The organism is Parabacteroides sp. HGS0025 (genome assembly GCF_000969845.1).
Lineage (GTDB): Bacteria > Bacteroidota > Bacteroidia > Bacteroidales > Tannerellaceae > Parabacteroides > Parabacteroides gordonii.
This window is the reverse complement of sequence record NZ_KQ033902.1, coordinates 3,674,413-3,732,083: the sequence shown is the minus strand read 5'-3', so window position 1 is coordinate 3,732,083 and position 57,671 is coordinate 3,674,413. Positions and strand designations below refer to the sequence as shown.

The 57,671-nt window shown below is 44.9% G+C and carries 45 protein-coding genes (1 of these 45 running past the window's edge); 25 read left to right on the top strand and 20 right to left on the bottom strand.

All coding sequences use genetic code 11. From position 1 onward, the window contains the following. The 3 genes in view from HMPREF1212_RS14570 to HMPREF1212_RS14560 are tightly spaced (at most 8 nt apart) and all read left to right on the top strand, a layout consistent with a single transcriptional unit that may run on beyond the window. Window positions 1–90, top strand: the end of a protein-coding gene (locus HMPREF1212_RS14570) for a DapH/DapD/GlmU-related protein (RefSeq protein ID WP_052725007.1). It extends 477 nt beyond the left edge of the window; 90 of the gene's 567 nt are visible here — the last part of the coding sequence; its start codon lies beyond the left edge, outside the window; it ends in the stop codon at window positions 88–90. Between the two features lie 5 nt (window positions 91–95). Beyond that, window positions 96–926 carry a glycosyltransferase family 2 protein gene (locus tag HMPREF1212_RS14565; RefSeq protein ID WP_046149852.1) on the top strand — a complete coding sequence of 277 codons (831 nt, stop codon included), beginning with the start codon at window positions 96–98 and terminating at the stop codon, window positions 924–926. Window positions 927–934: 8 nt separating this feature from the next. Next, on the top strand, window positions 935–1,900 hold the full coding sequence (locus HMPREF1212_RS14560) for a glycosyltransferase family 2 protein (RefSeq protein ID WP_046149851.1): 966 nt from the start codon (window positions 935–937) through the stop codon (window positions 1,898–1,900). A gap of 99 nt (window positions 1,901–1,999) precedes the next feature. Here HMPREF1212_RS14560 and creD read toward each other — a convergent pair whose 3' ends face one another. The 3 genes from creD to HMPREF1212_RS14545 form a co-directional block, all read right to left on the bottom strand. Beyond that, entirely contained in the window at window positions 2,000–3,331 is a 1,332-nt protein-coding gene (gene creD, locus HMPREF1212_RS14555) for a cell envelope integrity protein CreD (RefSeq protein WP_046149850.1), read from the bottom strand. Between the two features lie 63 nt (window positions 3,332–3,394). Continuing rightward, entirely contained in the window at window positions 3,395–3,685 is a 291-nt protein-coding gene (locus HMPREF1212_RS14550) for a winged helix-turn-helix domain-containing protein (protein WP_046149849.1), read from the bottom strand. Further along, entirely contained in the window at window positions 3,682–4,305 is a 624-nt protein-coding gene (locus HMPREF1212_RS14545) for a hypothetical protein (protein WP_232430105.1), read from the bottom strand. Before HMPREF1212_RS14545 ends, HMPREF1212_RS14550 begins: the two co-directional genes overlap by 4 nt. A gap of 203 nt (window positions 4,306–4,508) precedes the next feature. Between HMPREF1212_RS14545 and HMPREF1212_RS14540 the strand changes: the two genes are divergently transcribed. From HMPREF1212_RS14540 to HMPREF1212_RS14520, 5 genes are all read left to right on the top strand, one after another. Beyond that, window positions 4,509–5,759: an ATP-binding protein gene (locus HMPREF1212_RS14540; protein ID WP_046149847.1), complete on the top strand. Its 1,251-nt coding sequence runs from the start codon at window positions 4,509–4,511 to the stop codon at window positions 5,757–5,759. Between the two features lie 104 nt (window positions 5,760–5,863). Then, a complete protein-coding gene (locus HMPREF1212_RS14535; protein ID WP_046149846.1) occupies window positions 5,864–6,892 on the top strand; it encodes an agmatine deiminase family protein in 1,029 nt (342 codons plus the stop codon). Continuing rightward, window positions 6,889–7,764 carry a carbon-nitrogen hydrolase gene (locus tag HMPREF1212_RS14530; RefSeq protein WP_046149845.1) on the top strand — a complete coding sequence of 292 codons (876 nt, stop codon included), beginning with the start codon at window positions 6,889–6,891 and terminating at the stop codon, window positions 7,762–7,764. The genes HMPREF1212_RS14535 and HMPREF1212_RS14530 overlap by 4 nt, the downstream gene beginning before the upstream one ends. Before the next feature lies 1 nt (window position 7,765). After that, entirely contained in the window at window positions 7,766–8,752 is a 987-nt protein-coding gene (locus HMPREF1212_RS14525) for an aminodeoxychorismate synthase component I (RefSeq protein WP_046149844.1), read from the top strand. Then, window positions 8,736–9,323: an aminotransferase class IV family protein gene (locus tag HMPREF1212_RS14520; protein WP_046149843.1), complete on the top strand. Its 588-nt coding sequence runs from the start codon at window positions 8,736–8,738 to the stop codon at window positions 9,321–9,323. The genes HMPREF1212_RS14525 and HMPREF1212_RS14520 overlap by 17 nt, the downstream gene beginning before the upstream one ends. 29 nt (window positions 9,324–9,352) lie before the next feature. Here HMPREF1212_RS14520 and recQ read toward each other — a convergent pair whose 3' ends face one another. Then, the gene (gene recQ, locus HMPREF1212_RS14515) at window positions 9,353–11,185 is read right to left on the bottom strand and encodes a DNA helicase RecQ (RefSeq protein ID WP_046149842.1); all 1,833 of its coding nucleotides are present in this window, start codon (window positions 11,183–11,185) and stop codon (window positions 9,353–9,355) included. A gap of 347 nt (window positions 11,186–11,532) precedes the next feature. On the opposite strand from recQ, the gene HMPREF1212_RS14510 reads away from it, so the two are divergent. The 10 genes from HMPREF1212_RS14510 to HMPREF1212_RS14465 all read left to right on the top strand — a co-directional run bounded on the left by HMPREF1212_RS14510 (window position 11,533) and on the right by HMPREF1212_RS14465 (window position 25,603). After that, window positions 11,533–12,819 (top strand): DEAD/DEAH box helicase, encoded by a 1,287-nt coding sequence (locus tag HMPREF1212_RS14510; protein WP_046149841.1) that lies wholly within the window; start codon window positions 11,533–11,535, stop codon window positions 12,817–12,819. A 59-nt stretch (window positions 12,820–12,878) separates the two neighbouring features. Further along, a complete protein-coding gene (locus HMPREF1212_RS14505; protein ID WP_046149840.1) occupies window positions 12,879–13,472 on the top strand; it encodes an RNA polymerase sigma-70 factor in 594 nt (197 codons plus the stop codon). A gap of 79 nt (window positions 13,473–13,551) precedes the next feature. Further along, window positions 13,552–14,568, top strand: a complete 1,017-nt coding sequence (locus HMPREF1212_RS14500; RefSeq protein ID WP_046149839.1) for a FecR family protein — start codon at window positions 13,552–13,554, stop codon at window positions 14,566–14,568. A gap of 28 nt (window positions 14,569–14,596) precedes the next feature. Continuing rightward, entirely contained in the window at window positions 14,597–17,881 is a 3,285-nt protein-coding gene (locus HMPREF1212_RS14495; RefSeq protein ID WP_046149838.1) for a SusC/RagA family TonB-linked outer membrane protein, read from the top strand. Between the two features lie 11 nt (window positions 17,882–17,892). Beyond that, entirely contained in the window at window positions 17,893–19,650 is a 1,758-nt protein-coding gene (locus HMPREF1212_RS14490; RefSeq protein ID WP_046149837.1) for a RagB/SusD family nutrient uptake outer membrane protein, read from the top strand. A gap of 85 nt (window positions 19,651–19,735) precedes the next feature. Next, on the top strand, window positions 19,736–21,625 hold the full coding sequence (locus HMPREF1212_RS14485) for a metallophosphoesterase (RefSeq protein WP_046149836.1): 1,890 nt from the start codon (window positions 19,736–19,738) through the stop codon (window positions 21,623–21,625). A gap of 114 nt (window positions 21,626–21,739) precedes the next feature. Next, entirely contained in the window at window positions 21,740–23,260 is a 1,521-nt protein-coding gene (locus tag HMPREF1212_RS14480; protein WP_087880926.1) for a sulfatase family protein, read from the top strand. Between the two features lie 99 nt (window positions 23,261–23,359). After that, window positions 23,360–24,766 (top strand): Gfo/Idh/MocA family protein, encoded by a 1,407-nt coding sequence (locus tag HMPREF1212_RS14475; protein WP_028728000.1) that lies wholly within the window; start codon window positions 23,360–23,362, stop codon window positions 24,764–24,766. Between the two features lie 82 nt (window positions 24,767–24,848). Next, window positions 24,849–25,139: a nucleotidyltransferase domain-containing protein gene (locus HMPREF1212_RS14470; protein ID WP_046149834.1), complete on the top strand. Its 291-nt coding sequence runs from the start codon at window positions 24,849–24,851 to the stop codon at window positions 25,137–25,139. A 20-nt stretch (window positions 25,140–25,159) separates the two neighbouring features. Next, window positions 25,160–25,603, top strand: a complete 444-nt coding sequence (locus HMPREF1212_RS14465) for a toxin-antitoxin system antitoxin subunit (protein ID WP_232430104.1) — start codon at window positions 25,160–25,162, stop codon at window positions 25,601–25,603. A gap of 82 nt (window positions 25,604–25,685) precedes the next feature. Here HMPREF1212_RS14465 and HMPREF1212_RS14460 read toward each other — a convergent pair whose 3' ends face one another. The 9 genes from HMPREF1212_RS14460 to dapF form a co-directional block, all read right to left on the bottom strand. Continuing rightward, the gene (locus HMPREF1212_RS14460) at window positions 25,686–27,617 is read right to left on the bottom strand and encodes an NAD(+) synthase (protein ID WP_046149832.1); all 1,932 of its coding nucleotides are present in this window, start codon (window positions 27,615–27,617) and stop codon (window positions 25,686–25,688) included. Between the two features lie 144 nt (window positions 27,618–27,761). Further along, window positions 27,762–28,031: a hypothetical protein gene (locus tag HMPREF1212_RS14455; RefSeq protein WP_046150409.1), complete on the bottom strand. Its 270-nt coding sequence runs from the start codon at window positions 28,029–28,031 to the stop codon at window positions 27,762–27,764. Between the two features lie 191 nt (window positions 28,032–28,222). Beyond that, on the bottom strand, window positions 28,223–30,409 hold the full coding sequence (locus HMPREF1212_RS14450; protein ID WP_046149831.1) for a glutamine synthetase III family protein: 2,187 nt from the start codon (window positions 30,407–30,409) through the stop codon (window positions 28,223–28,225). Window positions 30,410–30,444: 35 nt separating this feature from the next. Further along, the gene (asnA, locus tag HMPREF1212_RS14445; protein WP_028728006.1) at window positions 30,445–31,479 is read right to left on the bottom strand and encodes an aspartate--ammonia ligase; all 1,035 of its coding nucleotides are present in this window, start codon (window positions 31,477–31,479) and stop codon (window positions 30,445–30,447) included. 198 nt (window positions 31,480–31,677) lie between these two features. After that, window positions 31,678–32,946 carry an ammonium transporter gene (locus tag HMPREF1212_RS14440; protein ID WP_046149830.1) on the bottom strand — a complete coding sequence of 423 codons (1,269 nt, stop codon included), beginning with the start codon at window positions 32,944–32,946 and terminating at the stop codon, window positions 31,678–31,680. Window positions 32,947–32,992: 46 nt separating this feature from the next. Continuing rightward, window positions 32,993–33,349: a P-II family nitrogen regulator gene (locus HMPREF1212_RS14435; protein WP_028728007.1), complete on the bottom strand. Its 357-nt coding sequence runs from the start codon at window positions 33,347–33,349 to the stop codon at window positions 32,993–32,995. Window positions 33,350–33,498: 149 nt separating this feature from the next. Further along, a complete protein-coding gene (locus tag HMPREF1212_RS14430; protein WP_046149829.1) occupies window positions 33,499–34,224 on the bottom strand; it encodes a TorF family putative porin in 726 nt (241 codons plus the stop codon). 75 nt (window positions 34,225–34,299) lie between these two features. Further along, window positions 34,300–35,526 (bottom strand): LL-diaminopimelate aminotransferase, encoded by a 1,227-nt coding sequence (locus tag HMPREF1212_RS14425; RefSeq protein ID WP_028728009.1) that lies wholly within the window; start codon window positions 35,524–35,526, stop codon window positions 34,300–34,302. A gap of 62 nt (window positions 35,527–35,588) precedes the next feature. After that, window positions 35,589–36,401, bottom strand: coding sequence for a diaminopimelate epimerase (gene dapF, locus HMPREF1212_RS14420; RefSeq protein WP_046149828.1), 813 nt, complete (start codon window positions 36,399–36,401; stop codon window positions 35,589–35,591). A 343-nt stretch (window positions 36,402–36,744) separates the two neighbouring features. Here dapF and HMPREF1212_RS14415 point away from each other — a divergent pair, with 343 nt between their 5' ends. After that, a complete protein-coding gene (locus HMPREF1212_RS14415) occupies window positions 36,745–37,083 on the top strand; it encodes a cupin domain-containing protein (protein WP_046149827.1) in 339 nt (112 codons plus the stop codon). A 141-nt stretch (window positions 37,084–37,224) separates the two neighbouring features. On the opposite strand, the gene asnB is transcribed toward HMPREF1212_RS14415, so the two are convergent. From asnB to gltB, 3 genes are all read right to left on the bottom strand, one after another. Next, entirely contained in the window at window positions 37,225–38,889 is a 1,665-nt protein-coding gene (gene asnB, locus HMPREF1212_RS14410; protein WP_046149826.1) for an asparagine synthase B, read from the bottom strand. Between the two features lie 11 nt (window positions 38,890–38,900). After that, window positions 38,901–40,322: a glutamate synthase subunit beta gene (locus HMPREF1212_RS14405; protein WP_046149825.1), complete on the bottom strand. Its 1,422-nt coding sequence runs from the start codon at window positions 40,320–40,322 to the stop codon at window positions 38,901–38,903. A 336-nt stretch (window positions 40,323–40,658) separates the two neighbouring features. Further along, window positions 40,659–45,173 (bottom strand): glutamate synthase large subunit, encoded by a 4,515-nt coding sequence (gene gltB, locus HMPREF1212_RS14400; protein WP_046149824.1) that lies wholly within the window; start codon window positions 45,171–45,173, stop codon window positions 40,659–40,661. A gap of 614 nt (window positions 45,174–45,787) precedes the next feature. Here gltB and HMPREF1212_RS27345 point away from each other — a divergent pair. After that, entirely contained in the window at window positions 45,788–46,306 is a 519-nt protein-coding gene (locus tag HMPREF1212_RS27345; RefSeq protein WP_232430103.1) for a GNAT family N-acetyltransferase, read from the top strand. Between the two features lie 29 nt (window positions 46,307–46,335). Here the strand turns inward: HMPREF1212_RS27345 and HMPREF1212_RS14390 are convergent, their stop codons facing one another. The 3 genes from HMPREF1212_RS14390 to HMPREF1212_RS14380 all read right to left on the bottom strand — a co-directional run bounded on the left by HMPREF1212_RS14390 (window position 46,336) and on the right by HMPREF1212_RS14380 (window position 49,340). Next, window positions 46,336–47,883 (bottom strand): sensor histidine kinase, encoded by a 1,548-nt coding sequence (locus HMPREF1212_RS14390; RefSeq protein ID WP_028728018.1) that lies wholly within the window; start codon window positions 47,881–47,883, stop codon window positions 46,336–46,338. Window positions 47,884–47,983: 100 nt separating this feature from the next. Then, window positions 47,984–48,439 (bottom strand): GNAT family N-acetyltransferase, encoded by a 456-nt coding sequence (locus HMPREF1212_RS14385; RefSeq protein WP_046149823.1) that lies wholly within the window; start codon window positions 48,437–48,439, stop codon window positions 47,984–47,986. Between the two features lie 22 nt (window positions 48,440–48,461). Then, the gene (locus HMPREF1212_RS14380; RefSeq protein WP_046149822.1) at window positions 48,462–49,340 is read right to left on the bottom strand and encodes an MBL fold metallo-hydrolase; all 879 of its coding nucleotides are present in this window, start codon (window positions 49,338–49,340) and stop codon (window positions 48,462–48,464) included. Window positions 49,341–49,574: 234 nt separating this feature from the next. Here HMPREF1212_RS14380 and HMPREF1212_RS14370 point away from each other — a divergent pair, with 234 nt between their 5' ends. Further along, window positions 49,575–50,297: a DUF169 domain-containing protein gene (locus HMPREF1212_RS14370; RefSeq protein WP_046149820.1), complete on the top strand. Its 723-nt coding sequence runs from the start codon at window positions 49,575–49,577 to the stop codon at window positions 50,295–50,297. A gap of 147 nt (window positions 50,298–50,444) precedes the next feature. Here the strand turns inward: HMPREF1212_RS14370 and HMPREF1212_RS14365 are convergent, their stop codons facing one another. Next, window positions 50,445–50,888, bottom strand: coding sequence for a VOC family protein (locus HMPREF1212_RS14365; protein WP_028728023.1), 444 nt, complete (start codon window positions 50,886–50,888; stop codon window positions 50,445–50,447). A 703-nt stretch (window positions 50,889–51,591) separates the two neighbouring features. Here HMPREF1212_RS14365 and HMPREF1212_RS14360 point away from each other — a divergent pair. From HMPREF1212_RS14360 to HMPREF1212_RS14345, 4 genes are all read left to right on the top strand, one after another. Next, window positions 51,592–52,533: a tyrosine-type recombinase/integrase gene (locus HMPREF1212_RS14360; RefSeq protein WP_082099888.1), complete on the top strand. Its 942-nt coding sequence runs from the start codon at window positions 51,592–51,594 to the stop codon at window positions 52,531–52,533. Between the two features lie 581 nt (window positions 52,534–53,114). Then, entirely contained in the window at window positions 53,115–53,906 is a 792-nt protein-coding gene (locus HMPREF1212_RS14355; protein WP_157317019.1) for a helix-turn-helix domain-containing protein, read from the top strand. Window positions 53,907–53,989: 83 nt separating this feature from the next. Further along, window positions 53,990–56,392 (top strand): DUF4906 domain-containing protein, encoded by a 2,403-nt coding sequence (locus tag HMPREF1212_RS14350; protein ID WP_052725005.1) that lies wholly within the window; start codon window positions 53,990–53,992, stop codon window positions 56,390–56,392. A gap of 80 nt (window positions 56,393–56,472) precedes the next feature. Continuing rightward, complete coding sequence (locus HMPREF1212_RS14345; RefSeq protein ID WP_046149819.1) at window positions 56,473–57,600, top strand: fimbrial protein; 1,128 nt, start codon at window positions 56,473–56,475, stop codon at window positions 57,598–57,600. The last annotated feature ends 71 nt before the right edge of the window (window positions 57,601–57,671 follow it).

The window sequence follows — 57,671 nt, the reverse complement described above, 5'->3', positions numbered from 1 at the left end:
AGTGTGGTTACAAAAGATATTGAAGCGTGGACTATTGTAGGAGGAAATCCGGCAAGAGAGATAAAAAAACGTATTTTGAAATCAGAATAAATAGTATGGAAAAAATTCCGGTATCGGTTATTATTCCGGTGAAAAATGAAGAAAAGAACCTTCCGCGTTGTTTGTCTTTATTAAAAGATTTTTCTGAAGTTATCGTGGTGGATTCGCACAGTACGGATAAAACGCCACAAATAGCTGAGGAATATGGTTGCCGTTTGATCGAATTTACATGGAATGGCCGATTCCCCAAAAAACGGAACTGGGTATTGAGGAATGTGGAATTACAGAATACCTGGGTATTGTTTTTGGATGCGGACGAATCGGTAACGGAAGACTTTATCGCTTGTATCAGAAAGATTATAAAGCATACGGATTACAATGGCTTCTGGATTTATTATAACGATCATTTTATGGGCAGGCAATTGAAGCATGGAGTGAAGATGCGAAAGTTGGCTTTGTTTAGAAAAGACAAGGGGGAATACGAGCATATCGACGAACATGCCTGGTCGCATCTGGATATGGAGATTCATGAACATCCGGTTATAGACGGAAAAGTAGGCGTGTTGCCTGTTCCATTGATTCATAACGATTATAAAGGACTGGAGCATTATATAGCCAAACATAATGCTTATTCGACCTGGGAGGTTCATCGTTTTTTTCAATTGATAAAATCCGAAACCCCTTTGACGTTCCGGCAGAAAGTGAAGTATTTCCTGCTGGATAGTTGGTTTTTGGCTCCTTTGTATTTTCTGTATGCTTATTTTTTCCGTTTAGGAATGCTGGATGGCAGAGCTGGGCTACTATTCAGTCTCTATAAAATGCAGTATTTTTTTCAGATAAAAAGTAAAATCATTGAACTTAAACGGATAAGTGTAATAAATAACTAATAGAACAGATGGATATAAAAGTTTCAATAATTATTCCGGTGTATAATGTTGCACCTTTTCTTGATAAATGTTTATCATCCTGTGTCAATCAAACGTTTCAAGATATAGAGATTATTGTTGTGAATGACGGATCGCGAGATGAATCATCTCAGATTATTGCTGCATATGCAGCAATAGATGATCGTATAAAAGTAATTACAAAAGAAAATCAAGGGTTGATTTATGCCCGTAAATCAGGTTTGGAAGTGGCTTGCGGAGAATATGTGTTTCATCTGGACGGAGATGATTATATAGAACCGAATGCAATAGAAATATTATATGATGAGGCGATAAAACAGGATGCAGACTATGTTGTTGCTAATTACTATGATGTATTAGGTAATGAGCGGCATGAAGTTTGGCGTAATAGCAGAATGAAAGGTTTATCCGGTGAGGCTTTTTTTCTCTGTATGCTTCGCGGAGGATATGAGTTATGGGCGCGGTTGATAAGGCGGTCTTTATGCGATGATATCATTTACAAGCCTGTGGTTAACGGAGAGGACTTATTTACTACCATGCAGATTGTGTTGAAGGTAAAGAAACCGGTGGTGGTCGATGCTTGCCTGTATAATTATGTAAAGCGTACGGGGTCCCTGACTAACCGGAATGAAGAAATAATGTGGAAATCTAAATTTTATATGATAAGATCTGTGTTTTCACTTCTGGATGTGTATCCTTACACTCAACCGATCAGGGAAAGAGTCTATTTGATGTTTTTTTCTTTTTTTCTGGAATGCATAAGCCAAAAGAAAATGGAGGTTAAAACTATTCTGTATGATTATTATTGGAATAAAAAAGAAGTAAAAGCTTTTCTGTGGAGGAAAAGGATAGATTTTTATTTAATGATAAATACTTTTTTCGTATTTCCCTCTATAGCGAGTTTGATCGCAAGAATCTATTTGTATATGATTTGTTTATGGCGTAAGTTTAAATGATTTTTCGATATGCATATTATACCCGAATGATACAAAAATAGCGATTGTGTTTTAGTTGTACCATCCGGGTATAATGTGAGCATTTATTTTTATCTCTGATCAATCGTTGGGTGTTTCTTCCTCTTGTCTATACCAATTAATTTTTCGTGAGAAGAACATGATAATGCCTAATATAATAAACAACCCCACACTTCCTATCAGCAACGCGATATCTTCCAGCTGAAGCACTACATAAAGGAATATGTAAAGCATACAAAGCATGGCAGCCAAACCGCCTGTCTGCACCTTATTCTTAAAGATGCTATGTGTATAAACCGTGATCAGTCCGATAGTCGCTATGCTGGCTATCAGGTACGCGATGCCGAAGTTTATTTGTTCGGAGATCGATAAAAGCAGGCTGTAGAACAGGATCAAGGCAATGCCGACCAGCAAATACTGGATGGGATGGATGCGTTTTTTTGTCAGTATTTCGACAAAGAAAAAGACGACGAATGTCAGTGCGATGAACATGAATGCGTATTTTGCCGAACGCATATTTTGCTGGTAATGGTTTACCGGGTCGATCAGGTTGACACCGAAAGAGGCATCTTCGAAAGTCTCCACCTGATTGTCTATCCATGTTTCAGGGATGCTGCGGTTGAAGCGGAGGACACTCCAGCTTGCATCAAATCCGTTTTCGGTAATGGTATGTTCGGGGCTGAAGTTTCCGATGAAGCCGGGGGATTTCCAAGTGCCGGCAACATGGACTTTGGAGGTTTTGCCTATAGGTATGAAATTGATATTACTACTACCGTTCAGTTTTATTTTGCAATTGAAGTTTAATGGCTGGCCGGTTAAAAGGGTGTCGGCATTATTTAGACTGACTACCAATATCTTTCCCATCAACCTGTCGTAATTACCGGCGGCTTCTACCGGATACTGTTTGTTGTCGAGCGTAAAGCTGATATTTTCGGTGATACCTCTCAAGTCGGAAACCCCAATGGTCAGGTAGGCTTGATCCCAATGGATGGTGCTGTTGTCGGTCTTCTGGTAATTGATCTTATCGAAGTTTCCGGACAGGTCTATTTCACTTTTGTAGAGGATCGTTTTATAGATCCCGTAATATCTTTCCTCAGGGAATAGTTGTGTGTCGATATTCAGGTTTTCAGGCGTGATGCTTATCGTATGTTGCTGAAAGACCGTTTTGTTGTTGACATCCACATGAGTGGTGGTGTAGGGGATTGTGAGTACCGGGCCGCAGATGGTCTGGGCATTGCTCCATTTGGCATTGATCTTTTCGATTGTTTCGACACTTCTGTCTTGTCTTTCCCGTATCAAATCCTGGATCATTATGCCCGGAATAAGTAGGATAATGGTCAGAAAACCGATAACCAGCGCTTTGAATGTGATAGACTGGTTGATTTTTCCTGCTTTTTTAATTGTTGTTTCCATAATCTTAAGCTGTTTATTGTGTCTAAAAAGTACTTTGTGTTTCAAAGTGAATAGGTAAAAAAATTATTTGATAAGTTCTTCTAAAGCGTTCAGATGCTCTTTGAAGCTTTTCCGTCCTTCTTTAGTGATCATATATTGTGTATTGGGTTTCCGCCCGATGAATTGCTTGGAGGACTGGATATATCCGATAGTCTCCAATGCTTTCAGGTGGCTGGCCAGATTCCCGTCGGTCAGTTCCATCAGTTGCTTCATCGTGTTGAAGTCAGCCGATTCGTTCACCGAAAGAATAGACATAATACCTAATCGTATACGGCTTTCAAAAGCTTTATTTAATTTGGATATTATGTTTTTCATTCCTTTTTCAGATCATATTTAATATACATGGCCGTGCCGTAAATGATGTGGCAGACTCCGAACCCGATTGTCCAGAGCAGGAGGCTCCAATCCGGTAACAGGGCCGCGAGTATTCCCAGTATGACTTCCGTCAGGCCAAGATAATGGACTTCGTCGAGGGTGTATTTGGATACATTGATCAACGCCAGGCCATAGAAAGTCAGCGTCATTGTAATAGCCATCGGCAGGTCGCCGCGCAACAGGAAAATAAGGGCAAAGATACCACCGGCTACCAAAGGAATACCGAGGTTGTAAAGTGTCTTTTTTATCAGGCTCTTGGAGGGCATCAGGTTTTTCTTAACCGACTTTCTCCACGAAAAGTAGATACCGAAACAAATAGAAAAGAGCAAGACGGCGGAAGCATCCGTTATCAGTAATGTTATTTCGCGGAACATGGCTTCGTGGGTCGTTTCGAAGCCGGCGGTTGAAGGTTCCTGCAAAATATGGAAATAGGCGAGTGCCGCGCCAATAATAGCAATAATCCCGGCTGAAATACCGGATAGCCCGCTTAATGACAGGAATTTGGATGATCTTTCCATCATCTCGCGTATTGCTTTTATGTCTTCTAATTGTTTGTTCATATACTTATGATAAAAAGTACTTTGTGATGCAAAGTTAATAAGGTTTCTGAATATACCAACTACAAGGAGGTGTTTTTTATGAGTATTATGAATCAGGATTAAAGTTTAGTCGGTTGTTTTCATTGAACTATGCTCTCGTTTGAAGGAAAATATATAACTTTGTGTTCGAAAAACTGTCACATGTGACATTTATTAGCAAATTAATGATTGTAAACAGAAGTACATACATAGATAAGCTCCAACGATCTAAGGGCAACGGTCTTATTAAAATCATAACAGGGCTGCGTCGTTCCGGCAAATCATTCCTGCTAAAAAAACTCTTTCGTCAACATTTGCTGGATGAAGGAGTTTCAGACGATCATATCATTATCATAGATATGGAGAGTCGGAAAAACAAGGTATTTAAAGATCCTGATTACCTGTTGGACTGGTTAGACGGACGGATGGTCGATGATTCTACCTATTACATCATCGTCGATGAGGTTCAAGAAGTAAAGGATTTTGTGGAAGTCCTTTCCAGTCTGTCTGTGACGGAAGGCACGGATGTATATGTAACAGTATCCAATTCGCGCTTCCTTTCGTCGGATGTTGTTACGGAGTTTAGGGGACGAGGTGACGAGATTCATGTATGGCCATTGTCATTCCATGAGTTCATGTCTGTGTATGAAGGTTCGAAGGAAGACGGATGGGCTGAATATCTGATGTATGGCGGTCTACCCCAATTGCTGACGCAGGATGGTGACGACAAGAAATCAGAGTTTCTTCGCCGTTTGTACCGTACTGTTTATTTGCGTGACATTTATGAACGGAACAATATAGAATTGAAGCCCGAGTTTGAAGAACTTTCTCAAGCGCTTGCCTCAAGTATAGGTGCTCCCGTGAATGCCTCGAACATAGCCAATACATTCAAGTCGGTAAGCAATGTCCGGAATATTTCCGATAAGACCGTATCTACATATCTGGAATATATGCAGGACGCATTTCTAATCGAAAAGTCGGAGCGATACGATATAAAAGGACGTAAATATATCGGTTCTTTGTATAAGTGCTATTATCAGGATATCGGTTTGAGAAATGCCATTCTTTCATTCCGGCAGATCGAGCCCACACATCTGATGGAGAATGTTATATATAACGAAATGAGGAGACGCGGCTGGCTTGTGGATGTAGGTAATATCTATCACCGTATTAGAAATTCAGAAGGACAGCAGCAAAGGGTAACGTTAGAGGTGGATTTCGTCTGCAACAAAGGAAGCGAACGAATCTATATCCAGTCGGCATGGCGTATGCCGGATGAAGAGAAGATGGAACAGGAAAAGCGTTCGTTGCGTTTGGTTGGCGACTCTTTCAGAAAGTTGTTGATAGTGGGTGAACACACCAAATCATGGAGCGATGAGAACGGTATACAGATGATGAGTATCTACGATTTCTTGCTTGACATGGCAAGTCTTTAGCCTGATTAGTAAGTATCAGCTTTCTGAAAACAGTGGATTTTACATGTGATCGCTTGCTTTCAATAAATGCTTATCTTTGTAACCAGAAAATAAATTTAGCAGACATGGAGAATAAAACAATATTGCCGGCCGAATGGTATCCGCAAAGCGCGGTTCAACTGACCTGGCCACATGAAGGGACTGACTGGGCACCGATACTGGACGAGGTGGTTCCTTGCTTTGTCTCGATTGCCAAAGAAGTTATCAAACGGGAAAAGTTACTGATCGTTTGTCCGGATGAATCGCTGGTACGCTCCCAGTTGGGAGAGGTGGATTATAGCCGTATCATCTTTCGCGAAATGGAGACGAACGATACCTGGGCACGCGATCATGGAGGTATTTCTGTCTTTGAGGAAGGCATACCGGTGGTGTACGATTTCGTCTTTAACGGCTGGGGCATGAAGTTTGCGGCTAATCACGATAACCTGATCACACGTAAATTATTCCACGGGAAGACGTTTGCGGAGGAGGTCGTTCCGGTCAATATGCAACCGTTCGTATTGGAAGGCGGTAGTATCGAGTCGGACGGAAAGGGTACTTTACTGACTACGGTCGAATGCCTTTCTTCCGTGAACAGAAATGAATACCTTCAGCAGGAAGAGTTGGAAAGCTACCTGAAACAGGTGTTCGGCCTGGATCGTATCCTGTGGCTGGAAAGCGGCTACCTGGCGGGCGACGATACCGATAGCCATGTCGATACGCTGGCCCGTTTTTGTAGCGAAGATACGATTGCCTATGTACAATGTACGGACGAAGAAGATGAACATTTTGCCGAATTACAGGAAATGGAGGAGGAGCTGAAAGAGTTCACCCAGGCCAACGGCGAACCTTACCGCCTGATCGCTTTGCCTATGGCGGATAAAGTGGAATGGGAGGGTGAACGTTTACCGGCTACTTATGCCAACTTCCTGATTATAAACGGGGCGGTCTTGCTTCCTTTCTATAATTCACCGAAAGACGAGGTGGCTAAAGCTGCCTTGCAAGAAGCTTTCCCAGACAGGGAGATTGTAGGTGTCGATTGTTTACCGTTGATTAAACAACATGGTTCGTTGCATTGTGTGACAATGCAATACCCGAAAGATTTTATCGTATGAAAGTAGGATTAATTCAACAGGCAAATACCTGTGACCGGACAGATAATATAAAGAAACTGAAAAATAGCATCCGGCTTTGTGCGGAAGAAGGTGCGGAACTGGTCGTGCTACAAGAGTTGCATAACGGGCTCTATTTCTGCCAGACAGAAGATACACAGGTGTTCGACCAGGCAGAACCAATTCCGGGGCCATCTACCGAAGCGTTCGGTGCACTGGCGAAAGAGCTGGGTGTCGTTCTGGTGCTTTCCCTTTTTGAAAGGCGTGCGCCGGGACTCTATCATAATACGGCGGTGGTGATCGAACGTGACGGCACGATTGCCGGAAAGTATCGTAAAATGCATATACCGGATGATCCGGCTTATTACGAGAAATTCTATTTTACACCGGGCGACCTGGGCTTTGAACCCATACAGACTTCGGTCGGTAAACTCGGCGTGCTGGTTTGCTGGGATCAATGGTATCCGGAAGCCGCCCGCCTGATGGCTATGAAAGGAGCCGAAATGCTGATCTATCCGACCGCCATCGGTTGGGAAAGTAGTGATACGGAGGAAGAGAAGAAACGCCAGCTGGATGCCTGGGTAACCGTGCAACGGGGTCATGCCGTAGCCAACGGACTTCCGGTGATTACCGTGAACCGTACGGGACACGAGACGGATCCTTCGGGGCAGACAAACGGTATCCGGTTCTGGGGGAATAGTTTTGTGGCAGGCCCGCAGGGAGAGTTGCTGGCTGAATTTCCGAATGACCATGAAGAAGTCCGCGTGGTAGAGATAGACAAGGCACGTAGCGAGAATGTGCGCCGTTGGTGGCCTTTCTTCCGCGACCGCCGTATCGATGCATTTGGCGGACTGACAGAGCGATTTTTGATCTGATATGAAATTATGCAATAAGGAAGAAGCCGTCCGGTACATGAATCGATTGGGATTTTCCGGACGGCCTTTTATCTTTGTCGTCGATTATAAGCAGGAACAGGTTTGGATAGGGGAGACGGATACTATCGATCCGGAAGAGTTGCTATACGATCTGAATGGTTTCACCAATGTTATCCCGGAGACGGTGGCATTGCCGGATAAACAGGTGGTGTGGCATACCGATCCGGTTTCGTATGAAGCCTATTCCCGGTCTTTCCGTATTGTCTCCGATCATATTCATGCCGGTAATTCGTATCTGGTGAATTTGACCTGTGCCACTCCGGTACAAACGAACCTGACCTTGAAAGAGGTTTTTGCCTGTTCGCATGCCCCCTATAAATTATGGACGAAGGATCGCTTTGTCGTCTTCTCCCCCGAGATATTCGTGCGTATCGAGGACGGTTTTATCTATTCTTATCCGATGAAAGGGACGATCGACGCTTCTTTGCCGGATGCCCGCGCACGCATCCTGGCAGACGGCAAGGAAGAAGCGGAACATGCTACGATTGTCGATCTGATCCGTAACGATTTGAGCCAGGTGGCATCGGAAGTGACAGTTACCCGTTATCGGTATATCGATGAGTTGCTTACCAACAGAGGACGTTTGTTGCAGGTCAGTTCCGAGATAAGAGGAAAGCTGGACGGGAGCTGGCAGGCTTCTTTGGGAGAAATCCTTTTCAGCCTCTTGCCGGCCGGTTCGATCACCGGTGCGCCGAAGAAAAAGACGATGGAGATCATTGCGGAAGCGGAGACGTATGACCGGGGATTTTATACGGGCGTGACCGGCTATTTTGACGGCCGTAAATTGGATAGCGCCGTCATGATCCGTTTCCTGGAAGAGCAGGACGGACGGCTGGTGTTTAAGAGTGGAGGTGGCATCACTTCCCGGAGTGATTTGCAGAGTGAATATAACGAAATGAAACAAAAAGTATATGTGCCAATTTATTGAAACAATCCGTATCGAGAATGGGAAGGCCCTTAATCTGGGCTTTCATAACTACCGCTTCAACAAGACGCGGAGGGATATATTTGAATGTAACTTGCCCGTTAACCTGGCTGATTATATCCAGCCCGGTGAGTATACCGAACGTACCAAATGCCGTATCGAATATCAGGATGAAGTAGAAAAGGTGGAATATCAGCCTTACACGATCCGTCCGGTGAAGAGCCTGAGGATGGTAACATCCGACGGGTTGGATTACACCTATAAGAGTAGTAACCGGCAGAAGCTGGATGAATTATTCAAGCAGAAAGGTGAAGCCGACGATATATTGATTATCCGCGACGGCTTTCTTACAGATACCTCGATAGCCAATATCGCCCTATGGAATGGCGAACAATGGGAAACACCCGAAAAGCCTTTGCTGGAAGGGACGATGAGAGCGTCTTTATTAGGCAAAGGGCTGATTGTTCCCGCCGAGATCCGTCCGCAGGATCTGTCGCGCTATTCCCTGATCCGTCTGTTCAATGCGATGATCGGTTTCGGAGAGATAGAACTTCCCGTTCAACACATCCTTTAAAAGAAGAAAGTAACCGGCAAAGTAAAGTGTTATCCCTCTTTGGGTAACCGTAGTACGAACCGTATCAGTGCTACAAATACTTTGCCGTACTTGTCCAATTTGATTTGCCCTACACCATGTATCTCGCTGAACTCGTCCAGCGTGACGGGTTTCTTTTGTACCATATCTTCCAGCGAATCATCGGAGAAGATGATATAGGCCGGTGTTTGTTCCCGTTCGGCGATCTGCTTGCGGAGTTGTTGAAGCGAGTCGAGCAATGTCTCTTCGACGGAAGCCGCCTGTATCGGTTTGATCGGGCGGTATTTGAATTTGCCGTCTTTCTTGCGTAAGAATACCTTTTCTTCCGTTTCTTTGTAAATGGCCATCATGGCTTTCTGCTCGCCGAACAATATTTTTCTTCCCAGTGGCGTTACCTTTAGTATACCGGCATTTACGTAATCTATCTCGATATATCCCAACTGGAGCATCTGGTACAGATACTCTTTCCACTCCTTGTAGGTCAGGTCTTTTCCTGCTCCGTAGGTCTTTAGTTTATCATATCCCTTTTCGGTGATATCCGCTTTTTCTGATCCACGGAGAATATTGATCAACATATTCATGCCGACAAACTGACCGGTACGGAAGATGGCGCTAAGTGCTTTCTGAACCAATATGCTACCGTCGAAGCGTTGAGGGGGATTCTTGCAGACATCGCAATTTCCGCAATCCTGATCGCTTTCTTCTCCGAAATAACTGAGCAGGATACGGCGGCGGCAGATATCCGCTTCGCAATAACGGCGCATCCGGTTCAGTTTCTGAAGATTGACATCCCGCTGGCCACTTTCCTCGGCAAAACGACGGAGCACGAGCAGGTCGCCCACCGAATAGAACAGCAAGGTGTCGCTCTTCATCCCATCCCGTCCGGCACGACCTATCTCCTGGTAGTAGTTTTCAATGCTTCCGGGCATATTGTAATGTACAACCCAGCGGACATTGCTTTTGTCGATTCCCATACCGAAAGCAACCGTTGCACAGACAACATTTACCCGATCGTTGATAAAATCATCCTGTGCCTTTTCGCGCATCGCGGGCGTAAGTCCGGCATGATAGGCGGTTGCCTTGATCCCGTAGGAAGAAAGCTCTTCAGCCAGTTTTTCGGTACTGTTCCGGCTCATGCAGTAGACGATACCGCTCTGCTTTCGGTGTGCATGGATGAAATGGACGATGGCGGCCGTTTTCTCTTTCTTGTTTAGTCCCCGGCGGATCGTCAGGGAAAGGTTGGGACGGTCGAAAGAAGAGACGAATACTTCCGGATCGCGCAGGTTCAACTGGTTGATTATATCCGTACGCGTCACCTTGTCGGCGGTCGCGGTCAGGGCGACGATCGGTATTTTAGGGAAATGTTCCTTGAGTACCGCCAGTTGCGTATATTCCGGCCGGAAGTCGTGCCCCCAATGCGAGATACAATGGGCTTCGTCGATGGCTATCAACGATATATCCATGCGGGGAAGCAGCCAGTGGAGCTCACCGATCAGTCCTTCGGGGGAGATATAAAGCAGCTTGATCTTTCCCTGGATGCAGAGTTGTTTGACTTGTTGCCGTTCTTCGTCAGGCATCATACTATTGAGTGCGGCGGCCGGAATACCGTTGGCCACCAATCCGCCCACCTGGTCTTTCATCAGTGCGATCAAAGGGGAGATAACAACCGCCGTCCCCGGCAGATAAATAGCCGGTAGTTGGAAGCAAATCGACTTCCCCCCACCGGTAGGCATCAGCACCAGTGAATCCTCTTTCCTCAAAATACGTTGTATGATCTCCGCCTGTAATGGGCGGAAAGAAGTATACCCAAAGAACTTCTTTAATAGCAACAGCAACTCTTTCATCGTCCTAAAATCAATTCACAAAGATAGTATAATTTCTAATTACCTTTCATGTTCCTATTATTATTAGGAAGATCGCGGTTATTTCCCTTGGGATAGAGTCGCTTATCTCCCTGCTCTAGCGGATCGGCCTTGACCTGGTATTATTTTATACTGTTCTTCTATTCATACCACAGCTGTGGTATGAAAGAAACTCAACTGTGATATGAACGGAATCCAACTGTGGTATGAACCGGCTCCGGTTGTGGTATGCAATAATATTTCCGTGAAATGCGTAATTGTGGGTATATTTGCCTATCTTTGTCCCATTATTTATTTAACGAGCCGTGATGGCTCAACATTATTATTAGATGACATTTGAACAATTAGAACTGATAGAGCCGATACAAAAGGCTCTGCAACAAGAAGGTTACACAATTCCAACCCCTATACAAGCAGAAGCAATTCCCTACGTTTTAGATGGTTATGACTTATTAGGTTGTGCACAAACCGGAACAGGCAAGACGGCTGCATTCTCTATACCGATCATTCAGAATTTGTATAATGAACGCCAGAATGGCAAAGTACGCGGTATCAAGGCATTGATCCTGACACCTACCCGTGAGCTGGCTATCCAGATCGGGGAAAGCTTTACGGCCTACGGCAAATATGCCGGCATAAAACATACCGTTATATTCGGCGGAGTAGGACAGAAGCCCCAAACCGACGCTCTCCAACGGGGAGTGGATGTGCTGATCGCAACGCCCGGACGCCTGCTCGACCTGATCAACCAGGGATTTATCAGCCTGAAGTATCTTGATTATTTCGTGTTGGATGAGGCCGACCGTATGCTCGACATGGGATTTATCCATGATATCAAACGTATCCTGCCTTTATTGCCCAAGAAGCGTCAATCCCTGTTTTTCTCGGCTACCATGCCGCCCGAAATAGAACGTCTGGCGGGTACGATCCTGCACGATCCTCAGAAGGTGGAAGTTACGCCCGCTTCGTCGACGGTGGAGAAGATCGACCAATCTGTCTATTTTGTGGAGAAGGCGGAGAAGGTTAGCCTGCTTACCCATTTGCTGAAGGATTCTTCGTTGGAGTCGGTGCTGGTATTTACCCGAACGAAACATGGAGCCGACAAGGTGGCCCGTGTCCTGGCAAAAGCGAATATCGGAGCGGAAGCCATCCACGGAAATAAAAGCCAGACGGCGCGCCAGCGTGCATTGACCAATTTCAAAGATCATACCACCCGTGTACTGATCGCAACGGATATCGCCGCACGCGGTATCGACGTGGATCATCTTTCGCACGTGATAAACTATGAATTGCCGAATGTTCCGGAAACATATGTGCACCGTATCGGACGTACAGGCCGTGCCGGTCGTAGCGGGGTGGCTTATTCTTTTTGTGATGCGGAGGAAGTACCTTACCTGAAGGATATCCAGAAGCTGATCGGCAAGCAGATACCCGTTGCCGGTGGAAACGAATTCGAAACGGCCGATGTGAAAGCAGCCGTGGCGGAAAAGAAAGAAGCCATCAAACAGGAGTCCAAACGCCGCAATATGTTCGGTAGCAAACGCGACGGTAGTTACTGGCGCAATAAGAAGCGGGCGGAAGGCGGAAATCAGAAGGTTGCTAAAAAGAAACCGTAAAGTGCCCTGTACTTTGCAGATTTTCCTTATTTTTGTGCAAAGTATGAAATGGAGTATAGATGCCGGAGATAAGAGAGGATACTATAAAACGATTAAATAAGGGAGATACAAAATCATTTGAATTATTGTATTCCACCTACTATGTATACCTTTGTGCTGTTGCGACTAAATATATATTTAATTCCGAAACAGCTCGCGAAATAGTAAATGATGTATTTTTAAGTGTGTGGAACAATCGTTCCACACTAACATACCCTGCACAACCCTACCTGATCCGTTCCGTACAGAATCGTTGTTTGAATTATCTTCGTCAGCAGCATCTTAAGATGGTTCCTATTTCGGAAGCGCAGGAATATTTATTTTCTATACAAGAACAACAAATCACAGCCGAATCTCATCCATTGGCTTATCTCGAAAATAAAGAATTTGAAGAGAAGATCTATCGAGCCATAGATCAGCTTCCCAAAAAGTGTAGGGATATTTTTGTACAGTACCTATATCATAATAAATCGTACGACGAGATAGCGCAAACATATAATATTAGTACGAGCACGGTGCGTGTGCAGATCAAGATCGGATTATCTAAACTTAGAAACAGTTTAGGCGATTTATACCCACTTTTCCTTCTCCTGTTTAATTTATATCAAAAATAATTGCATTTACTTTAAACGCAATCGATATTTCTTGTGTATATAAGAGAGACTAACTGATAAAGGCTAGCTTGATGATTATATGCGAATAGAAAACGAACACATAGAAGAACTACTTTTCAGATACTTTGCCGGAGAATTGACGGAAGAACAGAGTAAAGAATTACAGGTATGGTTGGAAGCAGACCAAAGGAATAAAAAGTTTTATTTTGAGATGGCGGAATGGTGGGCGACTGTTCATGTACCCATTTATGCATCCGATATGAAAGCTAATTTTGAAAAACATTTTAGTGGCCTGATGCTGTTGGAAGGACATCAAAGTACTAAAAAACGTAGTCAATGGACAACGTGGTCTAAAATTGCTGCAGTTGGTTTATTGTTGATTTCAGTAGGTATCGGATTTTATCAATTAGGAAATAAACGTATTGATGATGAGCAGTTGGCTTATTTTGAGACTGTTACGCCGATGGGGACACAATCAAAAGTTATATTACCGGATAAGTCGGTTATATGGGTCAACGCGGGCTCTTCCCTTCGCTACAGTAAAGATTTCAATAAGAAAGATCGTCTAATATATCTGGAAGGGGAAGCTTATTTTGAGGTTGCCCGCGATACCTTGAAACCGTTTATGGTTAAATTAGATGCATTAAGTGTTAAGGTACTGGGCACTAAGTTTAATGTAAAAGCGTATAAAAATGATCAGACTATTGATGTCAGTCTGGTTTCAGGAAAAGTGAATGTTTGTTTAGGTGACGAGATAAAGCATAGGGAAGAACTCAAATTATCTCCAAATCATATGTTGAGTTATAATAAGGAAACCGACCAGGTAGAGATGAAAGATATTGAAGGACATGATGCTTACGATTGGACAAACGGGACTCTCCGTTTCGAAGAAAAATCGTTTGTGCAAATAGCTAAAGATTTGGAACGTAAATATAATCTTCAGATTTATATAGAAAGTAATAGGTTGAAGAAAGAGGTGTTTACTGGTAGTTTTTCCGGTTACTATACGCTTGATGATATCTTACGTGAAATAGATGTAGAGCATAAATATATTTGGAAACAAACAGCAAATAAATTAGTGATTAAAGATAAATAATGAACAGCACTATTTAAATCTAACTAACATGGAAATAAACTATTTTAAGAGAACCGGGAAATGGATGCTTTCGGCATGTATTGTAGCAAGTGTCCCGATGATCCCAAGTACAGTGTTGGCTTCTGAGTTACAGACTTGTATCGTATCTGTACAGATGGAAACTACAACATTGAAAGAACTTTTCGACTTGATCGAAAAAGAGTTTTCCTATTCTTTCCTTGTCAGGAATAACGACATTGATCTGACTGAACGTGTTTCAGTTGAAATGAAGAATCGGTCGGTAGAAGATATCCTGAGAAGCGCTCTTAAAAATCAGTATGCTGATTTCATTGTAAACGATAATAAAATTATTGTTTACAAGGTTGTTTCTAAGCAGGATAAAAGTATTACAGCAACACAAGTATCTCAGCAAAAAACAATGAAGGTACAAGGAACTGTTGTTGACGGGATGACCAATGATCCGATTATTGGGGCAAACATTGTTGTTAAAGGTACTTTGAATGGAACAAGTACGGGGCTTGACGGGAATTTTGAATTGGAAGTTCCCGAAGGTACAGTATTGGAGATATCATATATTGGTTACCTGAAAAGTGAAGTGAAAGCTAAGGCAGGTAAAATGACAATCAAAATTAAAGAAGATACACAAGCTCTTGACGAAGTTGTTGTCGTAGGTTATGGCGTTCAGAAGAAAGAGAGTTTGACTGGTGCTTTACAGGTTGTATCTTCAGAGAAATTATTAGACATAACAACTTCAGATGTAACAACGATGTTGTCAGCTAAAGCTCCTGGCGTATGGGTCGGTTCAGGAGGCGGTCAACCTGGAGCAGAAGGGAATGTGTTAATACGTGGTAAATCAACGATCAATGGAAGTTCTGCTCCGCTTTGGGTTGTTGACGGTGTCATAATGGGGGAAGATGCTGGTCAATTGAACCCGAATGATATTGAATCGATCTCTGTTTTGAAAGATGCAGCTTCAACGGCAATTTATGGATCAAAAGGAGCTAATGGTGTTATCATGGTAACAACTCGACAAGCCAAAACAGGTAAAGCGGTTATTAGTGTCAATGCAAAATGGGCTGCTACTAGTCTGGTGAAAGGGAATATGAAAATGATGAATGGCTCTCAGTTGTATGATTTCTTTCAACAGTATACAAATCAAGAAGCTATAACCTTTAACAGATATAATGAAAGTCTGCGTGATAAGAATTATGATTGGTGGAAAAATGGTAGTCAAACAGGATTTGCACAAGAGTATAATATATCGGTTGCTGGTGGTTCGGAAAAAATGAAGACTTATCTTTCAGCAGGTTTATACGATGAAACAGGTGCGGTGAAAGGTTTTGATTTCCGTCGCTACACCCTTCGTTACAATATGAACTATCAGGTAAACGATTGGTTAACTTTGAAACCTAAATTTTCAGCTGCACGTAGAGAGGCTGACGACTGCCAACATAGTTTGGAAGCTATGTATACGAATCTACCCTGGGATTCTCCTTATGATGACAATGGTGAGTTGATTCAACAACATATACCGACAAATTGGGTGGCTCAGGATAAAAGTAATTATTTGTATGATTTACAGTGGAATTATAAGAAGAGTACCCGCCATGAGGCATCTGTTAATGTTGATTTTGATATTAAATTAACAGATTGGCTAACTTTTGCATCGGTCAATAATTACCGTTATATGGCGAATGTTTTGAAAGATTATACTGATCCCCGCTCTTCGGGGGGAGAATCTGTGGAAGGTATTATTCGTGATCGTAATAATAATACAACTCGTCTTTATACCAATCAACTATTACGTTTCAATAAGACGTTTGGGAAACATATGCTGAATGGCGTTTTAGCTTATGAATGGAATACCAAACGTTATGAAACAGCAGATCAGTCTACACAAGGATTTGCTCCGGGGTTCTCTGTTGCTGCCGTTGGGGCAACTCCGCGTACTGCAACTGGGTCATTGACTGAATATGCCGTTCAATCATTGTTATTTAACGCTAATTATTCATATGATCATAAGTATTTGGCACAATTCTCTTTCCGTCGTGATGGTGCATCTAATTTTGGTTCTAATGCTAAATATGGTAATTTCTTTTCCGTTAGTGGAGGTTGGAATATCCATCAGGAAGATTTTTTTGATTTTGACTGGGTACAGCAGTTAAAGATACGTGCTAGCTATGGTTCTGTTGGCAACCGGCCTATGGATGATTATCCACAATATATGTTGTACAAAGCAGATTTGAAATATAATGCTGCTCCAGGAGCTATGTTGAATCAATTGGAAAATGCAGATTTGACATGGGAAAAAACTTATACGGCTGGTATAGGATTAGACATGATTTTATTTGATCGCCTGACTTTAAATTTGGATCTTTATTCAAAGAAAACAACGGATTTGTTGTATCAGGTGCCTATACCAGGTGTAGTTGGTGTTAATTCCTTTTGGCAGAATGTAGGGCAAGTAAATAACAAAGGGGTGGAATTTTCTACAACTTATGATATTTTGAATAATAAAGAACTAAAATGGAGTATTTCTGCTAATATTGCTAAAAATCGTAATAAGATAGCAAAGCTTTACGGTAATGGTGATCCGATTACTGTTTCTAATGGAGGTGCTAATATTATTGGTGTTTTGGATAAAAGAATGGAAGTAGGCCATGATTTGGATTCTTGGTATGGTGCAGAATGGGCAGGTGTAGATCCACAAACCGGTGATCCGCAGTGGTATTATACAACAGAAAGTGGAGTACGTGAAAAAACAAATAGTTACAGCCTGGCACAAACCAGTAAAGTAATTTTAGGCTCTATGACTCCGAATTTCTTTGGTGGTTTCGGTACAGAGTTTGCATGGAAGAATCTGACAGTAAGTGCAAATTTCGGTTATTCTGTTGGAGGAAAGATTTTTAGTTACAACCGTACTGTATACGACTCTGATGGCGCTTATCCTACCTATAATCAGCAAATTATGCTGGATAGCTGGAGCCGTTGGCAGAAACCCGGTGACATTGCTACACATCCAAAATTAGTATACGGGAATACGTCTAATTCAAGCAAACCATCTTCTCGCCAATTGGAAGATGCTTCTTACCTACGAATGAGGGTTTTGACTATTGGTTACTTATTACCCTGGAAAATTCCTCATGTAGACGGAGTCCGTATTAATGTAAGCGGTGAGAACTTGTTTACAATAACAGGCTTCTCAGGTCCTGATCCGGAAATGATCAATACTGATGATGGACGTGTTGGTGCTTTTGTCAATGCTTATCCTCAGACACGCAAGTTCTTATTAAGTTTGAATGTAACATTATAAAGATCTCATATATGAAAAATATAATATTAGGAGCTTTTGTAGCTCTCACGCTCGTTACCGGTTGTGATTTGGAGCGACTTCCGAATGATGCTTATACAGACACAACAATAAAGGAAGATCCGGAAACGACATTGGATGTTTTGCTGAATGGTAATTATTCGACAATGCGTTCCGTTTATGACACTTATATTCGTTTTGGTGAATATAGAAGCGATAATGTCCGTAAGGATAAGCCTACAACAGCAGGTTACTCCATTTTTTATACATGGGATCGAAACCCGAGTGCCAGTACTCCAAACAGCCAATGGAATAATTGTTATAAAGTAATTTCCCAAGCTAGTGAGATTATCAAAATGTTTACAGAGGGGGAATCGGATGCATTGGACCAAAAGTTAGGTGAAGCATATGTACAAAGAGGTCTGATGTATTTCAATCTGGTAAATATGTTCGGACGTCCGTACTATCAGAATCCAGAAACGAATTTAGGAGTTCCCATCGTAAACGGAATGCCGGAAGAAGGTATTTCTAATTACGAATTTCCCAACAGAGCTACCGTACAAGAGGTTTATGCCCAGATTATAGCCGACTTTAGGAAAGCTGAACAGTTATGCAATACTTATTCTGCAACACGTGCATCCAAAGAAGCTGCACAGGCTGCGTTGGCTAAAGCTTACATTTATATGAGTGGCACATTTGAAAATCCGAACAAAACGTATGCTGATTCAGCCTATTATTATGCCGACTTGGTCATAAAAAGCGGTAAATTCCAACTACTGAGCCGTGATAATTTCATGCGTTATAATGAATTTGCACCGGAGGATGCAACCCAGACTGAAACGATTTTTGCCTGCCGTACCCGTTTTGAGGATGTTTCCAGTCGTCTTGCTTCCCAGTTAGGAGGACAGTATTCCCGTATCCAGAATGTGGGATGGGGAGAAACCTGTGCCAGTTCGATTGCGATAGATTTACTGAATGATGCAGGAATGAATGATTGGCGAAAAGGTCATAATGATCTGAGTGGGATCATAGATGCTCGTGCTGCATTTGTCGTTCCTGACTATGAATTGACAGATGAAAATAATCCTGCTTCCACCCGTCGTGCGTTTCTTTTTGTGATAAAAGTTTACGACAGCTCAGGTAATGCAACTGGCTATACATATAAACAATTCGTACCGGCTCAGGTGGGGGCTTCTAATGAACTGCTATCTGTAAAAGACGAAGTTACAGGTATTGAATATCCGGTAAAAGCAATAGATTTGGCTAATCGGAAGTATTCTATTCAATATAATAATGAAACATATTCGGGATATGATGACCTGTACGTAAATGAGAGTATGGGATATCCTCGCTATTATATCTACCGTTGTTCATTGGAAGAAGGTAATACACAACAACATTCACCAATTGTATCCCGTTTAGGTGATATTATATTGATCAGGGCGGAAGCCAGTATCAAATTAAATAATTTACCCGCGGCAATGGCGGACATAAATACAGTTCGTGAACGTGCAATACCGGGACAGGGCTATAAAACACTGGATACAACCAATGCGAAAGATAGATTAATGAAAGAACGTCATTTGGAATTAATGTTCCATGGTGACCGTACATTAGATGTTTTTCGTGTAGGAGAATCTTTGTCCCGTCCAATGCCCGGATGGTGTGGAAATCCATTCCGTACTATGAAACCAACAGACTCAGATGTCGTCATGTATATTCCATCCCAACAGATAGAAGCCTGGCCGACGGAACTTACACAAAACCCTTAAATAAACGACAATAGCTATAATATATTCCCTTTGTCTTTGATGTGTTTTGTCATTAAAAGACAAAGGGACCTTAAAAATATATACGATGAAAAAGATATATCAATTAGTATTAGTAGGACTATGTCTACTATCCCAGTTATGTGCATGGGCGCAGCCTGGACGTTCAGTAATTATTCCGGAAAAGGAAGATAATTCATTACGTTTTATGACATATAATATACGGAATGGGGCGGACATTAATGGGATTGCTAAATATAAAGATATTGCAGATGTTATTCTCAAAGTAAATCCGGATGCGATAGCGATACAGGAAGTGGATAGTGCGACACGTCATAGTAACGGAGTTGATATACTGAAAGAGCTGGGAGAACAGTGTATGATGTATCGTACTTTTTCCCCTTTATTTGATGTGGAAGGTGGAAAACATGGCTTGGGTGTATTATCGAAAGAACGTCCATTGAACCATCGTTCAAAGGCTTTACCTGGAAGAGAAGAAGCTCGGGGAATATTATTGGTCGAGTTTAAAAATTATGTGTTTTGTTGTACTCAGCTGTCTAAAAATGAAGAAGACCGGAACGCTTCTGTACCTTTGATTTTTGATTTTATTAAGGATATTAAAAAACCTCTTTTCTTGGCAGGGGATATGAATTGTGATTTTCTTTCTCCCTCACAAAATGCAATTCAAAGTAAATTCCGTATACTGAATGATTATAAGGAGATTACTATTCCGGTTATTAATGAGCCTAATATACCTTATGCCTGTATTGATTTCATATATGGTTGCAGCGAAGAATATAAATATGCCATACTTGGAAAACAGGTGATTTATGTACCCGAGTTTGATCATTACCCGGTTTATGTGGATGTTCGTATCAGCACACCTGCTGATAATATATTCCGAACAAAGCCATATTTACAGAATGCTGTCGACAATGGAATCACTATTTGTTGGATGACAAATGTACCGACTTATAGTTGGGTTGAATATGGTAAAAATGGTAAACTGGATAAGAAAAAGCAATTGTATGTAGACGGACAAATGTTTTGTAATAATACCAATCACCATTTCCGCTTGACAGATCTTGAACCAGGTGTTACATACAGTTATCGGATTTGTTCGGAAGAAATACTTTCATACGGTGCATACAGCAAAGATTTTGGAAACACAGCTTATTCGGATGTTTATACATTTAAGTTGCCGGAGAAGAATAAAACAGATTTTACTGTATTATTTTTCAACGATATGCATAACAACTTTAAATTAATGGAACGTTTTTCCGAATTGATAAAGGAACAAAAAATGGAATACGATTTTGTTATTTATAATGGAGATTGTATTGATGCCCCCAAAAATGAAGCTTCGGCTGTCGATGTATTAAAAGAGCTTATAAATATTGCCTCAGCGGAAACAAAGCCTTTCATTTTTATGCGTGGTAATCATGAAATCCGAGGAGCTTACTCTATAGGTATGCGTTCATTGTTTGATTACATTAATGGTACAACCTACGGTGCATTTAGCTTAGGAGATACACGATTTATTATGTTGGATTGTGGAGAAGATAAACCTGATAGCACCTGGGTGTATTATGGTTTGAATGACTTCAATCAGTTCCGTGAAGATCAAGCTCAGTTCCTAAGAAAAGAATTGACCAGTCCGGAATTTAAACAGGCAAAACGACGTATTTTGGTACACCATGTACCTATCTATGCGGGCCGTGAAGGTAGCTATAATCCATGTATTGAAAAATGGGGTGATATTTTGGCTGATGCACCATTTGATATTTGTATCAATGCCCACTGGCATCGTTTTGCCCATTATCCTAAAAAAGAAGTTGGTAACAATTTCCCTATTATTGTAGGCGGGGGGAATCAACTATCGAATGCTTATATGTTAGTACTCCAGAAACAAGGTTCTAGATTAACTTTTAAAGCAATAGATACAGAAGGACAAGAAAAATTGAAATTAGATTTATAATGAAATCCTGATATGATTGATTATTTAGAAAAAAGGTATTGGATCTGCAATTTCTGAAAAATAAGGTCTTTTATCAAATGTATATGAAGTATATTTGTATATAAAAACATGAATATGAAAAATCTACTATGCGTAGCTACCGGAATAGGAGCCTTGTCGGGATTAAATGTCTATGCCCAGAGCCAGCAACAACCCAACATCGTAATAATTGTAGCCGACGATTTGGGTTATGGCGATCTGAGTTGTTATGGAGCCACTTCCATCCGGACTCCGGGTATGGACAGGATAGCCAATGAAGGATTGCGTTTTACGCAAGGGTATTGCACGGCGGCCACTTCCACGCCCAGCCGTTATTCGCTTCTCACCGGCCTGTATCCCTGGACGAACCGGGATGCCAAGATCCTTCCGGGCAATGCGGCATTGATCATCGACACCCAGCAAATCACTTTGCCGAAGGTGATGAAGCAGGCCGGTTACGTGACCGGTTCGGTCGGTAAATGGCATTTGGGATTGGGTGATGGGGCGGTAGACTGGAACAAAACGGTTTATCCCGGTGCGAAGGAAGTAGGTTACGATTATTCTTTTATCCAGGCGGCCACCAACGACCGTGTACCCTGTATCTTTATCGAGAATGGCCGGGGAGTAGGGCTCGAACCGGATGATCCGTTATATGTGAGCTATAAGGAGAACTTTCCCGGCGAACCGACCGGAAAGGATAATCCCGAACTATTACGCATGCATCCCAGCGTGGGGCATGCCGGAGCAATCGTAAACGGGGTACCGCGTATCGGATTCCAAAAGGGAGGAAAAGCGGCCCAATGGAAAGACGAGGATATGGCTGAGTTGTTCCTTGAAAAGGCCAAAGGTTTTGTCAGGGATCATAAGGATAAACCTTTCTTCCTTTATTACGGATTGCATCAGCCGCATGTGCCCCGTGTGCCGAACCAGAAGTTTGTAGGCAAGTCGGGGATGGGCCCTCGTGGCGATGTTATTCTGGAAGCAGACTGGTGTGTGACCGAATTCCTGAACGAATTGGATAAACAGGGGCTAACTGAAAATACGCTGATTATATTCACCAGTGATAATGGCCCTGTTCTGGATGACGGTTATCAGGATCAGGCGGTTGAACTGGTTGGCGATCATAAGATGGCAGGCCCTTTGCGAGGTGGCAAGACCAGCTTGTATGACGGAGGGACAAGTATTCCTTTCCTGTTGCGTTGGCCGACGGCGGTTAAACCGGGTGTGTCGGATGCGCTGGTTTGTCAGATGGATTTATTGGCTTCGTTGGCCGCACTGACCGGACAGACCTACTCCGATAAAACGGATAGCCAGAATACATTACCCGTATTTCTGGGGAAAAGCGACCAGGGACGTAGGGAGCTGGTGATAGAAGGCTACTTTAATTATGCGCTCCGTCAGGGAGATTGGGTGATGATCCCGCCTTATCCGGATTATTCCGGTGATCCGGAAGAAGCTGATTTTTGCGGGTTAAGTAATTGCTATCAGTTATATAACGTAAAAGAAGATATCGGACAAAGGCATAATCTGGCGGAGAAGGAACCCAGGCGTCTCCGTCAGATGATGATGACTTTTGAGAAGCTCAAAAGAGAGACTGGTAAAATAACGAATTATTAACGGGCAATTTAGATTAATTCTTTTTGGCTAAACCATATTGAGAAGTTGATTAATTATTTATAAATTTGCCCACTTAACATAAAATACTAAATAGAGAACATGGAAAACACTCGTCGTTCCTTTCTTAAGAAAATGACCGCCGCCGGAGTTGGTGCGGCTGGACTGGCTATGGCAGGCAATGCCTCGGCTACTACCGTGACAGGTTCATCTGAACCTCAGAAGAAAAAAACAGCCGGAAAAGATGACGGCAAATTGCGTTTCGGTTTTATCGGAACCGGTTCACGTTGTCATGAACACATCAACAATGTGCTGGCTATCCCTGGAAATAAGATTGTTGCCATCTGCGACATCCAGCAGGGCCCGATCGATCGTACGTTGAAACACATCGCTAAGTTTAACGTGGATGCGCCTAAAGTGTACAAAGGTGGCGAACGTGAATTTGAGAAGATGCTGAATAACGAAGAATTCGATTGTGTGATCATCGCCAGCCCGTGGGAATGGCACGTTCCGATGTCGGTTGCGGCTATGAAAGCCGGTGTTCCTTATGTGGGCGTGGAAGTTTCTGCGGCTAATACAATTGAAGAATGCTGGGATCTGGTGAACGTATCGGAAGCTACGGGTAGCCATCTGAACATCATGGAAAATGTTTGCTATCGTCGCGATTGCATGGCGGCATTGAACATGGTTCGCGAAGGTTTGTTCGGCGAATTGCTACACGGTGGTTGCGGTTACGAACACGACTTGCGTGAAGTGAAGTTCAACGATGGAAAGAATTATAACTATGTACCCGGAAGCGGTGACCTGCGTATGGGCCCGACGGCTTTTGCCGAAGCTCAATGGCGTACACAACATTCCGTAACACGTAACGGTGATATTTACCCGACTCACGGGATCGGCCCGGTTGCCAATTGTATGGACATCAACCGCGGTAACCGTTTCCTTTCTTTGTCGGCTATGGCTACACAATCTCGCGGATTGCATAAGTTCATTGTAGATAATGGTGGCGAAAATCATCCGTTGGCTAAGGTTCGCTTCAACCTGGGTGATATCGTGACATCTATGATCAAATGTGCAAACGGCCAGACGATTATCGTTACACACGATACAAACTCTCCTCGTCCTTATTCACTGGGCTTCCGTGTTCAGGGAACCGAAGGTTTGTGGATGAACGATGGCGATCATGTGTATGTACAGGGCAAGTCCAAACCTCACCGTTGGGACGACTCTGACGAATGGTTCAAGAAATACGACCACAAACTATGGGCTCAGTTGGATGCCCAGGCAAAAGAAGCCGGTCACGGTGGTATGGACTTTATCATGATGTATGACCTGATCGATGCTATCAAGAACAAGAAACCGGCTCCTATGGATTGCTACGATGCGGCCGCCTGGAGTGCTATCTCCGGTTTGTCTGAAATGTCTATCGCCCGTGGCGGTGCCTTGGTTGACTTCCCCGACTTCACTCGCGGTCAGTGGATTCACCGTAAACCTGCATTCGGTATGTAATCGGTAGATAATCGATAAAAAAACAAAAGGCTATCGGGAAACTGATGGCCTTTTTTCATATCTTTGTGAAAATAGAGATAATATGCGGTTAAATATAAAAGACATAGAATCTATTATCCGGATAGCGAAAGAAATCTACGGTGAAGGAGTCGAAGTGTATCTGTTCGGTTCCCGAACAGATGATCAGAAACGCGGTGGAGACATAGATCTGTTAGTCCGGACAACATCCGAAAAGAAGGGTGTTTTGGCTCGTATACGCATGATTGCCCGTCTGAAACAACTTTTAGGTGATCAGAAAATAGATGTGATAGGTGATCATGAGGAGTCATTAGTAGCAAAGGAAGCATTAACAACAGGCATACGATTGATATGACAAACCGAAAACAGGAATTAATGGAACGATTGAGTCGTGAATTTGATATTTGCGACCGTCACATTCAACGCATAGATGAGGCTCTGGAGGCTATGCATACAGATATCCCAATGTCTGTTGAGTGTTATACAAATTTGGATGAAAACCAAATCCGTTGTATGGATCAATTTATTTTTCGTTTTTCTAAACTTCAGGATGCGATGGGTGCCAAGATATTCCGTTATGTACTGGAGTATTTGGATGAAGATGTCTCAACTTTGCCTATGCGGGACATTCTGAACCGTTTGGAGCGTTTTCATCTTATAGATAGTGCGGAAGAATGGGGGTATATTCGGGAATTACGTAATGAGATTGCCCATGATTATCCATTGCTGGAAAATGATATTGTTTCTGTATTAAATGAATTAATATCTAAAGTCCCAATATTGAAAAGCATTTATAAACGGATGAAAGCTATAGGCTGAGAGAAAATAACCGGAATTAAAAAAACGAAATAGAGCGTCCCGCATCTGAATTTGATTACTCAGGTGCGGGACGTTTTATCTTTTAATCTAACCCTTCTATCTCTTTTAGCCAGAGTGTTGCCATTGCATCGCTCGGCATGCGCCAGTCGCCACGGGGGGAGAGGCTGACGGAGCCTACTTTCGGGCCGTCGGGCAGGCAACTACGTTTGAATTGTTGCTGGAAGAAACGGCGGAAGAAAGTATGGAGCCATTTTTTGATTACTTCCTTCTCGTAGCTATCTCCGAAGGCTTTCTGAGCCAGGTAATATATTTTGGAGGGAGACGCACCGAAACGGAGATAGTGATAGAGGAAGAAGTCGTGGAGTTCGTAAGGGCCTACGAGGTCTTCCGTTTTTTGTTTGATATTGCCGTTTTCGTCGGCCGGGATCAGTTCGGGGCTGATAGGGGTGTCTACGATATCCAGCAGGGTGGCGCGGGAGGCTTCGTCCACACGGTTATGGGCCACCCATTCTACCAGGTATTTAACAAGCGTTTTCGGGATGCTACCGTTTACGCCGTACATCGACATATGGTCGCCATTATAGGTGGCCCACCCTAAGGCCAGTTCCGAAAGGTCGCCGGTACCGATCACCAGGCCGTTTGCCTGATTGGCTACGTTCATCAGGATCTGGGTGCGTTCGCGGGCCTGGCTATTTTCGTAGGTTACGTCGTGCACAGACGGGTCATGGTCGATGTCTTTGAAATGTTGGATGCAGGCATCCTTGATAGAGATCTCTTTCAGGGTGACACCCAATGAACGGATCAGGTCGCAGGCATTGGTATAGGTGCGGTCGGTCGTTCCGAAGCCCGGCATAGTGATACCGAGTATCTGATGGCGGGGGATACGGAGGGCGTCGAAAGTCATGACGGTAACGAGCAGGGCCAGGGTAGAGTCGAGACCGCCGGAGATACCGACAACGGCCGTTTTAGAATGGGTATGAACCAACCGTTTAGCCAGCCCGGCTACCTGTATCTGGAAGATTTCTTCGCAACGTTCTTTCAAAGCATCACCGGACGGGACAAACGGATGAGGATCGACCGGACGGGTCAATACTTGTTTATCTGAACCTTCGGCCAGGGCAAAAGGGATGCGGGTGGCCCGGCCGGTCGGCAGAACGGAAGTCCCGTGCATGAAGCTTGTATTTACCTGGCGGTCGTTCTGCAGGTTCTCGATATCTATTTCGCTGATGGTGAGTTGCTCCTGCATGGTGAAGCGGGGAGACTCTTCCAACAGGTTCCCGTTTTCGGCAATGATACCGTTGCCGACAAAGACCAGGTCGGTGCTCGATTCTCCGAACCCGGCCGATGCATATACATATCCGGCCATACAACGGGCGGATTGCTGGCAGATCAGCGAACGCAGGTAATGATGTTTTCCGATCAGCTCGTTGCTGGCGGAGATATTGACCAGGATATTCGCCCCTTCCATCGCCAGCAGGGAGCTGGGGGGGACAGGAACCCATAAGTCTTCGCATATCTCGATACCAACGGTTGCCTGTCCGGCGGTGAATAGCAGGTGGCTATCCATCGGATATTCGTTATTCCCTATCCGGATCGTGTTTTCTTGTAGCTCCGTGGCTGAGGTAAACCAGCGTTTCTCCTGAAACTCCTTATAGTTAGGAATATATGTTTTCGGAACGACTCCAAGTATCTTTCCGCTTTGAAAGACGATGGCGGCATTGATCAGCCTGTTTTCCGTAACCAACGGGGCACCGACAATCGTAAGCAGGTTCAGATCGGCGGTGTTGCCGACCAGCGTCAACAAGGCTTGTTCCGCATTCTTCAATAACGTTTGCTGGGAGAACAAATCCAGGCAGGTATAGGCCGTCACGGACATTTCGGGGAAGGCGATTATCTGTACGTCCTTTTCCGAGGCCTTGCGCATCAGCCCTTCTATCTGCTGAATATTATAAAAACAATCCGCCACCTGTACGTGGGGGACGGATGCTGCTACTTTTACAAATCCGTAGTTCATATGTTTATATTTTATCGAATAGCGTGTTTGAGTTTATCGGGGTCTTGCCGGCAATCCCATAGTAAAACAATATGTATTAAATGGTCGTTTTCAGACAATAGGTGATGGCTAAATCTGCTTGTCTTTGTGCACGCGGTGCCCAGATTACTTCAATTTCTTTCTCCATTCTTCAAAGAATTGATGCATTTCTGATTCCTTGATACCCTTGCCTTCACTTAGTTCTTGTTCTGCCAGGTCAATCTCTTTGTTGGCTTCTTCGATACTAAAAGCAATAGGGGACAAAACGGTTGCTTTTTTATTCAGTATTCGCTTTGTGCACTTTTCCAGTTTTTCCATCATTTCCAGACTATCTATCTCGTCCAGATAATTACGGATGAAATTCTTTTTCCTTTGTTGTATTTCCATTGCCGTCATAACGTAAACTCCTTTCTTATATAATGATGCTTCAAAGGTATGCATTTCTTTGGGAAAATAAAAGAAGGGAAGCCATACTTCTCAGCATGCTTCCCTTGCAACACAAAACAATCAACAAAAAACTATTGTCTGAAGTGAAGAGCCGGGATGCGATGGGAGAGATCCCGGCTCTCAGAAAGAGTGTGTGGTTTTTATCGGATAAACAATAATTCGCGGTACTTCGGCAACGTCCACATCTGGTCGTCCACCACCAGTTCCAGCTTGTCGATGTGGTAGCGGATCTCTTCCAGCATCGGGACGATGGTGTCGTGGTAGGCGATTGCCTTCTCGCGTTCGCTATCGATCTTGTTGGCCACCTTGCGGGCTTCGACCATTTCGTCTACCTTCTCTTTGATGAAGTTGGTACGGCAGGCGATATCCTCGATGATCTCCAGGTTACGGGCGGAGAGGACGGAGGCTTTCTCTGCCGGGAAAAGGTCTTTCATCTTGTACACGTTATCGATCAGGGATGTCTGGTAACGGGTTGCCATCGGGATGATATGGTTCATCGCCAGGTCACCTAGCACGCGGGCTTCGATCTGGATCTTCTTGGTGTAGGTTTCCCATTTCACCTCGTTGCGGGCTTCCAGCTCCTTGCGGTTCATGACGCCTGTCGATTCGAACATTCGGATGCTACTCTCCTTCAGGTAGTTGTCGAAGATCAGCGGCACGCTTGTTTCGCAATCCAGGCCACGGCGCAGGGCTTCGGCTTTCCATTCGTCACTATAGCCGTTGCCGTCGAAGTGAATGGCTTTGCAGGTCTTGATGTCTTTGCGGAGCACTTCGAGGATGGCCGCAAATTTCTCTTTACCCCCGGCGATCTTCGCGTCGACTTCGGCTTTGAAGAGCTTCAATTGTTCGGCTACGGCGGCGTTGAGGGCGAGCATGGCGGAGGCACAATTGGCTTCGGAGCCTACGGCGCGGAACTCGAAACGGTTGCCGGTAAAAGCGAAAGGAGAGGTGCGGTTGCGGTCGGTGTTATCGATCAGTAGCTCGGGGATGCGGGCGATATCGAGCTTCATTCCCTGCTTGCCGGCCAGCATCAGGTCTTCGGGTTCGCTCTTTTCCAGATGCTCCAACACCTGCGATAGCTGGGTGCCGAGGAAACTGGAGATGATAGCAGGAGGTGCCTCGTTAGCTCCCAGGCGGTGGGCGTTGGTGGCAGAGGAGATACTGGCTTTCAACAATCCGTTATGACGGTAGACGGCCATCAGCACATTGACCACGAAAGTGATGAAACGCAGGTTATCTTCCGGTGTCTTTCCCGGCCCCATCAGGCCGATTCCGGTGTCGGTACCCAACGACCAGTTGTTATGCTTACCTGATCCGTTCACCCCTTTGAACGGCTTTTCGTGCAACAACACACGGAACCCATGCTTGCGGGAGATCTTACGCATCAACGCCATCACCAGCAGGTTGTGGTCGTTGGCCAGGTTGCATTCCTCAAAGATAGGAGCCAGCTCGAACTGGTTAGGGGCGACTTCATTGTGGCGCGTTTTCAAAGGAATACCCAGTTTGAGGGATTCTATCTCAAGTTCTTTCATAAATTCCATTACGCGGGTCGGGATGGCACCGAAGTAATGGTCTTCCAGTTGCTGGTTCTTGCTGCTTTCGTGTCCCATCAACGTACGTCCGCTAAGCAACAGGTCGGGACGGGCGGCATACAGACCCTCGTCCACCAGGAAGTATTCCTGTTCCCAGCCCAGGTAAGAATAGACTTTCTTCACATCCGGATTGAAGTAATGACATACATCGACCGCCGCTTTGTTGACGGCCTCCAACGCTTTCAGCAACGGCGCCTTATAGTCGAGCGACTCACCGGTATAAGCGATAAAGATCGTCGGGATGCACAAGGTGTCGCCAACGATAAAGGCCGGCGACGAAGGATCCCAGGCCGAGTAACCGCGGGCTTCGAAGGTGTTGCGGATACCGCCGTTCGGGAAGCTGGACGCATCCGGTTCCTGTTGTATCAAAAGCTTACCGGCAAACTCTTCCATCATTCCGCCTTTACCGTCGTGTTCCACAAAGGCATCGTGCTTCTCGGCGGTACCCTCTGTCAACGGATGGAACCAGTGGGTGTAGTGGGTGGCTCCCATTTCGATCGCCCATTTCTTCATACCTGCGGCCACCGCATCGGCCGTTTCGCGGTCGAGGGGAGTGCCGTTGTCGATAGAGTCTACCAGTCGGGCATAGGCCTTCTCCGGAAGATATTTGAACATCTTCTCGCGGTTGAACACGTTCTTGGCGAAATATACCGAAGGACGTTCTGCCGGTTCGGCTACTTCTGCGGCTCTTTTCTTGAAGGCCGACTCTACTACTCTGAATCTTAACTTTGACATAATACCTGATTTTATAGTGATTGTTTATTCGTGGGTTATAAGAGAATAATGTTATGTTGTCTGCAAACTTCCGCCTGTTCGGCAGGCCAGATCGAAGCCTGCACCTCGCCTATATGCGCTTTGCGGAGGAAGAACATGCAGAGACGGCTCTGTCCGATACCGCCGCCGATGGATTGGGGCAGGTGGCCTTCCAGTAGCATCTTATGAAATTCCAGTCCGGCACGTTCGGGGCATCCGCGTTCCTTCAACTGGCGTTGAAGTGCTTCTTTGTCGACACGGATGCCCATCGATGAAAGCTCGAAGGCACATCCCAGCACGTCGTTCCAGAGGATGATGTCGCCGTTCAGGCCGTTGAAGCCGTCGGAGTTGACCGTGCTCCAGTCGTCGTAATCCGGTGCGCGTCCGTCATGCTTCTCGCCGTTGAGCAGTTCGCCGCCGATGCCGATTACAAAGATGGCACCGAACTTCTCGGCGGCTTTGTTTTCGCGTTCACGGGGAGGAGTGCCCGGATACATCTTCTGTAACTCTTCCGAATGGATGAATGTGATGTTGTCCGGCAGGGAAGGAGTGATATGAGGATATTGGATGTAAACCATCTCCTCGATTTCTTTCAGTATCGTATAGATGGAGCGCACGGTGCGCTTCAGGTAATCCAGGTTACGGTCTTCCGGGCGGATGGTCTTTTCCCAGTCCCATTGGTCGACGTACAGGGAGTGGAGGTTGTCGAGATCTTCATCGCCACGGATGGCATTCATATCTGTATAAAGGCCGTAGCCGGCGGGGATGCGGTAAGCGGCCAGCTTCATCCGTTTCCATTTGGCGAGCGAGTGAACCACTTCGGCCTTGCGGTCGCCCATGCAATGAATGGGGAAGGTGACGGGACGTTCCACCCCGTTCAGGTCGTCGTTGATGCCGGTGCCCGAGAGGACAAAGAGCGGTGCCGTTACGCGGCGCAGGTTCAGTGACTTCGACAACTTCTCCTGGAAACTGGACTTTAACAACTGGATCGCCTGTTCCGTTGTCTCCGGTGTAAGCGTCTGCTTGTAATCTTTTGGAATGATCAGTGACATAGTGTATATAGTTTAAAATGTTGATTGTTCTTGTCGATACGGGAGGAGAGGGAATCCTTACCTTCCCGAGCGAGGTGTTACCTCATCCGGATGTTGTTGATCACCTCATCGGGATGGTGTAGTTTACACTATCCGGATGGTGTTACCTGCACCATCCCGGTGAGGTAGTCTGCATCATCCGGGTGGTGCAACACCTACCTAACTGTTGTAAGCCGTCTCGCCATGCTCGTAGATGTCGAGCCCTTCTTCCTCTACACGGGCAGGGACGCGGAGGCCATGTACGATATCGAGTCCTTTAAAGACAACGAATCCCATTCCAGCCGCCCAGCATCCTACCACGACGGCTCCGAAAAGTTGTGCCAGCAGGAAATTTGCGCTACCGGAGTAGAAGAGGCCTTCTTCGGTGGCGAACAATCCGGTCAGTATGGTTCCGAGGAATCCGCAGACTCCGTGTACCGATGAGGCACCGACCGGATCATCTATCTTCATCACATGGTCGATAAAGTCGACGGCAAAGATCATGACCGTTCCGCAGATCGCACCGATCAGGACAGCCCCGACAGGCGATACCAGGTCGCAACCGGCGGTGATGCCGACCAGTCCGGCCAATACCCCGTTGAGGGTCAGCGACAACGACGGTTTCTTATATTTCATCCAGGCAACGATCAGGGAAGAGAATCCGCCAGCGCAAGCAGCCAGGTTGGTGGTTAGGAATACATGCGAGATAGCCAGGCGGTTGCCCTCGCCGGCGGCGGCCAGTTGCGATCCGGGGTTGAAACCGAACCAGCCGAACCAAAGGATAAAGACACCCAGACAAGCAATGGTCAGGTTATGACCGGGGATGGCGCGCGATTTCCTGTCTTTGCCGTATTTGCCGATGCGGGGGCCTATGATGGCCGCGCCTACCAGGGCGACCCATCCGCCGACAGAATGCACGACGGTCGATCCGGCGAAGTCGTGGAAAGTCGTTCCGAAGGTATTCATCATAAAGCTACCCGCTTCACCGTTCATCAGCCAACCGCCGCCCCATGTCCAATGACCGCTGACAGGATAGATCAGTACGCTGATCAGCACCGTATAGGCCAGGTACATGGAGAACTTCGTACGTTCCGCCATAGCACCCGAAACGATGGTGGCCGCCGTAGCGCAGAACACGGTCTGGAAGATCAGGAAACCTTCGACGGGCAATTCAGTCTGGTAAAAGCTGATGTTGAAGAGATGCGGCATCCCGATAAACCCGCCTGCCCCGAACATGACCCCGAAGCCGACCGCCCAGAACAGCAACGAACCGAGCGAGAAGTCGAGCAGGTTCTTCATTAATATGTTGGCGGTGTTCTTGGTGCGGGTGAAGCCGGCTTCCACCAGGGCAAATCCCGGTTGCATGAAGAATACAAGCATGGCTGCCAGCAGCATCCATACGGTGTCGAGCGATAGTGCTAAATCTGTAATAGTATATGTCGTGTCCATAATCGTTTGTATTTGTTTCGTTTGTTATTTTGTCTGGTTCCGTGGGTCATTTCTCCTGTTCGGCATTGTAGAGTGCGATGTCCCCCCGTTCGCCGGTGCGGATGCGGATGGAGTCTTCCACGGGGATGACGAAGATACGTCCGTCGCCGATCTCACCCGTTTGTGCGGCGCTGATGACGGCCTGTATTGTTTTCTCCACGTTCTTGTCGCGCACTACGATGGAGATAAGGATACGCTCTATATAGCTGGTGTCGTAAACGACTCCGCGGTAGATGCGTCCCTGCCGGGCTTTGCCGACACCTCTCACGTCGTAGTAAGAGAACCATTCAATGTCTGCTTCGAGAAGCGCTTCTTTCACTTCCTCAAACTTGGTCTTACGAATAATAGCTTCAATCTTTTTCATAACCTTACTGTTTAATAGTTGACAAAAAGGAGTATAGAGCAGCCCGCCATAGTCAGGTGGTTTAGCGGTATAACATTCTATAAAATCGATGTTTGCGGCCGGCTTCCCTATACGATCCTTTTCATGAGATAACCTAAATCATTAATTAATTACTTTATACTTAGTCCGAAAACTAAAAACACATTGTCCTGGTTAGGAGCTACGATCGCCTGGGCAAAGACCGGCAACGAGAACGAGTCTGTTATCTTTATCTCCTTACTGGCCTTGAGGGCGATGGTGCAGAGGGCGAAGCCGTCTTTGCCTTCGCGGTGGTACATTCCTGTCCAGGGAGAGACTCCGATGCTCGGGGTGACATCCACACCCAATACGCTGAAGTCGTAGGCCGCTTCGACGTAGGTGGAGAACCGCCGGTCGCCGTCCGCTTTCTTGTCGCCACCGGCAAACATCGTACTCCAGGTTATTCCCAAGGGAAACGACTCTCCGAAATTGTAGCCGGCAGTTCCTTCAAAGAAGTGGCTGTTCGAGTAGTCCCCGTAGCGATGTCCTTCGCCTGCCCACCAGTAATCTGTAACTCCTATACTGAATCCGCCGATCCCGTATCCTATTGTGAGGTCGAACTCTTTCCCCTTATCCGGATCGCTTAAGCTGGAGAAATCCGTGGAACCCCACGCCGTGAGAGAGAAGCCGGCATACGATAAGTTGATGCTCGGCTGGACAGATGCCCCTGTCTGGTACACCCCGCGCCATACATAGCTGCTGACAAGGTCGGCAGAAGGCGCGATTTCAAATTGTTTTTTTTCCTGTGCAAAGGTCGCAAAAGACATAAGTAGAGCCGTAGCAGTCAAAGCTGACTGCCTGAAAGTCATTGTTTCCATAATGTTTCTCTTTTTGTTTATAAAAGCCTTTGCCGGTAACGAAGCGGGGTGCGCCTTTCCGCTATGTCGTTATGATCAGAGCCACTTCTTCAGCCTGGCCATAGCTTCCAAAGTATCGTCCCTGTCGCCAAAGGCGGTGAGTCTCAGATAACCTTCGCCACTCGGGCCGAATCCTACGCCCGGTGTCCCAACGATATTTACTTCATACAACAGCTTATCGAAGAATTTCCAGGAGCTGAGGTCTTTAGGTGCTTTTATCCAAAGGTAGGGAGCGTTTTCGCCACCCCACACCTTCAGGCCGCATCCCTGAATGGCTTCTTTCATGATATGAGCGTTGGTCATATAGTAATTGATCGTTGCTTTCACTTGTTCTTTCCCTTCCGGAGAGTAAACCGCTTCGGCACCCCGTTGGGTGATATAGCTGGTTCCGTTGAATTTGGTTGTCTGGCGACGGTTCCATAGCTTATTCAACTGAACCCGTTCGCCTCCCAGGGTGAAGCCGTTAAGCTCTTTGGGGACAACCGTATATCCGCAACGTACTCCGGTGAAACCCGCGGTCTTCGAGAAGCTGCGGAATTCGATGGCTACCTTCTTTGCCCCTTTGATCTCATAGATCGAGTGGGGGATGTTCGGATCCTGGATGTAAGCCTCGTACGCCGAGTCGTACATGATCAGGACGTCGTTAGCCAGTGCATAGTTTACCCATTTTTTCAACTCGTCTTTAGTCAGGGTAGTGCCTGTCGGGTTGTTCGGGTAGCAGAGGTAGAGGATATCCACCCTGCGAGCGGGCAATTCGGGCGTGAAGTTGTTCGCTTCCGTGCAAGGAATATAAACAACATCGCTCCATTTGCCATCTTCCAATACTCCGGTACGTCCGCTCATGACGTTGGAGTCTATATATACGGGGTAAACCGGATCGAGTACCCCGATGCTGTTGTCGTGGCGAAGAATATCGCCTATATTACCACAATCGCTTTTGGCACCGTCGCTGACAAATACCTCTCCCGGTTCCAGGAAGACACCGCGGCTGGCATAATCGTTCTTGATGATGGCGTCGATCAGGAAACTGTATCCCTGTTCAGGGCCATAACCGTGGAAGTTGTCCGTGGTTGCCAGATCATCAACCGCTTTATGCATGGCTTCGATGACGGCAGGAGCCAGGGGCTGTGTTACATCACCGATCCCCATACGGATTATTTTGTCTTTAGGGTGTGTTACTTTGAAACTGTTTACCTTTTTTGCGATGTCGGAAAACAGGTAACTGTTTTGTAGTTTCAGGAAGTGTTCATTAATCAGTGCCATACTCGTTCTATTGTTTTATGTTGTTGTTGTGTTCAGGGCAGGACAGCCTGCCATTCGTGTTGCTATATTTTAATTGTTCCTTCAAATACGGTGACTGCTTCTCCGGTCATAAAGACCTTTCCGGAACTTTCGTCCCATTGGATGGTAAGCGGGCCACCGTCCATGATTACCTTCGTCTTGCGTTTCGTCTTACCGCTTGTTATGCCTGCCACTGCTGTGGCGCAGGCACCTGTTCCGCAGGCCTGGGTAATGCCCGATCCCCGTTCCCATACCCGCATCCGGACTTCATCCTCTTTCAATACCTGCACGAACTCTACGTTTGTCCGGTCGGGGAAGAGCGGGTGATGCTCCAGTAGCGGGCCGATGGCCGGTAAGTCGATCTTGTCTATATCATTAACAAAAATAACCAGATGAGGGTTGCCCATCGATACACTCGTGCCGGTGTAAGTTTGTCCGCCGGCTTCCAGTTCGAGAGGCGTTCCGTTTATTTCGGGTATTCCCATGTCGACGGTTACTTCGCTGACGCTGCCGTTGGGTGATATCTTCAGTCGGAGCTCTTTGATACCGGATAAAGTTTCCAGGGTAACTGTCTCCTTATCGGTCAGTCCCGTCTCGTAAACGTATTTGCCGATACAGCGCGAAGCATTGCCGCACATCATGGCTTCCGAGCCGTCAGCGTTGAAGATCCGCATGCTGAAATCGGCTTTTTCCGATGTTCCTATTAAGACTAATCCATCCGATCCGATACCCGTGTGCGGGGCGCTCCACCTGATGGCCAGTTCTTCCGGATTTTCAAGCGGATAAGCCATTGTGTTCACGTATATATAGTCGTTTCCGGCTCCGTGCATCTTTGTGAATGTAATTGGATTTGTCATTTTATTTATTTTACTCCTGTTATTGTTACCTTTTGTTTTATTACTATGCAAATATACGACGTTTTGATATATTATAAATACTAAGTGCGTCTAAATGTACTATAAATATATGTATCGTGATGATTTTGCTCAAAATACCCCTTTCTTTGTGATGAATTGTAATTTAATAACGGTTATATCAGCTATATTGTAAGTTGGCATACGTAGAAACTTGCTGGAATGTCGTTCAAACTACACTTGTTAAAACATTTCCGGATATTCTTTTGTTCATCCGGGGCTTTACGGTAGGTTATCTGCATTTTATCTTTACTTTTGTGGTATAACTAAAAGAAGTAGAATAGACATGGAACAGGAAAGTGCAAATTTTCAGTTTGAAAACGGGATCGAATGGGAGGATCTCGGCGGAGGCGTACGACGTCAGATCATGGGATACAACGACGATATAATGATGGTAAAGGTTCGGTTTGAGACGGGAGGTGTCGGTGCACCGCATACACATCCTCATTCACAGGTTACTTATGTGGCTAGCGGTATCTTCAAATTCACGACGGACGGGGAGACTCAGATTGTAAGGGCCGGAGACGGCGTTTATATGAAGCCGGGTGTTCTGCATGGTTGCGAATGCCTGGAAGCAGGCGTTTTGATCGATACGTTTACTCCGCTCAGGAAAGATTTTCTGTAACTATCAAAATGTATCCGGTAGATAGATATCCGGTGACATAAAGTAAAAAATACATCCGAAAGGAAATTGGATTTCTTTCGGATGTATTTCTGTTTTCAATCGGGAGGAATGATTATTTGCTTCCGGTTTGTGTGGAGCGGATCAATAAGCAGCTTCATGTACCCCTTTGATGGAGCGGCCACTCGGTTCGTTCATATTTCTGAAGGCGGCGTCCCAGGCCAGGGCTTCGGGAGTGGAGCAGGCTACGCTCGGTACTGAGGGAACGCTTCGAGCGGCACTTTCGCTGGGGAAGTGCTCTTCAAAGATCGTACGGTAATAATATTCTTCCTTGTTCTGCGGCGTGTTGATCGGGAAACGGTCGGCAGCATGGGACATTTCTTCGTCGGTAATCAGCTCGGAAGTGATCTTTTTCAATGTGTCGATCCAGCTGTAGCCTACACCGTCGGAGAATTGTTCTTTCTGACGCCAGACGATCTCTTCCGGCAGCATATCGGCAAAGGCTTCGCGGAGGATCTTCTTCTCGATCGTCTTACCCGGGCACATTTTGGCAGACGGGTTCAGTCGCATAGCCACGTCGAGGAACTCCTTGTCGAGGAAGGGAACACGGCCTTCCACTCCCCAGGCACACAGGCTTTTGTTGGCCCTCAGGCAATCGTATAGGTAGAGCTTGCTGATCTTGCGCAAGGTCTCTTCATGGAATGTACGGGCGTCGGGTGCTTTGTGGAAGTAAAGATAACCGCCGAAAATTTCGTCGGCTCCTTCTCCGCTTAGCACCATTTTTATCCCCATGCTTTTGATGACGCGGGAGATCAGGTACATCGGGGTAGAGGCGCGTACGGTCGTCACATCGTAGGTTTCGATATAATAGATCACGTCGCGGATGGCGTCCAGGCCTTCCTGCACGGTATAGTTGATCTCATGGTGTACGGTTCCGATCGCGTCGGCTACTTTTTGGGCGGCGATCAGGTCGGGAGCCCCTTTCAACCCGATGGCGAAGGAGTGGAGTTGCGGCCACCAGGCATCGGATTTACCGCCGGTTTCGATACGCTTGGCTGCATATTTCTTGGCGATGGCGGAGGTGATGGACGAATCCAGGCCACCGGAAAGCAGTACGCCGTAGGGAACGTCACTCATCAGCTGGCGTTGCACGGCTGCTTCGAGGGCTTCGCGAAGTTCTGCGACGCTGGCTGGGTTATCATTTACGTTTTCGTAATCCATCCAGTCGCGGACATACCATTTCGTGAGATCGGTATCTTTACTGTAGAAATAGTGGCCGGGCTTGAATTGGTTGTAGATGGTAGCGAAACCTTCCAGACCTTTCAACTCGGAAGAGACGAGGAGATGCCCGTGGTCGTCATATCCCATATATAAAGGGATGACGCCGATCGCATCGCGGGCAATCAGGTAAGTATCGTTTTCTTCATCGTAAAGGGCGAAGGCGAAGATGCCACTTAATTTTTCTACGCAACCGGTACCGTATTTGCGGTAGAGGGCGAGGATGACTTCACAATCGGAACCGGTCTTAAAGTCGTATTCACCTTTCAGCTCCTCGCGGATTTCACGGTGGTTATAGATTTCACCGTTTACAGTCAGGATCAGTTTACCGTCCTTGCTTTTCAGCGGTTGGCCGCCGGAAGCCGGGTCGACGATAGAGAGACGTTCGTGTGCAAGGATAGCGGATTTGCCTTGGTAGATCCCGCTCCAATCCGGGCCCCGGTGACGGATACGTTTACTCATTTCTAACGCTTGTCTGCGAAGTTCGTTTGCATCGCTGCGGATGTTGAAGATTGCTGTAATGCCACACATGATCTGTTGTTTTATTTGGTTAGATATTTATCTATTGCTTCTGCTGTTTTACGTCCCGAAGCCATTGCCCGTACTACCAGGCTGGCACCGCTGACGGCATCGCCACAGGCGAAGATATTGCTGCCGGCAATCCGGTTGTTGCTGTCTACCGCTATGTTCTTGCGTCCGTCTACGGCCAGTTCGAGCTCTTTTACCAGCCCTTCCTGTTCGGGGTGGACGAAGCCCATAGCAAGGAATACCAGGTCGGCTTCTATGACTTCTTTCTTTCCGGTCATTTTCATTTCCGGCCGGTTACCATCCTTCGATGGCAACCATTCCACTTCTTCCACTTCAACGCCTTTCAGGGTGTTTTTATCTCCGATGAAACGGGAAGAGGTGAGGCACCAGCGACGTATGCAACCTTCTTCGTGGCTACTGCTGGTCTTCAATATCTGCGGATACATAGGCCAAGGAGTCTCCGGATTGTGTCCGACGGGTGGTTTAGGCATGATTTCGATCTGGGTGACAGAAGCGGCACCGTGACGGTTGGCCGTGCCTACGCAGTCGCTCCCCGTATCACCACCACCGATTACGAGGACTTTCTTTCCTTTGCAGTTGATGATGTTTTTAGGGGGGATGGCGATGCCTTCGAGCAGGCGGTTCTGCTGTCCCAATAGTTCGAGGGCAAAATGGATGCCTTTGAGGTTACGGCCTTCGATCGGCAGGTCGCGCGGTATCTCGGCACCGATGGCTACACAGACGGCATCGTACTCGCCGACTATGTCTTTTGTCCGTATTTCCTTTCCGACCATTGTGTTGACACGGAACCGGATACCTTCTTTCTCCATCAGCCGGATACGGCGGTCGATGATGTTTTTTCCCAGTTTGAAGTTAGGGATACCGAAGCGGAGAAGGCCACCGGGCAATTCGTCTTTTTCAAAGACTGTCACTTCGTACCCTTTACGGTTTAATTGGTTGGCAACGGTCAACCCGGCAGGGCCGCTACCGATCACGGCTACACGTTTGCCGTTACGTACGGGCTGTACAGGTTGTATGAAACCTTCGCGAAAGGCAGCTTCTACGATAGCCACTTCATTTTCACGGATAGTGACGGGTTCGTCGCAACTAAGTTTCAATACGCAACTTTTTTCACACAGGGCGGGGCAGACGCGGCCGGTAAATTCAGGAAAGTCGCAGGTCTGTTCCAATACGTGGAAGGCTTCTTTCCATTGTCCTTTGTAGAGGAAGTCCTGCCATTCGGGTTGTTTGTTACCGATTGGGCATGCCCAGTGACAGAAGGGGACACCGCAATCCATGCAACGGGAAGCCTGGCGACGGCGGTCACTGCTGTTGAGTGTTTGTTCTACTTCGCTGAAGTCGCCGATACGATCTTCTACAGGACGGTAGCCTGCTTCTTGTCGAGATATAGTGAGGAATGCTCTAGGATTTGCCATATATAATTTCTATTTTAATTTTTTGAGACCATCATTTGAATATTTTCATCAAAATACGATTATAAATAACCCTTTTACCTGATAAGGGCTTTTCAAAAATCGTATCGAAGAGCAAACGCATGCGTAAAAATGCTTCGATATAATTATCGAAAGACAAATACGCGCGTAAAAGCGATAAAAAATCTTTATCGAATGATAAATACATGCGACAAAACGTATAAATATCCTTATCGAAGGATAAATGCATACGACAAAACGCAAAAATATCTTTATCGAAGCGTTTTGTTGAGCGCATGGCGTTTCTGTATAAATAATTTTAAACGTATACGCACATATTTAGTAATCACGCTGCATTTCTTCAATCTTTTGCTGTAACTTTTTCATCTGCTCCTCTTGAAGAACCTTTTTATATTCGATCGGGACGATCCGGATAAATTGATCTACCTGTTTATCCCAACTGTCCAGTATCTTTCCTGCCAGATGACTGCCGGTATAATGATAGTGTTTGCGGATCAGTTCATGCAGTTCTTTGCGAGCAGTGCTGTCTTCTATCAACGATAGCTCGACCATTTCCATATTGCAGTAGTAATCGAAGTCGCCAGCCTTGTTCCATACATAAGCTACACCGCCGCTCATTCCGGCTGCAAAGTTCCGTCCGGTTTGTCCGAGCACGACGACACGTCCGCCGGTCATATATTCGCAACAGTGATCTCCGACACCTTCCACAATGGCGATGGCTCCGCTGTTTCGTACGCAGAAGCGTTCACCGACACGTCCGTTGATGTAAACTTCTCCGCCGGTTGCCCCATATAATAAGGTGTTGCCGGCAATGGTATTATCTTCGGCCACAAAAGTAGAACGTATAGGGGGCATCAGGCTGATGCGGCCACCGCTAAGTCCTTTCCCCAGATAATCGTTCGCCTCTCCTTCCAGCCGGAAATGAACTCCGTGCGACAGGAACGCCCCGAAACTTTGTCCGGCAGAGCCTTTGAACTTGATATTAAGGGTATGATCAGGCAGTCCGGCATTCCCGTAACGTTTGGCAATCTCGCCGGATAGCATGGCACCCACGGAACGGTCGGTATTCGTGATCGTGTAATCGAGCGATACTTCCTGCTGAAACTCGATGGCTCCTTTGGCATGGTTGATGATATCCACGTCTTTTACATTCTCTATATGGTGTACCTGATTGGTTGTGTGATGGATAGGCGTATGAGCCGCCTGTTCCGGAAGATGCAGGAGATGGGAGAAATCGAGCAGATCGTGCTTGGTCATCCCATCTGACGATTTGCGGACGATCAACTCCGTATGTCCGATGATATCATCCAGTTTGCTGTAACCCATTTCGGCCAGATGTTCGCGCACTTCTTCGGCCAGGAAGGTGAAAAAATTCACCAGATACTCATACCGTCCGAGGAAACGCTTGCGCAACGTTTCATCTTGCGTGGCGACACCGACCGGGCATGTATTCATGTGGCATTTGCGCATCATCACGCAACCAAGAACGATCAGCGCAGAGGTGGCAAAACCAAATTCCTCTGCTCCGAGCAAGGCCATCAGCACAATATCACGCCCTGTTTTCAGCTGTCCGTCTGTTTGCAGGCGTACCTGACCACGCAGGCTATTCATCACCAATGTCTGTTGCGTCTCCGACAATCCCAGTTCGGGCGGTAACCCGGCATAACGGATCGAGCTGATCGGCGAAGCACCCGTTCCACCCTCGGCTCCCGAGATAATAATACGGTCTGCCTTCGCTTTCGCCACACCTGCGGCAATCGTACCGACACCGCTTTCCGATACTAGCTTAACGCTAATCTCCGCCCGGGGATTTACATTCTTCAGGTCGAATATGAGCTGTGCCAGATCCTCGATCGAATAAATATCGTGGTGAGGCGGGGGAGAGATTAACGAAATGCCCGGTATCGAATGGCGGGTTTTGGCGATAACGTCATTTACCTTATAACCCGGCAGCTGACCGCCCTCACCCGGTTTTGCGCCCTGGGCTACTTTGATCTGTATCTCGTCTGCATTCACCAGGTATTCGGTCGTAACGCCGAAGCGTCCGGATGCAACCTGCTTGATGGCCGACCGCAGCGACAGGCCGTCTTTCCGGGGAATGAAGCGGGAAGCGTCTTCGCCACCTTCTCCGGTATTGCTGCGCCCATGTATCTTGTTCATGGCCATAGCCATCGTTTCATGGGCTTCCTTGCTGATGGAACCGAAGCTCATGGCACCTGTGACGAAACGTTTCATGATTGCCTCCACCGACTCCACCTGTTCGATCGGAATGGATTTTTTCTTCCTGAACGTAAGAAAATCGCGAAGGAAGATAGGCGACTCCTTGCCGTCCACCATCTGCGAGTACTCTTTAAATTTCTTGTAGCTCCCCAGACGGGTAGCCAGTTGAAGGGTAGAGATTGTCTCCGGGTTCCAGGCATGTTTCTCGCCGTCTTTCCGGAAACTATAGATCCCTTTGTGTTCGAGCATTTCATCCACCGGACGGTCGAATGCCTGTTCGTGCAGCGCAATAGCATCGCGTGCTATCTCTTCCAACCGGATACCGCCGACGTTGCTGGTCGTCCCCCCGAAATAAGTACGTGCCACTTCCGCATCCAGACCGACAGCTTCAAACAACTTGGCGCCACGATAACTGCGGATCGTACTGATACCCATCTTGCTCATGACTTTAAAGAGCCCTTTGCAGATAGATTTTACATAATTCTTACGGGCCGTTTCGTAGTTAAGTTGTATCTCATGCTTGCTTTCCAGCTCCTTCAATATGGCAAAAACCATGTACGGATTGATAGCGCTAGCCCCATATCCCAATAGTAAAGCGGCATGCATAACCTCGCGCATCTCGCCGGTCTCGACAACCAATGCCGTCTGCACACGCTTCTGTACCGATATCAGGTGATGATGAACGGCACTTACAGCCAGTAGTGAGGGTATCGGGGCATATTTCCCGTCCACATTCTTATCGCTTAAGATAATATAGTTGACACCATCCGTAACGGATTGTTCCGCCTGCTTGCATAGATCGTCGAGTGCGGCTTTCAACCCTTCACGTCCTTTGGCTACTTCAAACAGCATCGGAAGTTTTACGGAGTTGAAACCCTTATAGCGGATATTGCAGAGCAGATCCAGTTGCGTGTTGGTTAGGATCGGATGATTAAGTCGTACCATCTTGCAATGGCTTTCACTGGGAACCAGAATATTGTTACCTACCGCACCGATATATTCCTCCAGGCTCATCACAAGTTCTTCCCGGATCGGGTCGATCGGTGGATTAGTAACCTGTGCGAACTGCTGCCGGAAATAATTGTATAATAATTGCGGACGGTCGGATAATACAGCTAGCGGCGTATCGTTTCCCATCGATCCGATAGGTTCGGCTCCACCGGTACACATCGGTACAATAATCTTTTCCACATCTTCGCGGCTATAGCCGAAAGTTCGGAGCAATTTATCGTAATTATCTACCGTGTGAGGTACTTTACGGCCGGATTTCAGCTCATCCAGTTCTACGCGGTTGGCGGCCAGCCATGTTTTGTAAGGTTTCGCTTCGGCCAATTGCTTTTTCAGTTCACCGTCGTAATAGATTTCGCCTTTCTCGGTATCTACCATCAGTATCTTGCCCGGTTGCAGACGTCCTTTCTCTTTGATCTCATTGGCTTCAAAGTCCATTACGCCCACCTCGGATGCCACCAGCATCATATCATTTTTCGTGATCAGATAACGCGCCGGACGCAGACCGTTACGGTCGAGCATTCCTCCGGCAAACCGTCCGTCACTGAATAGCAATGCTGCCGGGCCGTCCCAGGGTTCCATCAATATCGAATGATATTCGTAGAACGCTTTCAGGTCGTCCGATATCGGATTCTTTTCGTTCGAACTTTCCGGCACGAGCATCGCCATCGCATGCGGCAAGCTCAACCCCGATGCCACCAGAAACTCTAGCACATTATCCAGCGAAGCACTATCGCTCATCCCCGGTTGAATGATCGGGCGGATACTTTCGATACTGCCGATGGTAGGAGAGGTGAGTACGCTTTCGCGCGCTTCCATCCATCCCCTGTTTCCTCGGATCGTGTTGATCTCCCCATTGTGTGCCAGAAGGCGGAACGGTTGTGCCAGGCTCCAGGTAGGAAATGTATTCGTACTGAAGCGGGAGTGAACCAGGGCCAGCCCGCTTGTAAAGTAGTTATTTGTCAGATCCGGGAAGTAATGCCGGAGTTGCATGGACTCCAGCATCCCCTTATATACTATATTCCTTGTAGACAAAGAAGCTACGTAGAAATCATTTTTTGCCACCAGGTCGGAAGCTGAGACTTTCTTTTCAATGCGTTTTCGAATGATGTACAACTTCAATTCTAGTTCCTGCTGATTATCGCAGCCGGTAATGAAGATTTGCTTGATGTCCGGCTCAGTAGCCAATGCATCCTTTCCTAATATGTCGCTGTTTACCGGAACTTTCCGCAGATGCATCAAAGTAAGCCCCTCCTTTTCGATCTCCTCGATCATAATGCTGAGGATGGCCGAACGCTGTGCTTCGTCTTTGGGAAGAAAGACCAGACCTGTCCCGTATTTTCCCTTTTCGGGAACGGGTATTCCCTGCAACAGAATAAATTCATGAGGGATCTGAAGTAAGATACCCGCACCGTCACCAGTCTTATTATCGGCACCTTCTGCACCGCGATGACGCATATTTTCCAATACCTTAAGGGCTGACTCTACAATGTCGTGCGACTTTCCTCCATGAATGTTTACCAACATTCCTACTCCACACGCGTCATGCTCATTCGCAGGATCATATAATCCCTGCTTTCTGTTCAAATGGATCTGTTCTTTCATTGTTTGTTGACCTTATGTTTGTGTAATACCTATTTTGTTGTCAAATTGTTTGGCAAATATAGATGGTTTCTTTCATAATGACATATGTGGTAACGTTAAACATTGACGTTTTTTTTGTTTATCGGGATATGACGTTTCTATTTGACATGATATTTAGGGTAATTAGTATTAATATGAAACTGACAAGCCTGTTTTTAGTTACAATCTATAAGGTGTTGTTGCTCGCTTTTCTCAGGAAAAACTAACACAATGATAATTCAAAGAATAGAATTTGTTTATCTTTGTCAGGAAATTTAGCTTATTTCTGTATGATTGATATTGTTTACAATGGCAGAGTTCCGGCTTGCGGCGTCTTTTGTGGAGGTTGCCCAAATTACACACGGATAAAGAAACCCTGCGAGGGAGCAGAGTATTCGGATAGATGTGAGCGATGCAAAACTTTTCATCTGTGTTGTAAAGAGAAAGGTATTACTCATTGTTTCCAGTGCCGGATTTTTCCATGCAGTAAATTCAAATCATTTACGAAGCGATGGCTTAAATATGGCCAGGACTTTATAGAAAATCAACGTGTCCTGGCGTTAGGTACTAATGTGTTTCTTGATAAATATAACCGTATGATTCATTTTGAAACGGAAAGACTCATTATAAAGGAAGTTTCCATAGTAGAGGAGCTGAAGGCTCTTTTATCCATCTATACGCAGGAGGTAAATATGAGGTATATTCAGTCGGGTAAATATGAATGGACTTTTCAAGAGCTTGAAAACCGTTATAAGGCAATTAATGAAACCGGATATCCGAAAGGTTACGGCATGTTTGCAGTTAAACTCAGAGGTGAAAATAAGGTTATCGGTGAAGCCGGATTATTCAACTCCTTTTCTGATCCGAAGAAGATGGAGGTCGGTTATATCATCGATCAAATGTACTGGAATAAGGGATATGGAACGGAAGTCTGCAAAGGACTGATCGATTACGCTTTCAATCGGTTGGGTTGTACGGAGCTTATTGCCCGTATGTATGATCAGAATACAGGGTCTGTCAGAGTTTGTGAGAAGCTAGGATTTGAGCTGGTGTTGACAGGTGAGACAGAGAACAAAAAAGTCTTCCGGGAATACCGGAAGACTTCTGTATACTGATGGTTTTACTGAGTTTTATATGATCTGTTTCATATCTGTAATACCAGAATGAACCGGGCTCCTTTCTTATATTCCATATCGATAGAGAGATTGCCATTCAGTTTATTGGCGATCAGGGCACAAATAGGTAAACCTAGTCCGTCACCTTCTGCCAGATCCTTGACTTCGCTGAATGGCTTGAAAAGGTTTTCCTTTTGTTCGTCAGGAATACCTGTTCCGTTATCTGTTACAATAAGGTGGCAAAGGTGAGCACCCTTTCTCTTGAATTCCAGCCATATTTTACCAGAGGTCGTATATTGGGCCGCATTATTCAGCAGGTGCAATAAGATGCGTTCCAATTGTTCAGCATTTGTTTTTACTTCCAGTTGTGGAGCGTCTACAATAACTTCTACATCGGGATTAATCTTATCTTTTACCTTATCCATTGTTTTCTTGCAGAAGCTACCTACATTGAAAGATTGTGTTTCGTACGGTTCCAGCAGCGAGCTTTCCAGGGAAGACAGTTCCTGTATGTTTACACTGAACTGTTTTAGCGCATCTACCCGTGTCTGGATCGAACCGGCTTGTTGTGGAGCAGTGGTACGCAACTCCCTGGCTGATACGTCAAGTTTATCGAGCGTAGGTTTCATCTGCTCTGATATACTCTGTATGAACAAGGTTTGTTGTTCGCTATGCTCGTTGGTAGTCTTGATAATGTTTTTCAGTTTTTTGTTGAGAACAATGAAACGTAATAATAGGAACGCAACGAAAAGTAATCCGGCAATAAGGATGACAACCAGTGTACAGAGACCGACTATCATATATTGTTTACCGGATAATTTGTCGTCTTTTTCCTGTATTGTCTGCAGGCTTTCATCATATTTGAGCTGTAATGCCCCTAATTCATCCTGCGCATTTAATGCTTTTACAGAATCCGTCCAGACGATGTACTTTTCATAGGTTCGTTCCATCAGGGAAGCATTGTTTGCCGTACGGGCAATAGCAATCAGGTTCCTGTAGCAATCGCTTACTTTGTCGTATTCCTTTTTATCCTTATATTGGTTGATAAGTTTCTGGAAGGATGCGTCTCCCTGCTCGTTTTGTCCGAAAGTATAATAATAACTGGTCTGGGTGTATAACAGGTCGTCTGACAACTTGCTGCTGCCGGACTGGCTGGCCAGGTTATCCAGTGTATTCAGTTGAAGTTGAGCCTGGGCAGCATTCTTCAGTTTTATGTACATTTGCAACCGTTCTTTTGTCAACTGGAAACGTTGATCATAGAACGTTTTTTGCGCTTTTTCTTCTTCCGTCAGTAGAAATTGAGTCATTTGGCGGCAAAGTTCGAATGCTTCCTGATAGTAGTTCTCGCGATAATAAAGATACGTTGCTTTTGTTCCACAGTCGATGGCTTGCGTGTAGTCTCCTTCGTTGGAGAAGGCTTTGTAAGCTTGAAGGAATAGGTAACGGGCTTTAGTGTAGTCTTTCTGTTCCAGGCTACTTTGAGCCTGTTTCATTAGATCATTAGCTCTGTTTTCTGCCTGGAGAGTGGTCGTGCAGAAACAGATAACGAGGGTGATGATAAAATACATGATTCTCATAACTTCAAATTTAATTTTAAGCAAATATATGTATTTATTCAAAATCAAAGCATGAGTTATGCTGAAAAAGTTCGAATCATGTATAATTTATCTGTAGGATTTATGGTTTTATCCTTATTTCATAGATACGGGACTCGTCTTCCCAGGGATGGTATCCTTGCCCTATGTAATTGAATCCCAGCTTTTCATAGAATCCGATATGCTCTGTAGACAGGTATAAATTCTTGAAACCGGCTTTAACTGCATCTTCTTTGGCTTTCTCCAATAAAAGTGTACTGTAAAAATGTCCCCGGTGGTTTTCATCTATATATACGGCACAAACCCACGGATACAAATCCATCCGGCTGATAAAATCATTGGTGATCAGTCCGGCGCAACCAATTATTTCATTATCCTTTTCCAATAGATACCATTGAGGGAGTGGATTCGGAGAGTCTATACTGTGATTAATAGAATCTTCATAGAGCACAGGATATACGGAAGGCCATTTGCTTTGAAAATATTTGATAGCGATATCCTTATAAGCTGGATTTTCTCGTACTGATACAATTTTCATGATATTGAATTTATATTGATGATTAAATACTTTTCCATTGGAGCATGTTATTTTCAAAGCTGACGGATAGTTTACCGAGATCCTTGAGCCAAGAAAGATAGGAGCGTATCGTGCTGCCTACTAGTACGTATTGCTCAAAGTTCATAGATAGTTCATACTTGTTAAAAAGTGATTGGAGGATATTTTCACAGTTTTGAGCAGTAGAACATATATCGAGTAAGGCACCTGCAATCTCGTAAATCTTATTCCGGTTGACAGCAACCAGCCCTTTGATATCTGCCGTCATTTCCGCATGTGAAGGAACAAAACGGGCAGCCTCGATTTTTTCAACGAAATCAAGTGTTTCCAGATATTGGGCTACATTATAAATGAAAGAAACCTGATATTTGTTGAGGGTATTTTCACTGCTGATACAGTCTGCCAAGAAAACAGTATCATCCGGAGTACGGAACCCCACCATATCAAAAAAATGACCGGGTAAGGGTATGACTTCCACCTCTTGGGGAAAATCCTTGTCCGAGAAAGGCAAGGTATGACTCTCTTTAGCCATCAGAAACTTATTGCGTAAATCTTTGCATGGATACCCTCCATACAAAAACGATGGCTCCAATATCGGGTACTGTGTAAAAGCAGCCTCTATTCCATTTGCAAAGACAGGGCAGTCGACTTGTTGTTGCAAATAGGCGTTACCTCCAATATGGTCAGCATTGGAATGGGTATTGATGACTCCTTTTATTTTCCAGTTTTGCTGTGCGGCGATTTTAATGATTTTTTTGGCGGCTTCTTTGTCGTTGCCACTGTCGATCAGATAAATATCCGTCTCATTTTGCCGATAGATACCGATTTTTGCCGGAGAGTTTATATAGTAGCTCTGTTCACCTGCTTGCTGAAGTTCGTACATGGCTATAGTCTTTAGATTGATATTGAAAATAACAGTTCAAATATACTATTATTCTAATTGAAAAATAGACTCTTCCTGTTTAATTCCAGTTTTTTCATTAGGATAATTACAATTGTATCTTCAACGAAAGCCAGTAATGCGAATATCGCTATCTGCCAGATTGTTTTGATATTTCCGGTCATAGCATATAGAATCTTTTCGTATATTTGACAAAACCAATAAATCATCTGTATCATGGACATACAAGTATTTCTCAATAACTATCGCGAAGCATTCGGAGATAAAGTAGATCTTCCTATTGTCTTTTGGTATTCGGAGCAACCGGTAAATCCGGTCGATAAAATCGGAGGGTGTTTATTTAAATGTATGAAAGAGGTCAGAGCCGGACAAACGGTTAGTTTGAGTGTCGAAACTATCGGTTGTGGTGGCGGAAAATTTTATACAGGTTTTACGGAAATGCCGGAACGAATTCCCGGATTTGTATCCTTAAAGGAAAAATATAAACAGACTCCGGAAGGGGTAATCGAATTTCTTGAAGATCTGCAGGTTCCCAGAGCTAAAATGGATTATCTGAATTTTACCCGTATGGATAATGCCGAAAGTTTTGATAATCTGGAAGGAATCCTGTTTTTAGCGACACCCGATATGCTTTCCGGTCTGGCTACCTGGGCGTTTTTCGATAATAATTCACAAGACGCTGTCACCTCTCTATTCGGTTCCGGTTGTTGCTCCGTAGTCACACAGGCCGTTATTGAAAATGCGAGAGGAGGAAAACGTACGTTCATCGGATTCTTCGATCCTTCCGTACGTCCTTATTTTGAGCCGGATATTCTAAGTTTTATGATACCGATGTCCCGGTTTAAAGAAATGTATGATACCATGCGGAGTAGCTGTCTGTTCGATACGCATGCCTGGAGGAAAATCAAGGAAAGAATGAATGAGAGAGGTGGCCTCTAATGTAATTTGGTTTATACGTAAAAAGTGTGAAGCCGGGGATTAGGCCGGCTTTACTATCTTTACTTTTTAGGTGTTCTTGGTCCAGTCCCAGTAACTGTATGGAGATACAGATTCTAAAAGAGGAGGTTTCTAAGAGAACTCCCTTCTTTATTCATATTTCTTACATTCTTCTATTAGCTCTTCACTACATTGCTCCGGAGCCAATGGGGAAAAAAGTTCTATTAAATTATCTTCGGGATCGCGCAAATGTACTGTGCGCATCCCCCAATCAGCCATATTGGTAGGTTCATTGACAAATACCACACCCTTTCCTTTTAAAGCAGCATAAGTATCATCAACATTATCCACACTGAATGATACAAGTGATTTCTCCCGAAACCCTACTGGCAATTCTTTATTTGCATTACCTACAGACGGTGCCATCCAGTCGGATACAAAAAGAGCAAATCCTTCTATTCCGTCTGCTACCTTAAAACTGGCATATCCACTGTTCTCATCACCCCAAGCCGGTTCTAATCCAAGTTGTTCAGAGTAGAACTTAAAGCATTTAGGAAAATCCTTAACTAATAATCTTACATTACTAAATTTCATTGTTGTTGAATTTTTATGGTTATTCTTAATATATATGTTTTCTAAATTATTCATTATCTATGAATATAGTTTTTAAAACTATGAAGTAGGCAAAGTGACGCAATGCTTAACTACTTGTTTCAAGCATTGCTCTACAAAAATATGACTTTTTACTGATTAGTATATAACTTAAGATGGATATCATTTTGTTATTTAATGTGTATTCTCCTTGCTGTCAGATTGACCGTAGCATGATTATTTCTTGTTTATCTTATTCTCCAATAGTTTCCAGATATCATATTTCTACACAAACAATCAATCGACAATCAGTTTGGTATACCATCAGCAAGATTATCTAAATGATTTCCCGAACTCATCAGTATAACTTGCTCTACTCATCTAAATGACCTTGGCAAACCATTTAAACCATTTTAAAAATCATCTAAATGATTTTTGAAATCTTGTCAAAAAAGTATTGAAAAATGGAATGAAAATCTCTGAAAGAGAGGTTTTGGAGATTTTGACAGTTTTATTTAATGACGAAAATGTGACAAAAAGATGATAAAAGGCTGGTTGTATAAACATTTTGATAAGATTGTAAACATGTAGATAGATGTTTTTTTACAAACTTTAGCGAGACAGGATGAGTTTAAAGATTCTTTTAGCCCCTCATATTTGAAAAGAGCATGGAATAAGGGGATAATAATTGAAAAATAGATTTGATATGAGAAAGAAAAACGAGAGAGTAATGATGGTATCCGATTTGTTTTCCTGTTTTAGGGCGTGTATAACGCGGAAAAGACAGGATGGGAGGGATAGTACTGCAGATCTGTATCGGGCGGCCACAAACTGGTTGGAGTTGTTTTGTGAAGGAAAGAGGCTACCGCTCAGGAGAGTGACACAACGCTTTGTGATGGAGTTCGAAGCCTATCTTAAAAGCAAAGGATTGAAAGTGAATACGGTGAATACCTATCTGAGTAATTTCAGGGCGATGTATAATCTGGTGATTGATGGATCGGAAGAGGTAAAGAATTGCAAGCCTTTTGCAAAATTGAAGATCAAACAGCAAGCGACGGCAAAACGGGCATTGTCGCGTGAGGTGATGGAGGAAATTGCCGGACTCAAGTTGGACGACAGGCCTGAACTGGAGATGGCAGCCGATCTGAGCCTGTTCAGTTTTATGGCTTGCGGGATGGCATTTGTGGATCTTGTGCATCTTAAGCTGGAGAATATCAGGGAAGGAGAGATTATTTACAATCGTCGGAAAACGGGAACGGAGATACGTATCGGAATGACAGAAGGGATGAAGATTATACTGGATAAATATAAGCAGGAAGATACACCTTTCCTCTTTCCGTTGCTTAAAGAAGAAAATGCTTCTTATGAAACTTATAAATCACTATTGAGATGCCAGAATGAAGCTTTGAAAGAGATCGGACAATTTCTGATAAGCCCGATACAGTTGACTACTTACCGTTTCCGGCATACTTGGGCATCCGAAGCATTATTGTGTGGTATTCCGATTGCTGTTATCAGCCAGGCACTCGGACATACCTCTGAAAATACTACACGTATTTATCTTAAGCAATTGAATCAATCGGTGATGAATGAGGCTAATAGTATGATTACCAAATCGGTTGGGGATTTGTTAGTGAAGGTGGCATGACCCTTATTTTGTAAATAAGGGTAAGTTTCATGTAATAAGTTATTAATTAAATGATTACACCTTACAAATCATGATGTAAAAGATATTTTATTGCAAATGTAAAGAATTAAGTGAGAAAAAGAAGTGGTTTCTACTGATATATTTATCTATTGCAGAAAGAAATATCTTGAATTACATATTTATTTATAAATTTTTCCAGGCAATAACTGTTTTTCGTGATAATCCGAAAATACGCATATAGTCAGGTAGGACTAACCTTGTTTTTAACTATTGATAACACCTCGTTTTTCAACTATATTCTGTTTGATAGCTGATATTCCATTGTTTTTAGTCAAAAAAAAGCAGCCTTTATAAACAAAATCTCCTTTTAATTAGTCGGTATATCTTTAAAAAAGTGCCCGTTTCCCTTATTTACAAAATAAGGGTTTTATACGACTAAGCATATGAAACAAACGATGAAAGCTAATTTGCTTTATGTAAATGAGCATCTGACCTGTGGGAAATATCTCAAAGAGATCGATACGGGATTTTTTTTTCAGGAATTTAAAAAAGGATCAACCCGGAAACTGGAACGGGAGACTATGAAAAATTACCTTGTTATTATACTGGAAGGGAAAATTCGATTAAATTATAATCTTTCGGAAAACAGGATAATCAGTGGGGGAGAATTTTTTTTAATTGCTCAGGCATCACTGGTAAGTGGGGAATGTCTAGAAGATGTTCAGATATTGACTCTTGCCTTTGAAGCACCGACTACCAGTTGTGAGAAACTTAATTTTCAACTTTTGACCGAGTTGGCTGATAGCATGGATTACAATTTTGAGCCTTTACCGATAAGATACCCGTTTGATGTCTTTTGCGAATTGACGGTTTGTTATCTAAAATATAAAGCGAATTGCGGGCATCTGCACGAAGCGAAACACAATGAGCTTTTTCTTTGTCTGCGCTATTTTTATAGTAAAGAGGAACTAGCCGGGCTGTTTTATCCGATACTTTCCCAGTCATTCGAGTTTAAGCGCTTTGTGCTGGAGAATTATGGCAATGTGAAATCGGCAAAAGAGTTGATGGAGCTATCCTGTATGAGTAAATCGGCTTTTTATGCCAAATTCAGAGAAGTGTTTGGCATAACCACCAAACAATGGCTGACAATTAAAAAGTTAACCAGGATGATTAATAAAGCAGCTGAACCCGGGATTACAGTCAAACAGTTGATGATCGAGTTTGATTTTGACAACCTCTCACATTTGCAGGCCTATTGCAAACACAATTTTAAATGTACCCCGACTGTGCTGATCGAAAAAGCTGTTGCAGGTGAAATAAGTATTGGAAAAGATATGATAATGGATGAAAAACAAGGGAAATATACGATTTAAGACAGATTGTTTATGTGAATTGGAAACTTTTGTAATATCTCCCTTGAAAAACAACTCTTACTTTGCAGCAAATAAAATGAAAGATGAAAAAGATAATAATTACACTGTTATTTGGAGTATTGCTGTCGACATCATGTTCTGATGAAGAATTAAGGAATAATGGCAGCAATGTGAAGGAGGGCAAGCCGGCTCTGGTAAGTCTGAAAATGGATATGGCAACGATGGGCAGCGGGAAGACCCGGGCGATGTCACCTGACAAGGAAAAAAAGATTGAGAGCCTGCGGGTGATGATATTTAACAACCAAGGAGATATCTTGACCAACCGGAAATACACCGGTGATCTGGGCACTTCACTGGATGTAGAAACTTTTTCGGGTAGCAACTGCAAAATCTGTGTCGTTGCCAATGTGGCGGATGGACTTGACAGCCGGCTGGAGGCCATCTACACCTACCCGGAACTCGAAGATGCTACGGTAGCTGCTCTTGAACTTGGTTTCGGGCTTGATGATAATCCGTTAATGATGACAGGCTATGCGGAGGATGTGAATATTCAGGATGGGGAAAACGTGTTACCGGACGCGATTGAACTCAAATTCCTCGCAGCCAAGGTCACGCTGAAGGTCAGAGTCAACACCCCTGAAGACCAGGAGGTAACTGTGCTGGGTTGGGATGTGGTAGATGCTCCTACAAGCAGTTATCTTTTTCCAGCAACCGGGGACGTAAACCCTGATCCGGAGATCAACAACGACGCTAAGTATTGGCTTACTACAGGAGAGGATAACCCGTTTGACGAAATTGATATGGAAAACAAATCTGTCACTCAGGAACTCTATTTGTTCGAAAACCGGCGTGGGGGACGTGTCGATAGAGCTTTGCCTGTGGAAGAGGCTCAATATCCGGAAATGGCATTTGATGATGAAGATGATAAGGGGAAAGCCTGGTTTAAACCCAAGCGCGCTACAGCCATCCTGATCAGCGCGATGCACAAGTTTGGATCCGAAACCAAGCAGGTTTCCGCCTATATCTATCTGGGGGAAGACAATCACAGCAACTATGATATCGTTCGTGGCAATCACTACACCTTTAACGTAACGGTAAATGGACTCAACGACATTGATGTGGATTCGAATGTAGAATATTACGTTGGCGATTTCAGGGTAGATCACGGGGATAACCTGGATATGGACTGTCATCCGGACTTCCGCCCAATGCGTATCCATGCTTCCGAAGGAGTGGCTACAATGGAGATCGTGGATGCGGATGGCAGAACTTATGACGAGGACGGTTTTGAAGCCACATGGCTTAAAATATCACCCCTGAATCTGATGTTTCACCAGGTGAAGCAGGAAGCTCCGCATGATGAGTGGCAGCAACAGACGGGTGAGCCCGGCAGCTTTGTCCGTGCCAAATATATCCCGCACAAAAGTGTGAGGGCGGCTTTGGCTGATAAGGGTGGCTGGAATACCATTCCCGAGGGACAAGAGGACGACGATGCGATGACATATGCCGATGCAACCTACCGCATGTGTTATAAGATTACGGATATTCCTTTTTCTGGTGTGACGGTTACGAACAATACACTATATGTTTATGCCGATGATTTCTTTAAGAACGGTGACGACCCTGACGGTACCCGCAGCGCCACTATCCGTTTCTCGTTCTATAAAGGCGGTAATGGATCAAGGCCTGAAGTGAAAGACTATATTGTTACTCAGACGGGATATCTAGACTTGTTTCCGAAGGGGGATCAAACAGCAGCTATGATAAATACCTACCCGGTTATTTTTAACGAAACTGCTTTAAGAATAGTAGGCAAGAGAACATTTGTATTCGAAAGGATCGAGGAAGCTGCACTGGCACTGAATCCGGGTATTGATCCATCGCTGCAGAGAACGACCACGATGCAATGGGGATATTCAGGAACTGTTGTATATGATGGACCTAGTGGCCACAAGACTGAGCATGGCCAATTAATGACAGCACATACAGTTTATACCGATGTTGAGGTAAACTGGGAAGGCATAAACTCTCGTTTGCCGAGAAACTTCGGGAAAACTTATCGGGAGATGTATGGTAATGGTAAAACAGGAGGTACCGGTCCGATACCCAATTACACTAAACCGACTGTTGCTCCATATTTTTATCCTGATCCAGCTGAAAATATTTATCACCCTATCTATAAAAGTTCGGCATCACGCTATTGTCATGAAAAGAACCGCGACATGAATGGTGACGGTATAATCGATGAGAGTGAGGCCAACTGGTTTATGCCTACGCACAATGATTTGAAGAATCAAAATGTAAGGTATCCGGATAACAACCAGGTATACTCGACCAGTTCAGAAGAGCAGACGCGACCTGAACAATTGATATATAGAGTGCTGCTTAAAGAGGGTGGCAGTTCGGCGGGTGGCCCTGTTCACGGGACTAAGACGGATTTGTTAAGGGTACGGTGTATAAGGGAGCATAAAGTATGGGCCTATTAAATAAAATAAAACTGTTGATAAGCAATATTATATCATTAGATCTTGTAAATAATTTATAAACATTTTAAATAAGAAAAACAATGACTAAAATTAAATTTCTAGCAGTGGCTTTCGCTATCCTGACTATCTTCTCTTGTTCAAAAGAAGATACAACGGAAAATATGACTTCGGCAGGGAGTAAAGCTAGCATAACTGTTAAAATCAAGGGCTCGGCAGAGTCGATGAGCAAAGCGACAGGTGATCCTGGAGATGCGACAGATGTCGCAGTAAACGATTACATTATATTTCTGTTCGATGCTGGTGGTAAACTCGTAGGTACACCTAAGTATATGAACAGTGCTGCTGACGGCGTCGTGAATGATGCAAATACAACCGCAAGCAAAATCTATGTCGTTGCTAATACGGGAGTAATCGATGGAGGGCCTTTTGCGGGCATAACCGATGAAAATGACCTTAAAACCCGCACGGGCAAGCTTATCGATGAAACAGGTGCGTCGACTCAGACTTCGGACCACCTGTGGATGAGTGGTGTGAGTTTGGTTGGCCCGTTCACTCCGGGATTAAGCTCAGGAGATCCATCGACGGCTTCGGTTTCTGTAAACCTGGCGTTTGTAGCGGCACGAATCGACGTGGTGGTTATGGACAAACGTAGGAATAATACTCCGGGGGTAGGCTCAGTTTCAATTGCCGATAACAGTGTGGCTCTATTGTTTGCCGGAGCGGACGGTAAATTCTTCGCGGAAAGTGCGGAAAAAGTGACTCAAAGCAACTTCTTTTCCGGAATAGCAACGGCTACTACTACCGGCGTAGCTCAGGCAGATGTATTGAATGATACGGTGGAGCAACCGTTTGCAACCTCTGGGGAGGTAGAATACCATTTTTACACATTCGGTTACAATGGCGATCATGATTTCGGAGGCGGCTTGATACGTCCGACCATCCTGACTATCGCATCGACCCGTACTAATGCCGATGGAACGGAGGATCTGATTTACTATCCTGTACATTTTAATGCTTCGGATGCGGGTATGACAATTGAGCCCGGTAAAAAATATACCGTGACATTAACCCTTACAGGTAATGTTAATAATGGTGGAGGTAGTGGTGGAACAACCCCCCCTGAAGATTTACCGAAATCCGCAGAAATCACAATTACAGTGAATGCAGCCACATGGGAGGCAAAAATTATAAATAAAGAATTTAACTAATCAACCTATTTACCTTCTTGCAACGGCAGATGCAATGCCGTTGCAAGATAATATACTATAGGTTACTATTC

Excerpts from the sequence above, each read along its gene's own strand:
- HMPREF1212_RS14565 (WP_046149852.1), top strand. The coding sequence starts at position 96 with ATGGAAAAAATTCCGGTATCGGTTATTATTCCGGTGAAAAATGAAGAA.
- HMPREF1212_RS14560 (WP_046149851.1), top strand. The coding sequence starts at position 935 with ATGGATATAAAAGTTTCAATAATTATTCCGGTGTATAATGTTGCACCT.
- creD (WP_046149850.1), bottom strand. The coding sequence starts at position 3,331 with ATGGAAACAACAATTAAAAAAGCAGGAAAAATCAACCAGTCTATCACA.
- HMPREF1212_RS14550 (WP_046149849.1), bottom strand. The coding sequence starts at position 3,685 with ATGAAAAACATAATATCCAAATTAAATAAAGCTTTTGAAAGCCGTATA.
- HMPREF1212_RS14545 (WP_232430105.1), bottom strand. The coding sequence starts at position 4,305 with ATGAACAAACAATTAGAAGACATAAAAGCAATACGCGAGATGATGGAA.
- HMPREF1212_RS14540 (WP_046149847.1), top strand. The coding sequence starts at position 4,509 with ATGATTGTAAACAGAAGTACATACATAGATAAGCTCCAACGATCTAAG.
- HMPREF1212_RS14535 (WP_046149846.1), top strand. The coding sequence starts at position 5,864 with ATGGAGAATAAAACAATATTGCCGGCCGAATGGTATCCGCAAAGCGCG.
- HMPREF1212_RS14530 (WP_046149845.1), top strand. The coding sequence starts at position 6,889 with ATGAAAGTAGGATTAATTCAACAGGCAAATACCTGTGACCGGACAGAT.
- HMPREF1212_RS14525 (WP_046149844.1), top strand. The coding sequence starts at position 7,766 with ATGAAATTATGCAATAAGGAAGAAGCCGTCCGGTACATGAATCGATTG.
- HMPREF1212_RS14520 (WP_046149843.1), top strand. The coding sequence starts at position 8,736 with ATGTGCCAATTTATTGAAACAATCCGTATCGAGAATGGGAAGGCCCTT.
- recQ (WP_046149842.1), bottom strand. The coding sequence starts at position 11,185 with ATGAAAGAGTTGCTGTTGCTATTAAAGAAGTTCTTTGGGTATACTTCT.
- HMPREF1212_RS14510 (WP_046149841.1), top strand. The coding sequence starts at position 11,533 with ATGACATTTGAACAATTAGAACTGATAGAGCCGATACAAAAGGCTCTG.
- HMPREF1212_RS14505 (WP_046149840.1), top strand. The coding sequence starts at position 12,879 with ATGCCGGAGATAAGAGAGGATACTATAAAACGATTAAATAAGGGAGAT.
- HMPREF1212_RS14500 (WP_046149839.1), top strand. The coding sequence starts at position 13,552 with ATGCGAATAGAAAACGAACACATAGAAGAACTACTTTTCAGATACTTT.
- HMPREF1212_RS14495 (WP_046149838.1), top strand. The coding sequence starts at position 14,597 with ATGGAAATAAACTATTTTAAGAGAACCGGGAAATGGATGCTTTCGGCA.
- HMPREF1212_RS14490 (WP_046149837.1), top strand. The coding sequence starts at position 17,893 with ATGAAAAATATAATATTAGGAGCTTTTGTAGCTCTCACGCTCGTTACC.
- HMPREF1212_RS14485 (WP_046149836.1), top strand. The coding sequence starts at position 19,736 with ATGAAAAAGATATATCAATTAGTATTAGTAGGACTATGTCTACTATCC.
- HMPREF1212_RS14480 (WP_087880926.1), top strand. The coding sequence starts at position 21,740 with ATGAAAAATCTACTATGCGTAGCTACCGGAATAGGAGCCTTGTCGGGA.
- HMPREF1212_RS14475 (WP_028728000.1), top strand. The coding sequence starts at position 23,360 with ATGGAAAACACTCGTCGTTCCTTTCTTAAGAAAATGACCGCCGCCGGA.
- HMPREF1212_RS14470 (WP_046149834.1), top strand. The coding sequence starts at position 24,849 with ATGCGGTTAAATATAAAAGACATAGAATCTATTATCCGGATAGCGAAA.
- HMPREF1212_RS14465 (WP_232430104.1), top strand. The coding sequence starts at position 25,160 with ATGGAACGATTGAGTCGTGAATTTGATATTTGCGACCGTCACATTCAA.
- HMPREF1212_RS14460 (WP_046149832.1), bottom strand. The coding sequence starts at position 27,617 with ATGAACTACGGATTTGTAAAAGTAGCAGCATCCGTCCCCCACGTACAG.
- HMPREF1212_RS14455 (WP_046150409.1), bottom strand. The coding sequence starts at position 28,031 with ATGACGGCAATGGAAATACAACAAAGGAAAAAGAATTTCATCCGTAAT.
- HMPREF1212_RS14450 (WP_046149831.1), bottom strand. The coding sequence starts at position 30,409 with ATGTCAAAGTTAAGATTCAGAGTAGTAGAGTCGGCCTTCAAGAAAAGA.
- asnA (WP_028728006.1), bottom strand. The coding sequence starts at position 31,479 with ATGTCACTGATCATTCCAAAAGATTACAAGCAGACGCTTACACCGGAG.
- HMPREF1212_RS14440 (WP_046149830.1), bottom strand. The coding sequence starts at position 32,946 with ATGGACACGACATATACTATTACAGATTTAGCACTATCGCTCGACACC.
- HMPREF1212_RS14435 (WP_028728007.1), bottom strand. The coding sequence starts at position 33,349 with ATGAAAAAGATTGAAGCTATTATTCGTAAGACCAAGTTTGAGGAAGTG.
- HMPREF1212_RS14430 (WP_046149829.1), bottom strand. The coding sequence starts at position 34,224 with ATGGAAACAATGACTTTCAGGCAGTCAGCTTTGACTGCTACGGCTCTA.
- HMPREF1212_RS14425 (WP_028728009.1), bottom strand. The coding sequence starts at position 35,526 with ATGGCACTGATTAATGAACACTTCCTGAAACTACAAAACAGTTACCTG.
- dapF (WP_046149828.1), bottom strand. The coding sequence starts at position 36,401 with ATGACAAATCCAATTACATTCACAAAGATGCACGGAGCCGGAAACGAC.
- HMPREF1212_RS14415 (WP_046149827.1), top strand. The coding sequence starts at position 36,745 with ATGGAACAGGAAAGTGCAAATTTTCAGTTTGAAAACGGGATCGAATGG.
- asnB (WP_046149826.1), bottom strand. The coding sequence starts at position 38,889 with ATGTGTGGCATTACAGCAATCTTCAACATCCGCAGCGATGCAAACGAA.
- HMPREF1212_RS14405 (WP_046149825.1), bottom strand. The coding sequence starts at position 40,322 with ATGGCAAATCCTAGAGCATTCCTCACTATATCTCGACAAGAAGCAGGC.
- gltB (WP_046149824.1), bottom strand. The coding sequence starts at position 45,173 with ATGAAAGAACAGATCCATTTGAACAGAAAGCAGGGATTATATGATCCT.
- HMPREF1212_RS27345 (WP_232430103.1), top strand. The coding sequence starts at position 45,788 with ATGATTCATTTTGAAACGGAAAGACTCATTATAAAGGAAGTTTCCATA.
- HMPREF1212_RS14390 (WP_028728018.1), bottom strand. The coding sequence starts at position 47,883 with ATGAGAATCATGTATTTTATCATCACCCTCGTTATCTGTTTCTGCACG.
- HMPREF1212_RS14385 (WP_046149823.1), bottom strand. The coding sequence starts at position 48,439 with ATGAAAATTGTATCAGTACGAGAAAATCCAGCTTATAAGGATATCGCT.
- HMPREF1212_RS14380 (WP_046149822.1), bottom strand. The coding sequence starts at position 49,340 with ATGTACGAACTTCAGCAAGCAGGTGAACAGAGCTACTATATAAACTCT.
- HMPREF1212_RS14370 (WP_046149820.1), top strand. The coding sequence starts at position 49,575 with ATGGACATACAAGTATTTCTCAATAACTATCGCGAAGCATTCGGAGAT.
- HMPREF1212_RS14365 (WP_028728023.1), bottom strand. The coding sequence starts at position 50,888 with ATGAAATTTAGTAATGTAAGATTATTAGTTAAGGATTTTCCTAAATGC.
- HMPREF1212_RS14360 (WP_082099888.1), top strand. The coding sequence starts at position 51,592 with ATGAGAAAGAAAAACGAGAGAGTAATGATGGTATCCGATTTGTTTTCC.
- HMPREF1212_RS14355 (WP_157317019.1), top strand. The coding sequence starts at position 53,115 with ATGAAAAATTACCTTGTTATTATACTGGAAGGGAAAATTCGATTAAAT.
- HMPREF1212_RS14350 (WP_052725005.1), top strand. The coding sequence starts at position 53,990 with ATGAAAAAGATAATAATTACACTGTTATTTGGAGTATTGCTGTCGACA.
- HMPREF1212_RS14345 (WP_046149819.1), top strand. The coding sequence starts at position 56,473 with ATGACTAAAATTAAATTTCTAGCAGTGGCTTTCGCTATCCTGACTATC.